52 protein-coding genes and 1 tRNA gene are annotated in these 57,671 nt (G+C 50.2%); 38 read left to right on the top strand and 15 right to left on the bottom strand.

Translation table 11 applies throughout. The annotated features are described in order from the left end of the window. Positions 1 to 231: 231 nt before the first annotated feature. Positions 232 to 630, bottom strand: coding sequence for a hypothetical protein (locus tag BM123_RS19260; protein WP_090171943.1), 399 nt, complete (start codon positions 628 to 630; stop codon positions 232 to 234). 496 nt (positions 631 to 1,126) lie between these two features. On the opposite strand from BM123_RS19260, the gene BM123_RS19255 reads away from it, so the two are divergent. Then, a complete protein-coding gene (locus tag BM123_RS19255; RefSeq protein ID WP_090171941.1) occupies positions 1,127 to 2,143 on the top strand; it encodes an endonuclease in 1,017 nt (338 codons plus the stop codon). Between the two features lie 14 nt (positions 2,144 to 2,157). Here BM123_RS19255 and BM123_RS19250 read toward each other — a convergent pair whose 3' ends face one another. The 3 genes from BM123_RS19250 to BM123_RS19240 are packed head-to-tail and all read right to left on the bottom strand — an operon-like array spanning position 2,158 to position 4,204. Further along, entirely contained in the window at positions 2,158 to 3,375 is a 1,218-nt protein-coding gene (locus BM123_RS19250) for a DNA adenine methylase (RefSeq protein WP_139211969.1), read from the bottom strand. 18 nt (positions 3,376 to 3,393) lie between these two features. Next, a complete protein-coding gene (locus BM123_RS19245) occupies positions 3,394 to 3,984 on the bottom strand; it encodes a BglII/BstYI family type II restriction endonuclease (RefSeq protein WP_090171985.1) in 591 nt (196 codons plus the stop codon). A 4-nt stretch (positions 3,985 to 3,988) separates the two neighbouring features. Beyond that, the gene (locus BM123_RS19240; RefSeq protein ID WP_090171938.1) at positions 3,989 to 4,204 is read right to left on the bottom strand and encodes a helix-turn-helix domain-containing protein; all 216 of its coding nucleotides are present in this window, start codon (positions 4,202 to 4,204) and stop codon (positions 3,989 to 3,991) included. 173 nt (positions 4,205 to 4,377) lie between these two features. On the opposite strand from BM123_RS19240, the gene BM123_RS19235 reads away from it, so the two are divergent. Then, positions 4,378 to 5,763, top strand: coding sequence for an HAD family hydrolase (locus BM123_RS19235; protein ID WP_175489469.1), 1,386 nt, complete (start codon positions 4,378 to 4,380; stop codon positions 5,761 to 5,763). Between the two features lie 395 nt (positions 5,764 to 6,158). Here the strand turns inward: BM123_RS19235 and BM123_RS19230 are convergent, their stop codons facing one another. From BM123_RS19230 to BM123_RS19215, 4 genes are all read right to left on the bottom strand, one after another. After that, positions 6,159 to 6,803 (bottom strand): hypothetical protein, encoded by a 645-nt coding sequence (locus BM123_RS19230; RefSeq protein WP_090171934.1) that lies wholly within the window; start codon positions 6,801 to 6,803, stop codon positions 6,159 to 6,161. Continuing rightward, entirely contained in the window at positions 6,800 to 7,165 is a 366-nt protein-coding gene (locus BM123_RS19225) for a hypothetical protein (RefSeq protein ID WP_090171932.1), read from the bottom strand. Before BM123_RS19225 ends, BM123_RS19230 begins: the two co-directional genes overlap by 4 nt. Positions 7,166 to 7,346: 181 nt before the next feature. Next, on the bottom strand, positions 7,347 to 7,604 hold the full coding sequence (locus BM123_RS19220; RefSeq protein ID WP_090171930.1) for a hypothetical protein: 258 nt from the start codon (positions 7,602 to 7,604) through the stop codon (positions 7,347 to 7,349). Between the two features lie 40 nt (positions 7,605 to 7,644). After that, entirely contained in the window at positions 7,645 to 8,007 is a 363-nt protein-coding gene (locus BM123_RS19215) for a helix-turn-helix domain-containing protein (RefSeq protein WP_090171929.1), read from the bottom strand. 227 nt (positions 8,008 to 8,234) lie between these two features. Here BM123_RS19215 and BM123_RS19210 point away from each other — a divergent pair, with 227 nt between their 5' ends. From BM123_RS19210 to BM123_RS19080, 27 genes are all read left to right on the top strand, one after another. After that, positions 8,235 to 8,582, top strand: a complete 348-nt coding sequence (locus BM123_RS19210; protein ID WP_139211967.1) for a hypothetical protein — start codon at positions 8,235 to 8,237, stop codon at positions 8,580 to 8,582. Further along, a complete protein-coding gene (locus BM123_RS19205) occupies positions 8,582 to 8,914 on the top strand; it encodes a hypothetical protein (protein ID WP_090171925.1) in 333 nt (110 codons plus the stop codon). The genes BM123_RS19210 and BM123_RS19205 overlap by 1 nt, the downstream gene beginning before the upstream one ends. A 61-nt stretch (positions 8,915 to 8,975) precedes the next feature. Further along, positions 8,976 to 9,302 (top strand): hypothetical protein, encoded by a 327-nt coding sequence (locus BM123_RS19200; protein WP_090171923.1) that lies wholly within the window; start codon positions 8,976 to 8,978, stop codon positions 9,300 to 9,302. Positions 9,303 to 9,771: 469 nt separating this feature from the next. Then, the gene (locus BM123_RS19195) at positions 9,772 to 11,064 is read left to right on the top strand and encodes a hypothetical protein (RefSeq protein WP_090171921.1); all 1,293 of its coding nucleotides are present in this window, start codon (positions 9,772 to 9,774) and stop codon (positions 11,062 to 11,064) included. Between the two features lie 12 nt (positions 11,065 to 11,076). Next, positions 11,077 to 11,409: a hypothetical protein gene (locus BM123_RS19190; RefSeq protein WP_090171919.1), complete on the top strand. Its 333-nt coding sequence runs from the start codon at positions 11,077 to 11,079 to the stop codon at positions 11,407 to 11,409. Next, the gene (locus BM123_RS19185) at positions 11,385 to 11,753 is read left to right on the top strand and encodes a hypothetical protein (protein ID WP_175489468.1); all 369 of its coding nucleotides are present in this window, start codon (positions 11,385 to 11,387) and stop codon (positions 11,751 to 11,753) included. Before BM123_RS19190 ends, BM123_RS19185 begins: the two co-directional genes overlap by 25 nt. A 290-nt stretch (positions 11,754 to 12,043) precedes the next feature. Next, entirely contained in the window at positions 12,044 to 12,928 is an 885-nt protein-coding gene (locus BM123_RS19180; RefSeq protein ID WP_090171916.1) for a hypothetical protein, read from the top strand. A gap of 204 nt (positions 12,929 to 13,132) precedes the next feature. Then, the gene (locus BM123_RS19175) at positions 13,133 to 13,990 is read left to right on the top strand and encodes a DNA adenine methylase (protein WP_217642191.1); all 858 of its coding nucleotides are present in this window, start codon (positions 13,133 to 13,135) and stop codon (positions 13,988 to 13,990) included. Between the two features lie 293 nt (positions 13,991 to 14,283). Then, entirely contained in the window at positions 14,284 to 14,580 is a 297-nt protein-coding gene (locus BM123_RS19170; protein WP_139211965.1) for a hypothetical protein, read from the top strand. 110 nt (positions 14,581 to 14,690) lie between these two features. After that, a complete protein-coding gene (locus tag BM123_RS19165) occupies positions 14,691 to 15,173 on the top strand; it encodes a hypothetical protein (RefSeq protein ID WP_090171913.1) in 483 nt (160 codons plus the stop codon). Beyond that, on the top strand, positions 15,170 to 16,666 hold the full coding sequence (locus BM123_RS19160) for a hypothetical protein (protein WP_090171911.1): 1,497 nt from the start codon (positions 15,170 to 15,172) through the stop codon (positions 16,664 to 16,666). Before BM123_RS19165 ends, BM123_RS19160 begins: the two co-directional genes overlap by 4 nt. A 28-nt stretch (positions 16,667 to 16,694) precedes the next feature. Beyond that, positions 16,695 to 16,937 carry a hypothetical protein gene (locus BM123_RS19155; protein ID WP_090171909.1) on the top strand — a complete coding sequence of 81 codons (243 nt, stop codon included), beginning with the start codon at positions 16,695 to 16,697 and terminating at the stop codon, positions 16,935 to 16,937. A gap of 93 nt (positions 16,938 to 17,030) precedes the next feature. Then, complete coding sequence (locus BM123_RS19150) at positions 17,031 to 17,459, top strand: hypothetical protein (RefSeq protein ID WP_139211964.1); 429 nt, start codon at positions 17,031 to 17,033, stop codon at positions 17,457 to 17,459. Between the two features lie 74 nt (positions 17,460 to 17,533). Continuing rightward, a complete protein-coding gene (locus BM123_RS19145) occupies positions 17,534 to 18,211 on the top strand; it encodes a hypothetical protein (RefSeq protein WP_090171905.1) in 678 nt (225 codons plus the stop codon). An 80-nt stretch (positions 18,212 to 18,291) separates the two neighbouring features. Beyond that, positions 18,292 to 18,726, top strand: a complete 435-nt coding sequence (locus tag BM123_RS19140; protein ID WP_090171903.1) for a hypothetical protein — start codon at positions 18,292 to 18,294, stop codon at positions 18,724 to 18,726. Further along, positions 18,726 to 19,526 carry a hypothetical protein gene (locus BM123_RS19135; RefSeq protein ID WP_090171901.1) on the top strand — a complete coding sequence of 267 codons (801 nt, stop codon included), beginning with the start codon at positions 18,726 to 18,728 and terminating at the stop codon, positions 19,524 to 19,526. Before BM123_RS19140 ends, BM123_RS19135 begins: the two co-directional genes overlap by 1 nt. Beyond that, complete coding sequence (locus tag BM123_RS19130) at positions 19,523 to 19,912, top strand: hypothetical protein (RefSeq protein ID WP_090171899.1); 390 nt, start codon at positions 19,523 to 19,525, stop codon at positions 19,910 to 19,912. The genes BM123_RS19135 and BM123_RS19130 overlap by 4 nt, the downstream gene beginning before the upstream one ends. 3 nt (positions 19,913 to 19,915) lie before the next feature. After that, a complete protein-coding gene (locus BM123_RS19125) occupies positions 19,916 to 20,287 on the top strand; it encodes a hypothetical protein (protein WP_139211962.1) in 372 nt (123 codons plus the stop codon). Further along, positions 20,284 to 20,988 (top strand): hypothetical protein, encoded by a 705-nt coding sequence (locus BM123_RS19120; RefSeq protein ID WP_090171895.1) that lies wholly within the window; start codon positions 20,284 to 20,286, stop codon positions 20,986 to 20,988. Before BM123_RS19125 ends, BM123_RS19120 begins: the two co-directional genes overlap by 4 nt. A 17-nt stretch (positions 20,989 to 21,005) precedes the next feature. Continuing rightward, positions 21,006 to 22,376 (top strand): hypothetical protein, encoded by a 1,371-nt coding sequence (locus tag BM123_RS19115; protein ID WP_090171894.1) that lies wholly within the window; start codon positions 21,006 to 21,008, stop codon positions 22,374 to 22,376. Continuing rightward, positions 22,373 to 24,727, top strand: a complete 2,355-nt coding sequence (locus BM123_RS19110) for an SGNH/GDSL hydrolase family protein (protein WP_090171892.1) — start codon at positions 22,373 to 22,375, stop codon at positions 24,725 to 24,727. Before BM123_RS19115 ends, BM123_RS19110 begins: the two co-directional genes overlap by 4 nt. Then, the gene (locus tag BM123_RS19105) at positions 24,727 to 25,335 is read left to right on the top strand and encodes a hypothetical protein (protein ID WP_090171890.1); all 609 of its coding nucleotides are present in this window, start codon (positions 24,727 to 24,729) and stop codon (positions 25,333 to 25,335) included. Before BM123_RS19110 ends, BM123_RS19105 begins: the two co-directional genes overlap by 1 nt. Before the next feature lie 2 nt (positions 25,336 to 25,337). Beyond that, positions 25,338 to 25,721 (top strand): hypothetical protein, encoded by a 384-nt coding sequence (locus BM123_RS19100; protein WP_090171888.1) that lies wholly within the window; start codon positions 25,338 to 25,340, stop codon positions 25,719 to 25,721. A 28-nt stretch (positions 25,722 to 25,749) separates the two neighbouring features. Next, the gene (locus BM123_RS19095; RefSeq protein ID WP_090171886.1) at positions 25,750 to 27,132 is read left to right on the top strand and encodes an LPD1 domain-containing protein; all 1,383 of its coding nucleotides are present in this window, start codon (positions 25,750 to 25,752) and stop codon (positions 27,130 to 27,132) included. Between the two features lie 5 nt (positions 27,133 to 27,137). Continuing rightward, positions 27,138 to 27,929, top strand: coding sequence for a glycoside hydrolase family 108 protein (locus BM123_RS19090; RefSeq protein ID WP_090171885.1), 792 nt, complete (start codon positions 27,138 to 27,140; stop codon positions 27,927 to 27,929). Next, positions 27,926 to 29,179 carry a hypothetical protein gene (locus BM123_RS19085; RefSeq protein ID WP_090171883.1) on the top strand — a complete coding sequence of 418 codons (1,254 nt, stop codon included), beginning with the start codon at positions 27,926 to 27,928 and terminating at the stop codon, positions 29,177 to 29,179. The genes BM123_RS19090 and BM123_RS19085 overlap by 4 nt, the downstream gene beginning before the upstream one ends. A gap of 80 nt (positions 29,180 to 29,259) precedes the next feature. Continuing rightward, the gene (locus tag BM123_RS19080; protein ID WP_090171881.1) at positions 29,260 to 29,874 is read left to right on the top strand and encodes a hypothetical protein; all 615 of its coding nucleotides are present in this window, start codon (positions 29,260 to 29,262) and stop codon (positions 29,872 to 29,874) included. 156 nt (positions 29,875 to 30,030) lie between these two features. Here BM123_RS19080 and BM123_RS19075 read toward each other — a convergent pair whose 3' ends face one another. The 3 genes from BM123_RS19075 to BM123_RS19065 form a co-directional block, all read right to left on the bottom strand. Continuing rightward, positions 30,031 to 30,429, bottom strand: coding sequence for a MerR family transcriptional regulator (locus BM123_RS19075; RefSeq protein WP_090171879.1), 399 nt, complete (start codon positions 30,427 to 30,429; stop codon positions 30,031 to 30,033). Positions 30,430 to 30,747: 318 nt separating this feature from the next. Beyond that, positions 30,748 to 31,890: a phage integrase SAM-like domain-containing protein gene (locus BM123_RS19070; protein WP_090171878.1), complete on the bottom strand. Its 1,143-nt coding sequence runs from the start codon at positions 31,888 to 31,890 to the stop codon at positions 30,748 to 30,750. Positions 31,891 to 32,060: 170 nt separating this feature from the next. Next, positions 32,061 to 32,135, bottom strand: a tRNA-Val gene (locus BM123_RS19065). A gap of 324 nt (positions 32,136 to 32,459) precedes the next feature. Between BM123_RS19065 and BM123_RS19060 the strand changes: the two genes are divergently transcribed. The 4 genes from BM123_RS19060 (at position 32,460) to BM123_RS19045 (ending at position 43,745) form a co-directional block, all read left to right on the top strand. Further along, positions 32,460 to 34,583 carry a TonB-dependent receptor plug domain-containing protein gene (locus tag BM123_RS19060; protein WP_090171876.1) on the top strand — a complete coding sequence of 708 codons (2,124 nt, stop codon included), beginning with the start codon at positions 32,460 to 32,462 and terminating at the stop codon, positions 34,581 to 34,583. A gap of 395 nt (positions 34,584 to 34,978) precedes the next feature. Beyond that, entirely contained in the window at positions 34,979 to 35,494 is a 516-nt protein-coding gene (locus BM123_RS19055) for a hypothetical protein (RefSeq protein WP_090171873.1), read from the top strand. A 39-nt stretch (positions 35,495 to 35,533) separates the two neighbouring features. Further along, complete coding sequence (gene recG / locus BM123_RS19050; protein ID WP_406603252.1) at positions 35,534 to 37,702, top strand: ATP-dependent DNA helicase RecG; 2,169 nt, start codon at positions 35,534 to 35,536, stop codon at positions 37,700 to 37,702. Positions 37,703 to 37,970: 268 nt separating this feature from the next. After that, the gene (locus BM123_RS19045) at positions 37,971 to 43,745 is read left to right on the top strand and encodes a T9SS type B sorting domain-containing protein (protein ID WP_090171869.1); all 5,775 of its coding nucleotides are present in this window, start codon (positions 37,971 to 37,973) and stop codon (positions 43,743 to 43,745) included. Positions 43,746 to 43,841: 96 nt separating this feature from the next. On the opposite strand, the gene BM123_RS19040 is transcribed toward BM123_RS19045, so the two are convergent. The 4 genes from BM123_RS19040 to BM123_RS19025 form a co-directional block, all read right to left on the bottom strand. After that, positions 43,842 to 44,402 carry a DJ-1/PfpI family protein gene (locus tag BM123_RS19040; protein WP_090171867.1) on the bottom strand — a complete coding sequence of 187 codons (561 nt, stop codon included), beginning with the start codon at positions 44,400 to 44,402 and terminating at the stop codon, positions 43,842 to 43,844. 104 nt (positions 44,403 to 44,506) lie between these two features. Continuing rightward, positions 44,507 to 45,643 (bottom strand): DNA replication/repair protein RecF, encoded by a 1,137-nt coding sequence (gene recF / locus BM123_RS19035; protein ID WP_090171865.1) that lies wholly within the window; start codon positions 45,641 to 45,643, stop codon positions 44,507 to 44,509. Between the two features lie 116 nt (positions 45,644 to 45,759). Then, positions 45,760 to 46,581 carry a 2,3,4,5-tetrahydropyridine-2,6-dicarboxylate N-succinyltransferase gene (locus tag BM123_RS19030; RefSeq protein ID WP_090171863.1) on the bottom strand — a complete coding sequence of 274 codons (822 nt, stop codon included), beginning with the start codon at positions 46,579 to 46,581 and terminating at the stop codon, positions 45,760 to 45,762. Between the two features lie 205 nt (positions 46,582 to 46,786). Next, on the bottom strand, positions 46,787 to 48,220 hold the full coding sequence (locus BM123_RS19025) for a hypothetical protein (protein WP_090171861.1): 1,434 nt from the start codon (positions 48,218 to 48,220) through the stop codon (positions 46,787 to 46,789). A 200-nt stretch (positions 48,221 to 48,420) separates the two neighbouring features. On the opposite strand from BM123_RS19025, the gene BM123_RS19020 reads away from it, so the two are divergent. The 5 genes from BM123_RS19020 (at position 48,421) to BM123_RS19000 (ending at position 57,381) form a co-directional block, all read left to right on the top strand. Further along, positions 48,421 to 51,399, top strand: coding sequence for a DUF7619 domain-containing protein (locus BM123_RS19020; RefSeq protein WP_175489467.1), 2,979 nt, complete (start codon positions 48,421 to 48,423; stop codon positions 51,397 to 51,399). Between the two features lie 561 nt (positions 51,400 to 51,960). Next, a complete protein-coding gene (locus BM123_RS19015) occupies positions 51,961 to 52,386 on the top strand; it encodes an OmpA family protein (RefSeq protein ID WP_090171857.1) in 426 nt (141 codons plus the stop codon). Between the two features lie 434 nt (positions 52,387 to 52,820). Further along, complete coding sequence (locus BM123_RS19010) at positions 52,821 to 54,449, top strand: DUF1800 domain-containing protein (protein WP_090171855.1); 1,629 nt, start codon at positions 52,821 to 52,823, stop codon at positions 54,447 to 54,449. Between the two features lie 16 nt (positions 54,450 to 54,465). Next, positions 54,466 to 56,403, top strand: coding sequence for a DUF1501 domain-containing protein (locus BM123_RS19005; RefSeq protein WP_175489466.1), 1,938 nt, complete (start codon positions 54,466 to 54,468; stop codon positions 56,401 to 56,403). A gap of 45 nt (positions 56,404 to 56,448) precedes the next feature. Beyond that, positions 56,449 to 57,381 carry a SlyX family protein gene (locus tag BM123_RS19000; RefSeq protein WP_139211958.1) on the top strand — a complete coding sequence of 311 codons (933 nt, stop codon included), beginning with the start codon at positions 56,449 to 56,451 and terminating at the stop codon, positions 57,379 to 57,381. Positions 57,382 to 57,671 lie beyond the last annotated feature (290 nt).

Here is a 57,671-nt window from a genome sequence, read left to right as displayed (position 1 = left end):
GCTGAAAAGTTGGTCTGACGAGTTCGGCGGACTGCTGGCTTACTCCCACTCGTCGGAACGCTCGTCGTCGGCGTGAAAGCACCTGACGAAGGCGGTCGGACGAATCTGGTAAATAGCAGACTATCTTACCTGCATGTAAAAGTAAACCACCATGAAGCTGCCCCTCAACTGTGAAGTCGAATACCTTCAGCACTTCCTGCCTGTGGAAGAAGCTGCTAAGCTATTGCTAGGTCAATACTCATAGAGTAAAATTCCGTCATCTACACTCGACTTATTGATTAGAGCAATAGAACCTTTCTTTGCGGCTTTATAGATATCCGTTATGCTTTTCTCTTTTAAAGCAAGTATATCTACTGGATCTTTTGAGTATAATAGAAATTGATTCATGTTTCTATCATCGTACTTCTTGGCAAGGGAAGGCAGGATGTCAGATTCAATTTTATCTAAATAAGAACTGTCGACTAAGACAGTGTGGACTATTCGCTGAATATTAGCCTGGTTTTTCGAACCAGCAACGGAGGCGACGATGGTGTAGGGGGGCACAACGTTTTCTTGGGTGTTGCTGTCATGGGGAATTTCGCACGTCATAAATAGCATGGAAAGTAGAATAAGGGTTAAAAGACGTGTCATACATTAGTTTTTGTCAAAAGATAGATTGTTAATGACTTTTCATACACATTAGTAAACGGTAGCAGCACAAAGCAAGAAACTTGTTTTTAGCTTAAATCCTTTCAGAAGTGAAGAGGAGGGATAACGCTGAGTACAGAAATGGCTACCATTGCATTAAGTGATGTTTAGTACGCGGAAAAACTAGTTAAGAGTTTAGTGTCAATCTTAATTCTTAAAAGTATCACATCAGTGCCGTAAAGTCCAAAAAAGAAACAAAAAATCCCTTCAGGCGAATCGCTTGACTTGAAAACAGGGCAAACCGCATAATCCTAAAACCACAAACGCCCATCCCTACCGAAGTAGAGATGGGCGCTGTGATAAGTGGGCAGTGAGGGGCTTGTTTTAAGTTTGTAAGTGACTGATAGTCAAATGAGGTAGCGGAAATTTTTAGAAAAAATTTAGCACTGGTCACTAAAAACTATCGTAAGAGAAACCAATAGATACCTTTGCAGAAAAAATGATGCACGGCCTGAGAATAATTTTCTGTTTATTGCTGACTTACCACCTCAATGCCCAAAATCACACTCCTGTTTTCCCTGAGCTCACAGGCGAAGAGCTAATGCAACAAGTGGTGGCCAGCTACAAGACAACCTCTGTACTTGATTACGGCACCGCCCGCGATATTCTCTACGGCACCATCGACATCAAGAACGACAGCGTGAGTGGCATCTACACCGGCCACAAGCTCTATCTGCCGCCTGGTGTTGATCCATCGATTCATCTATTTATGGATGGTGCCTCTGATGGTATCAACGCCGAACACACCTACCCCAGGAGTAAGGGAGCAAGGAACGGAAACGGCTTTTCCGATATGCACCACCTCTTTCCCTCCAGGACGGCCGTAAACGCCTCAAGGAACAACTTTCCCTTCGAGGACATCAACGACCAGGAAACTACCTCCTGGTTTTATCTGAACGAAAGCCAGAGCAGCCCCCCAAATGTTGATGTTGATCTCTATAGTGAACGGATCAACGGTGCCTTTGAGCCCAGAGAATCAAAGAAGGGAGACATCGCCCGGGCCATGATCTATTTCTACACGATGTATAAGGAGGAAGCACTAGCCGCCGATCCGGATTTTTTTGAAGAGCAGCGGGAAACACTATGCCGCTGGCACCAGGAAGATCCGGTGGATGAAGCAGAATGGGAACGGACGTTTATGATTGCAAAATATCAGGATGATTTGCCTAACCCTTTTATCTTGGATAGTACTTTAGTGGAGAGGACATACTGTGAAGGGGTAACGGGGGTAGAGTATCAGTCAGCAATAGAGGTTAAGCTTTTTCCCAATCCAGTAATAGATGTTCTATTTCTTCGGACTGAAGAAATAGTAAATGTGATAGTGATTAATCATTATGGCAAGATAGTTTACGAAAAAAAAACCATAAAATCAGTAGATATAGACTTCTCTAGACTAGAAAGTGGGTTCTACATTCTAATGGTCAATGGGCTAGGACAAAAGGTGTTGAAACTGTAAGTAACTAGCTTGGACTATTTACTGCAAATAAGCATTACTTCTACGACCTTTCGACTTTTGTCTTTTTGTCTGCCCATGGTGCTATGAATATAATCAAGTTCTCTGACCTCTACTTTGTACCCTTTCATAGTCTCTTTGGCAAGCCTCAAAAGATCATCAAAAGAGATCATTCCTGTTTCACTATAACTTAAAACTAGTGATGAATCTGCACTTGCGACATTTGCAAAAAGGTCAGTAAAGGCACCTCGTACTTTTGACTTAATGCAAAAATCTGATTGATGGCGATCAGTGCGATACCGACCTTTAAATTTGACTTCAGGATAATCGTACTTTACCAAAGTTTCAAGAGCATGGTAAAACCGGCTGTAGTGAACAAACTGATACGGAGGATCAGCGTAAACAATTGAATTAGGCTCGATGTATTTTAGAGCTTCTCTAAAGTCGTAATTCGTTGTTTGGTGATCGTGTTCAGTATTGTTGCAGCCGTTGAAGTATTGGGCCAAAGATTTAAACTTGCTTTCAAAAAGTGGCAAAATTTTCTTTTTTCGATACATCAGAATATCTGAAAGATTATCCTTTGTGACATCTCTGTATTGTGCATAATGTCCAGTACTTTGAGAGCAATATGCCATTGAAAACATGAGGCAGCCGATTATGTAATCCGCTAAGAAAGTGTTCTTGTAAGGTTTAGACCTAGCCACTGAAGATAAAGCATCTATCCAAAGGCACTGGTCAAAAGACCAATAAGTACCACTGAAATATTTTGTAAAAAGATGATCCTTAGTGTCGAACTTAAGGTCAATGAGTTGCTGTTGCTTTTTTTCAAGAATTAGTGTTTCCTTGAGACTAGGAAGTTCAGGATAACTGAGCTCAAAACCTGGATGAGCTTTGTGAAAACGTTTTATATGACTTTCAGCTTTTTTAACTATTCGTGACAATACGTTATCAGGGAAGGCTTCCCAGTTGTAGTTGTTTAAATAAACTCTTCCTATTAGCCCAGAGTAAGATTGAACGTCATTACAAGTGACAGGCATTTTATTTCTAAACGACCCACCAACAACAGAAGACCCTGCGAATAGATCGTAAAGCCTTTGATCTTTACCGGTTCGAACACTGTCAATAGATTCTACTACAAAATCAAGGAGGTTGCGTTTTGACCCCATATACTTGATTATATGCGGCATGTCAGGTGTCAAGCTCTTAACCATACTTAAGTTTGTTTTAGCTGGCACGAAGAAACAACTTTTTATCTACTCTTCTACGTAAAGAGCTGCTTTTATTCCAAAGACTAGCACTGGGCAGCCTCCTGCTGAGCCTCCATCAATCTTAGGGACAAGCTTGTCCATATGTGTTGTAGAGGCTCCATAAGAGGAGCCTTTCCCTAACCGTTTGAAAATTGTTTGCAATTCAGTCGCTCTCGTAACAATGATGCCAAGGCTTATAACCTCTCGATCGTGTAAGAGCCTAAAGTTATTTAGATCTCTATCGTAGAACTCAGTTTTGTTGTTCCATTCAACTTCCAATGCAACTCTGTTTCTGTAACAATCTACTTTATGAGTAGGAGTTTCATTGACGACACCATCAACCACAATTTTAGTATCGAAGTCCTTCTCTATCCATTCACGTTCATAAAGATAGCTGTCAAGTTTTATTGCCATCGGGCTCTTTCTCCCTCCCTTGGTTAGTATGTCTGTCCTAGTCAGCCTAAATGTGTTAAGTAGGCCCAGTACATCCTCAAATTCTGCCGGGAACTCATAGCGAAGAACGGCAGCGGCATGTCGCCATTCGTACACTTCATACATTGCTAGTATTTCAGGGGGAAGATGATCTTCTAAAGCCATAGGGTCATTCAAATAAGGTAGTGATTGAAACCCCTAAGGCATTAGCCAACTTTTCAATACTAATGAGCGTGACGTTTTTTTCTGCTCTCTCAATCATACCGATGTAGGTACGATGCACTCCAGCTTTGAAAGCCAGTTGCTCTTGAGACATTCCGTTTTGCGTCCTTAGTTCTCTAACTCTCAAGCCAAAATGAACTAGAATATCAGTTTTACTCTTCATTTTCTCAGGGTGTGCAATACTACCTCTATTTAGCTGAGCAGGCCACATACTATAGTTAGCATAATCTCTGAAAAATAAGAAGATGCTTACGTTCCTATCAAGGAGTAGGGATAAGTGGTTTAAGGAGCACCTTAGTAACTAATCGCTATCTTGCAACAGCAAAATTTATGAATATGAAGCGAGTTAATGTAGTAGTCACAGATTTGGATAATACTCTATGGGATTGGTTACGGATGTGGCATGCCTCATTTGAGCCATACTTAAATCGTATAAGCTCTGAATTCTCGATTCCACTACCAGAACTCAAAAAAGATTTTAGGAACCTTCACAAACGTTACGGTACCTCCGAATCCTCATACGTGTATAAAGAGTTGACTTCATTAACCGAAGAGCAAAAGTCTAAAGTTGATGTGAGAAATGCTAAAGGCATGAGTATTTTGCACGAGTATTATCACCTTAAGAAAAACAACTTAGAACTTTATTCAGGCGTATACGAAACCCTTTTAAAACTTAAAAAGCATGGAGTCTTAGTCATAGCATTTACAGAGTCTAATGCGTTCTTCACAAAGCAAAGGTTAGAACATCTTAAATTAGACGGCTTAATTGATTTTGTTTATTCTCCTATTGATAACGGTAAACCAACAAGTGTTGATCGATTTTACCCAGAAGACCACTGGGAACCAAAGCATACTCAGTTTAGATACCTTTCTAAGGGTACTTTGAAGCCAGCTCCAGAGATACTTGAAATTATTTTGAAAGATTTCAATGCTTCTAAACAAAACACTTTGTATATAGGAGATAAGCTGGATAAAGACGTATCCATGGCAATTGATGCTGATGTATTCTCTATTCATGCGGCCTATGGTAGTAATACAGACTCTAAAATATACGAGCTGCTAAAGGAAGTTTCTCACTGGACTGATGAAGATATTCTACGCGAAGCCAAGTATAACAAGGATAATGGAGATAATCCAATTCCAAGCCTTAGGTTGGAAAAATCCTTTGAGGAAATACTTGATCATTTTGAATTTTTCCCATTTGATGAGATTAATTACCATGAGAATGTTAGTCATGTTATTACGATCTGGCAAAAGACGATTGATGTCCAACAGCACTTTAATGATATTGAACTCAGAATAAGAAACATAGCATTAACTACTTTTACATTTATAATTGGAGCTATTGGTTTTCTGATTAAAGAAGGATTTTCAGTGAAAATTTCAGAGTTGGAAATTCCATTGTCGACCGGCGTAGCTGTTACAGGCTTATTTATCATGTTTGCTTTTTTTTATATGGATAGGGCTTGGTATCATAAGTTGCTGATTGGGGCAGTGAAACAAGGTATTTACATTGAGGATCGGTGGGCACATAAGCTTCCAGAGATGAGACTTACACATGCAATTGGTAAAGAAAGTCCTCATAGTTTTTACAAGGATAAAAAAATTCATTCTAGGAATAAATACTATGTTTTTTATGGGCTACTCTTCTTAACACTGATAATAATTGCTATAATCTCTTATTTCTTAGATCCCGTTAGTTCTACTTTAAATGACCGGTAAAAAACTCACCTAGGAGACAAACCACCAGGCAGTATGAATTCATCACAAAACAAGTATGTTTCGATATGGACTCAAAAGGCCAAGCAGCAGGAAACAGTGCAGAGATAAACAAAAGCATCAGCTTCGCCCATAAAGGGCGATCAGTTGGATCATTAGCACGAAACGACGTGCTGGGCATGCAGTGGCCAGCTCCGCGCGGATGCGCCGGATTCTAGCCTCTTTAGTAGGATTCAATTGTGTTTGAAGTTTGCAACAAGAGAGAATGTAAAACAAACACTTTGTTTTTAATTGTGCAAGTTTTGAAACACATTAAAGTTTTTAGACATGGAAAAGCCCCGGCCGCTGGTGAGCGATCGGGGCCTTTTGATTGCTATACAAATCATTACGGTATGGCTTTAGTCATGCCTTCGACCAAGATTACCAATGCTTAAAGCCAGCTTTTCTACATTCCATAGACTATCCAGTTCGTTTCTGGCGACTAGGTGGGTGGCTGGTAAATTTCGAGGCACTTGATCAATTAAACTGAGCTTTTGCTTTATGTCCAAGCCATTGACCAGGAACAAAGGCTCTTCAGCAGAACCGTATTGAGGAATCAAAGCAAAAATCAAATCAAATTGTAGTGGGTCTTTATCAAAAATGGCCATTAGTTTTTGAACGTCCATTGGGCCCTCCAAAAACTCAACAAGCTTTAATTTAAAGTTGATATTTCTGGGGTTTAACATATCTATTGCCCGTTTGAAATTAATGATTTCCATCTCGCTCAACTCAGGCACAATGTTTGCTTCGTCATAGACTACTAAAGCGGCTGTAAGGTTTTCCCTAAAGCCTCCTAATTCAGAAGATTCCTCAATTGTGGTATCCTGAATAAGCGACCAAATTAGATTATCCGATAATTCTATTGTTGGACCAGATTCCAACTGATCCAAACGAGCATTAAGAGATATGTAAGCAGCCACGGCGGCCGCTACCAAAGAGCAGCACAAAACTACCAAGAGTAGCTTTAGCCAGTACAGAATTGATTCTAAGAGTTGAAGCGTCATTGTGGACAGTTTTTCAAATCGATGATCTTTTTGAGATCTGACACGTGAAGAGCTAACTCATCACATGTATAGTCGTTCAACAAAGTAACGATTTGATTGTCACGTTTGAGTCTTTTACGGACTTCTTTTTCGACCAACTCGGGCAATTCAGCCCTCACAACAGACTGGAAACGAGACTTATCAGCCTCCATGTTTGCTAATCTGTTCTCCATATTACTGTAGACGGCATATCCGCCAGTAATTAGACCTATGACTACGACTACGGCCGCTCCTATCTTGTATAGCTGCTTAAGTTTGAAATTTACAATGGTATCTTCATCAGGGGCATTGATCTCTTTAGGCTGGTTATTATCCTTAGTCATATTTGCTATTTGTACTGGTCCAAAATCCACCAAATCAACACCCCCCAAACCCCATAAAACCCAGCAATCTCCACAAAGCTATAAAGCTCATTCTCACTAGGATTTTCCGGAACCCAAAACAGGTTCATCGGTAGGCATAGGAGGTAGCGGAGGCGTTGCAGGACGGTCATGTGGCCAGTATTCAACCCTGCTTAATTTCCACCTCCTGATCAAAACAAGAGTAGATAAATTCTTTGGCTTCATCCCAAGACTTTACAGGGGATTGTTTAGACTGAGAAGTATTCCGTCGGGACGATGACATCCCCGCTTTGCTCGTACTTATACTAATAGTTTTCTGTTGATTATTCACGAGAATAAAGGGCATAATGCCATCATCATCAAACTCATATTTTCCTACGAGCTCTCCGCTAGTATCAAGTATTTCACCTTTATGTTTCATAGGGTATAGGTTTTCAAGCCAAAAGGCTAGGTTAAAAAATCTACTCTATCCCCAGCCGCTTAGCCAGTTCAGGGTTTTCTTCTTTCAGCGCCATCTCAACAACCTTTACCCGCTGCTCCAGAAGCTCATTCATCCGCTTCAGCGTAGAATCAGCCTCTTCCTGACCTTCCCCCTCAGCGCCAAACGGACGGCCAGCTTCCTGGCTCAAATCCTTCAGAATGAGGTCGTCGAGATTGACGTCGAAGAACTCGGCTAATTGAATTAAAGTTTCAATTTTTGGAGCTGAAGTACCCGTCATATAGTTACCAACCTGCGATCTAGAAATATTTAACATTTTAGCCAAGGCGGCATTGTTTACTCGCTTTTCATGACTTAAATGGCTAAGGTTCTTTGCTAAATACATAGGTTTAATCCAAATACAAGAGCGAAACGTTTTGTAAAAATCTACAAATGTTCAATTTTATTTGCACTTGTTGATTTAAACTGCACATATTTGTACTGTAAAGTTAGAGATACTAACCCAAAAGTATAACATCAGTACCATAAAGTTTGAGTTTTGCCCGTAAAAGTTGCTAATGGGCGGACGGGGCATCCCATGCCCGGGCAGACGGGTACTACAATCTCATTGCCATGTTTCCTACCGCAAAGACAAAACAATTAGTGACCCCTACCCTGGAGCGGTTCGTTGAGGACCGACTTAGGGAGCAAGGGAAATCCCGGAGCCAGTTTGCCAACGAAATGGGCCACCGTTTAGGGATGGATTACACGACTACCCGCCTTACTCGACGGATTAACACTCCCCGGGATTTTCCGGCTGATGAGTTAGCAGCTTTTGCCGACCTGCTAAAGATCAAAGATTGGTTTGGGGAGTTGGTGATCAACTTCGGCGCTGGCCTGGACGGATGCACCGTTTCTGAATTCGATAAGATGCTGCACCCCCAGGGTTGCCAGCTGGGCCGTGTAAATGTTGCCGCCTAATGGGACTTGTTCTAAACGCTCCCCTACCGCCCACGCTGGCAGAAGCCTTCTCGCAGCTGATGGAAGTAAACGCTCAGCTGCTGGAAGAGCAACGCCGTACCAACGAGCTACTGGCGAACCGGAAAGAGAAATCCGATTGGATGACCGGCGATGAAGTAGCGATTGCTCTCGGTAAGCGCCCGAATAAGTCGGGCCATCACAAGTTTTTGCAGTGGTGCCGGGACCATGGCCACCTGACCATTTTCGGACAGTGCAAGCCTTTTACTTACTCCCGCCAGGAAGTCGAAACCCTGGCCGTGCGCGTCAAAGCTGGCGACGTGTACCTACTCTGACCCTCCCCTCTGCTTTTTCAACTTCTCATTGCACCGGCGTTCAGCGCCCACCCCTTTTTTCATGCGAATCATTGACCTTGTTTCCCCAACGCTTTCCCTCATCACGCCCGTTCAGATTGAAACGGGTAAGCGGATGAATTTTTATTCCTCCACCGAAATTGAAGACGGCGATATCCTTTATGCCAACGGCGAAAAGGGCTATACGATTTACCGGGCGCACAGCACGACTTGCAGTAAGCAACGACGGGCCATCCGAATTGGCGGCACCGACCGGAAGCCGATCCTGGCCCCCTACATGGTGCGGACCTACCTGCAGGAAATCAAGAACAAAAAAGAACTGGATCGAGTACACGGCCTGATGATTGAGGTCGGAGAACTCCCCTGGTAAAGACTTACCTCATTTCATTTTCAACATAGGGATGTTCGGCCCCTGGCTATGATTGACCAGGGGCATTTGCCAGGGACGGCAACCGGGGTTTAAACTGATCTCAGCTAGTACCAAGATTAATCACCCCAACGGAGGGTTCGATTCCCTCTCCTGGCGCGAAATAGGTGTAATAGTGTGTTTTCCCCGGCCTGTGTGGGTCGGGGCTTTTAGCCGGGGTCTTCCACGCATGGGCGTGGCCACGTCATGACGTCAAGCGTGTTCTCAGGAGGTTCGATTCCTTCCCCCGGCACGAGTAGAATTTGTTTTCATGAGAGATTACTGAGGGGGCTGGTTGTCGTCTTCTGGCCCCATTCTCTCTCTTCGGATTCTTCAAGATACCTCAGCAGCGCGGCCTACGGGCCGGGTTGAACCAGGTGGCCGGCTCGCGGGCCGGTCACCTTTTTTCCATACTCATTGCAACAAGCGTAAAATGTTAGTAATTCACCCAGCGAAGTCTTATATCCTCATGGAGGAACTATTTGACCAGCACAACAAGTCTCTCAGCTGCGGACAACGCCTGAAAGGGGCGCACCTGGAAACCATGAAAGTGCTGGTACGCCTCCTGAAAATGGAAACGGGCCATTATCAATCTTGTAAGCGTCCTGGTCCGCAGGGTGATCTTATTCGCTCGATCAGGACCAACAACGTGCAACTGGCCAAAATGCTACGCCGGTGTGAACGGACGGTGCGCAACCTCATTAAGCGTTTAAGCGCCGCTGGCTTCCTCAAAAAGATCTTCCACGGTAGTAACGCCAGTTTTGAAATTCAGCTCAACACGGACCTTCTGTACTTGCAGGAAACGACGGCCAGGGACGCGGGAAACGTTGTTTCGATCTTCCGTAACCCCCTCCCCGCCCTGCGGCCCCAAGCGGCCGCTATGCGGCAAAATTTGCCGGATACCCTATCACCTTCGGTAACCAGACAGGGTACCAATCAATTGAATGAATTAAGCGGCACGGCTTCCAGCGATACGAACGCTAATGCGTTCGCACCAGCTGACGCCGACCAGCAGCAGCCGGGTACCGAACAAGCTACCGAACCGGATACCGGAACGGGTTACCACCCCAGCAGCGACAACCCTGCCACTAACCCGCCGGACACTTTACCCTCAAAAAAAGTTCCGCGAAAAAAAGTTCCCGCGGCTACCCGTCCGGACACGATGGAGGAACTCACCAGTGAGCTCACCGCGCCGCAGCGCAAGCAGCTGGACCGTCTGCTCGATACCGTGTGGGATCACGCCATGAGCGAGCTCGATCAGTTTCAACCCGGCTACCTCACCCCTGACGAAGAAGAGCGCGGGCGCATTGCCCTGGCGGAGTTCTTCGTCTACGGCAATCCCAACACCTGGAAAGCGGCGGCGCTGGAGTTCGTCAACCGCATCGATCTGGTGGGCGGCTGGCTCGAACGGCGGTTCCTGGCGGGCAAAAAGGCCTTCGTGCCGATTCCTTCCGTCTGGTTTGATGTTCGCAACCCCAACGGATTCCGCCGCTCCAAGTCTTGGCACAAGACCCAACAACACCAGCTGAAGAAAGCTGCGATCAACCAGGAGATTGGGCGTTGCCTGAAAATCTACTGGCGGGCCAACGACAGCAAGACCGGCGACGTAGATGAAACGCTCCGCGTTATCCGTCAGCGCCTCCAGAAAAAAGGAGGTCCGGCGCTCTTCCAACTTTTCAAAGACAAATTATCCACCCAGGCGACCATCAACGCGGTCGCCTCCTAAATCATTTTTCTCATGGTTCAACCCACCCCCACCCCACCACCGGACGCCGCTGCAAAGCGAAAAGCGAAGCGCGGCAGCAAGGACCGGCGTAGCTGCGACGGAAAGCTGAAGCTGGCCGTCCGCTTTCACAATCACCAGCTCGACGGCCCCTGGACGATCTTTTCAGACACTCGATTCAACCGCAACTTCGACGCCGCCCTTGCTCAGCTGCTGGGCGTCATCGAGAAGCCCAAATTCAAGGGCAAAGTAGCCTGGGCAGAAATCTATGATTGTTCCGCCAGCCGCTTCGGGCCAACCCTGGCCACCTACAAGCAGGGCCAATGGCATTATCACAACAATCATTGATGAAGCCGGTCCCCGCTACCCCGCACAATATCCGGCTGGAGCTCAGTTACAAAGTTTCCTTCACGGCGCACGAAATGTGGTTTTTCAATCACTTCATTCCGGGCGTCATGGTTTCCGAAGCTCATAAAGCCAACCGGCTCCTGGAGTTATGCAACGTGCAGGAGCTTTTCCGAAGAAAGCAGGACAAATTCAGAGACGGTCAAGCCTGTAAGCTGAAAATGACTACTGCCGAATTACTTGCCCTGAAACGATTACTCCTGAATACAGAAGTACCGACTGCCTGGAAGCACGAATCAGAAACGATCCTGGCAAAACTCGATCAACTAACCGTAGGCATCCGATGAAATACGAACCCAACCCTCGGGTAGTCGAATCACTGATCATTACGGTCCTGCTCACTTGCCTGATGATGATCTGTTTGATGATCGTCCGGGCTTAAAATTAAAAAGATGAATAATTATAAGACCCTCAACAAGGTGCTAATTGGCCTTATCGTACTCATGGTCATACTCAACGTCATAGTACGCTTCTAAATCAAAACAGCCCCGCCCCCAATGAAGGGAGTGGAGCCATTTCTCAAACCAGGGGCCGCTTAACTTGACGGAGCGGCGGTCCCCTAATCATTATCAAAGTTATGGGATTATTTTCTAATAAGTTTTCAATCAGCACGGCGGCCATTAGTGCCAATGGTCAGTGGCGAAGTTTCAGCACGCTGATGCGGCTGCTGAACGGCGGGCTCACCTTCGCCTTTGGCTTCACCTACGGTGCGTACATGATCCCCACGGGACACCCTACGGCATCCGCCATCTTGGGTGGTATTGCCTTCGCACTCATCTACGACGTGGCCGCCTTCGGCTGGGATGCTGCTGCCCGGCGTGACGGTATCAGTCCGGAGCAACGCCTGATGTCGGAGAATATGTCTGGCTTCAGTATGTGGTCCAGCACGGCGATCAGTGCGGTGCAGCTGGCGCTTACTACTCCCCTCGTTGATTTGTCGTCCATGTACGACGGCATCGGGATGACTGCGCTGGCGCTGAGTACGATTTTACTGGCGTCTCACTTCGTCACGGCTTTCAACTACAAAAATGCTTCCCCGGAGACAATGGAGGCCCGCATTGATTCAGAACTGCAGTCTACCCTGGCGGCCATGTACCGGCAGCAGCGCACGGAGCTGGCCATGAAGGTGACGGAGCGCGTCGCGGAGCGTATGATCGATAACATCGATCAATTCGCCGAAGCGGAAGCCGCCCGCGAATGGAAGCGGATCACTACCAACATGGGGCAGGCAGAAATGACGATGGAGGCGCGAACGCAGGTGCAAGCAAAGGTGAAAGGCAATGAAGGCCCGCCCCCCGCCCCTCCTGCTGACGACCAAGACAGCAACCGACCCCTCACTGACGAGGAAAAGCTCGCCGAAGTCTCCAAGCCCTTCACCGATGACGCTTACATCGAATTTGAGGAGCTGAGGGGAAACGCGCAGGCCGCCCAGGAGAACAATCTGAATATGGCGGCGGGGTAAGACGGTGCGCTGATCCTGCGTGTGGCATCGATATAAGCCACCGCAGGGCCAACGCGAAACACTGTTCGCCCCGCTGCCGAAAGAACTTCAACCGAAAGGTTAACGTGCGACGGATAAGGGTGCTGACAGTCAGTTAACTAAAATTTTAATGTGTGGTTGCCGGAGGGTGGGATTGCTGTCCTCCGGTGGCTTTAAAAACGTAAGATGATGAATAGAGTGCCAACAAGACCAGTAATCCGCTACTACGGTGGCAAGTGGCGTTTAGCTGATTGGGTAATCGAGCACTTTCCAAAGCATCGATGCTACGTTGAAGGCTTTGGAGGAGCCGGATCAGTATTGATGAAGAAAAAACCAGCACGTGTCGAGATCTATAATGACTTGAATCAGGAGATCGTAAATCTATTTAAGGTTCTTCGAGACAAAGAATCATCTTCAGAGCTTCGACGATTGTTAGACCTTACGCCATATTCAAGGGATGAATTTTTAGCTTGCTACGAGCTTAGCGAGCTACCGATTGAGCAGGCACGTAGGACCGTTGTATTAGCCATGCAGGCACATAATCCGGCGAAGTCGTTGGATAGGAAAGCTAATGGCTGGCGATCTTCTACAGCAGGTCATCATATTATAACACGTGATTTCAAGGAGCATACAAAGGCTTTGGAACTGATAACCGATCGCTTGAAAGGAGTGATTATTGAAAACCATCCTGCCCAGAAAATTTGTGAGCAGCACGACCGGCCGGATACACTTCATTACCTGGACCCTCCTTATCCTGGAGCTACACGTTCCAGTAAAGGGAAGTACTACAAGCATGAACTCCGGGGAATGGATGCTCACAAAGAGTTATTTGATTGGGCAAATAAGCTAACCGGTATGGTCATTCTATCCGGCTACCAGTGCCAGGAGTATGAAGACTGGTATGGCAGGGCAGGGTGGGAGAAGAGAACGAAAACGGCACAGACTGGAGCATTCTGCGGTGGGGCTAAAACGGCGAAGGCTACGGAGATGCTTTGGTTGAATCCTTTAGTGTCAGCGATGCAGAGGCAGCAGCGGCTTTTTTAGTAATTGATAATGATTAACCTAGAAGCGCAACCCTAAATAAAAAATGCCCCGCACTACGGCCGTAGTGCGGGGCTTCTGTATCGCTTGTGTACATAGCTCTCATTGCATCACGAAGATAGTGCAAAAAATGATATGTGTTTGGAGCTATTTGTATGCAGGTTCTTACACATGTATATTTGTAATAATATCCCAGGCAAAATTAAGGCCAGAGTTAGGCTAAATTGAAGCTAAAGTTGAGCGTGAACGGAGGTTGTTTTAGGCGAATTTGCCAAGTCATCCTCATTGTATTCAGTATGTCAGCTTTCACTAATGCGCCGCGTAAGCCGCGTCGCCCTCGTTGCCTCACCAAATTTGATCTTGTTTCGTACTTCAAAGTCTCCTACCGGGTGCTTTGGTCCCGCATATTACCGGACGAGCTCTTGGAAGGGTGGGGGTACAGCTACGAGAAAGACCTGAAGCGTTCCCGGACCTTCGATCCTATCCTTTCTGCCCACATATATCGCCATTATAACATCACCAACCTCGACGCGGAGGAGTTGCCCCAGGCTGAAGAAATGGCCATCGGAGAGCGGGCACCGGAGGATATTTGATGCGTTAAAAAGTTTGTGCTGCGCTGGTTATTCCTAATTCGCGGTGGCTGCGGTTGTTTGCAGCGTGACCGCTGGACTGCCCTCATATTCGGATTCGCAATCAGAAGGATATGAGCCAACTCCTCAAGGTTGCTGGCGGCCTGGCCCTGCTCTACCAGTTGGTAGGCAGCCGGGTCTCCGGAGCAATCTTAGACCGTTTTACGTATGATCTTGCCGGTATTCGTCGGCAGGATATTGCTATGCGTATTGAAGCTGGTCGGGTATTGGCAACTATTGATATTCGGCTTTTTCTGAAGCAAACCCTGGGACCGGATATCCGACTTACGGCGGTTAGTCTCAATTTCTCGCAGCAAGGCGGTTACCTGGGAAATATCAGGGCCAACCAAAATGTGTTGTTGCCCAATGCCCGAACGGTTGAGGTGCCTCTTCGTTTGCGGGTTCCGGCGGGTTCTTTTCTGATTCACTTACAGAGATTACTGGAAGGTGGCAGAGGGGCAGCGCTGGCACCGATTGATATTTCCGGATCGCTCTTTCTGTCCAATGGGCGGGAGTTGCCCGTCCGGCTCACCATGAACTTCTTCAGCTTTTCATGAGTAGAGCCACCACATTGATCCCACCTCCGGCCAAGGGGCCTACGCTTCGCAAAGAAGACTACCGCACGAAAGACATTGTGCAGGTGGTGCAAGACGTGGTGGAGGGCTACGCCCACGAAACGAAAACCTTTTCGCGGCAGTTTGAGCCCACTCGTCGCGGTCTGCAACGGCTGTTCAATTGGGTGGAGCGGCATTTCACCTACAAAGAAGATCCAGCAGGCAGCCAGTGGGTGCAAACACCGGCCTACCTCAACAATAAGAGGGTAGGGGACTGCAAAAGCTACACGGCTTTCATCAGCTCAGTGCTGCAAAACATTGGCGTGGATCACTTGATTCGATATGCCGCCTACGGGACGAGAGAGTTTCGTCACGTTTACCCTGTCGCTATCCTGAATGGTCAGGAGATACCGGTAGACGTCGTCTATAAAGTTCAACACGGTGGCCGCTTCGGAACGGAGAAGCGCTACACCAAGAAAAAAGACATCAAAGTGAAAGCAGGTCTTTACCAGCTGGGCTCTACTATGACCCTGGGCAACATCAATATGAATGCTTCAGAAGAGGCCATCATCGGACAACTCAAAACTACGCTTGCGGATATTGAAAAAATAGGCCGTGAGCTTCCCTCTATCAACCCGAATACCGACGTCACGAAAATGACGGCTGGAGAGCTGGACCAATGGCTCTGGGCGGATCGCTTTGATATCCTGGAAAGGGTAACGCCAGAAAAGGGAAATAAGGCTGAATTCCGGGCCGCTGCCGTCGCGATGCGTCGCGGTGATATCTCCGGTATCGGTTCGGTGAAAAACCTAACGCTCCGGAAAACAGTGTTAAGCATCCTGAAGGACAGCACGAAGAAGCGCCGGCCAGCTTTCCCCGACTTTAGCGTTGCCATCCCAACACCAGCAGGTGTAAGCGGACTTTTTGGTAAGGTGAAAGACTGGTTTAAGAAGGTGGGAGAGGCGATTTCCAGCGTCTTCAAAAAGTTTGTGAATTGGGTCTTTAATGGCATTGGCAAGAAAATGGGGCCATTCTTCATTTTTAGTCTGCTGAAGGGCCGGAATAAGGTCAAAAGTCCGGCTATCAAAAACCGAATCAAGGCGCAAGACAAGACTTTCAACTTTATCCAGAAGCTCGGTAAATTCGATCCCGAGCAGCTTAAAGGACTTGCCCTGAACGGCATCCTGGAGCAAACCGGTAAAACACCCCAGCAGATCGCTATTGAAGGTGGAGCGCCCCAAGTTGGAGCCGTCATCACGGCTATTGTTTCCGCCATTACGGTGGTAGTTCAGATCGTGGAGAAGATAGCGGGCATTTTCAAAAAATCTCCCGCTGATGCTGGTACCGTCGATCAATCTACAATGTCAGATCCAACACTCTTCGAGGAAGAGGCCCGTCTACAACGACAGGCCAACGCCACCGGGCAGGGTGGGGGGAGCCTTTCGCCATTGCTTTTGGGTGGTGGTGGACTCCTGCTGCTTAAAGCCTTGGCTTAATCACTAATCAAAATCAATCTCCCCCATCATGGCAAAGACCACAAAATACCAGCGCTTGCAAAAAGCCAAAGCCAGTCACTGCGCTGGGCGCACTACTAAGGCGAGTCTTAACAAGGCAAAGAAAGCCTACATAGATGACGCCGTAAAAAAGGGCAACAAGACACGAACAGAGGCAACCGCTTCAGCCAACAAGGTTATCAATCGGGGCTGTAGTGCTGGTATCGGCACAACGAAGAAAAAGCGCAAGCTTACCAAACGTCGTAAAAAGTAATCCAACCCACCGGCCGCGCTTTGCGTCCTGGTGATTCTTAAACCTCAACAACCCCCCTTAATTATGTGTGGTTGCAAATCCAAAGTATCAGGTATGGCACGTCGTAAATCGTCCTCCCGCTCTACTAAGGTCACCATGGAAGACGGCCTGGCCGTCGCCGCTGGCGCTCTCGCTAGTGTAGTGGCCAACAAATTAATTAACTCTTACATCCCGGAAGGGCAAGCTGATATGCTTGGTAAGGTAATTCCCGTCCTGAAAGCGGCCGGAGGTGCCTACCTGGCAACAACGGTAAAAGACCGCCGCCTGAAGATGGCAGGTCTTGGTATGGCTGCCACGGGAGCCATTGAGCTTGGCCAGAAGTTCGCACCGGAATTCGTGGCGATTGGCTCCGCTGGTGATATCTACCAACGTCTTGGTGGCCTCGGCACCAGCCTGACGGAAATCCCCCTGAGCATCAGTGGTAGTAATTATGACAGCCCCGCCATGCTTGGCGTAGAGAACTTGGAAATGGCAACGCTTTAGGCGATGCAGTTTCCCACGGAATGACCTTGTGAAGTTGGCTCTTCCTCCCTCTCCTTACTCCATAATCAAGAATAATGTACCCCAATAATAATCGTGGTATTGCCACTAAGATGGCACAGGAAATGGCCGTCTCCATGGGAATGAGCAAGGACGTAGCCCGTCCTCACCAGCTTCACCTCATCGTTGAGCTGGACCCCAATAAAAACGAATACCTGGTTTCGATCAACGAACGAGACCAGAAGTATTTCCCTTCTATCGGTCTGAGCGATCGGGACGGCTTCCTGGCTGTCGGAATGAGCGTTGGCGTTCTGGGAGCTCCGATGGTCAATGGCGTTCCTGTTTTGTCCGCTGCTCTTCCGGTAAGTCATGCTGACGCTGCCATTTTTGACGGCCCCGCAGCTAATGCCGGAGAGCTGACTGAAGCGCAGCAGGTGAATCTCGTCTTCATGTCCAAGTTCACGCTCACCAGCGGTACGAATAAGCGCATTGAGGACCACGCCACGCTGCCTTTCTGCCGCGTTCCGGAGACACAGTCTTCCGGCACCACCAAGAACGTTCGTAACGGTTGTGAGATCGTTCCCCTGGGGGCTTCCATCGGCTTTGCCGGTGCGGATAAGAGCAACCTCACTTTCCGCGTAGATGGTCAGGACCGCAGCCTCATTGCCGGTACTGCTGACCGTAAGAACTTCCTGTATGTGATCCTTGACGGGGCCATCCTGGAAGGTGCCAACAACTTCCTCTTTGCGAAGTAGGCAAGGCCGCAAACCAATTTAATCGCTGAAAAGGTCCGGGCTGGCTCCGGTTGGTCCGGACCTTTTTCTAATCCGAAGCAATGGCTTACGAAAACATCCCCCGTGGTGCCTTCAGGGAAGGTGCTAACGGCCCGGCCGTCTGGCGGGAAAACATCATCGTTCCCCTGAAGGCGAACGTGAAAGATTACCGGCTGGAGGAGCGCTCTACGGTGGAAGGTCATCATGCCGTTGGCCTCTACGTGACGCCGCCCGCTATTCAATTGCGTGACGGTAGCACTACTGCAGCCAAAGCAATTTTTGACACGGCTTACATCACGCTCCGAAACGGTTCTGATGAGGTGGTTACCCACCTCTACCTGAGCCAGATCCTCGCGGCTAATGAAGCTGGCTGTCCTTTTGAGCTCAGCCTCCCTGGAAAGATCACGATGTCAGATAGTGCGATGGTCGTACAGAATGGCGCGAGTATCCAAAACAACACCGTTCTCGAAATTCAAATTGAATACGTCCGTCAGTAATGGCAGCATTCTCCACCCTTACCGTTGAGCAATTCATGCACCGCTTCTTCATTGAGGAATCGCCTTACTGGACGATTCACAATGCCCGGCGGTCGCGTGAGCTCATGACCAAGTTTCGCCCCGATGCGGACGGCGTTATCTCCGAAGAGGAGCTGCTCGAATACAGCTGGATGCAATTTCAGATGTTCGTCGAGCAGTCTCCCGGTGGGGTAGGGAAGGTGACGTTGAAACGCAACGTTTCGGACAACACCAGTAATAGCCCGACCTACTACGTGCAATGGGGCGCAACCGCAGGTGCAGTGGCGGGTATTGGTAGCTCAGGAACTTCCACCGCTGGCATTGACGCACAAACTCAGGCGATGCTGAACCTTCAGCGGGAAATGTTCGAGGGCCGGATTCGTGATATGAAAGATATCATGGAACTAACGCAACAGGTTAACCAGAAAGAAGCGGAGATTGAAGGGCTCATGGAGCCCGGCATTCAACAGCAGCTTTTAGCTGGTGGCATTGACATTCTGAAAGGATTAGTCAATAAGCCTACTCCTCAGCTCGGGACGATGGGCGCGGGGGAAACCCCGGCACCGCCGATTAACGAAGTACCAGCATCTCCGCCAGCAGGCAGCGCGGCCGCTTCTCGTTCCCTGAGCATGGATCAGGCTTACAACGACCTGTTTGCTCTCGGCCAGCTCATCCCTGACATTCACCCGAATGACGCGCTTCGGGCAGTTGTGCTCTTCGCGCAGTCCGACCCCGGCCAGGCGAAGACCTATCTCTCCATGCTCATAAATCAGGTGAAATGAACGTGATCAAACCGACCCATGATGTTCTTGGAAATCTTCGCGGTATGGTTTTACTGCTGAAGCGACTCACCGGCGCAAAGCTGGAGATCGTCCGGGAAGTGAAATACCAGGATGACCGAAGCTTTCGGCATGACGGTATGGTGCACGTTCGCTTTATCAACCGTGGACAAGCTCCGGTATTGATTGACGATCAGCAAATACTTCTTCCGGGTGAGGCCTTCATTGAAGGCGACACGGCGGGCCCAGGGATCGATCACGCATATCAAATTCGCTTTCTCACCGAAACGCCTACAAAGACTCCATTACCAGCTGAAGCGGATGCTGATCCACCCTTTACCCTGCCCGGTAATTATCTCGATATCCGCGTTATGCGGCGCAAACACTAAGCCATGCCTGAAATGAGAAAAGAAGGTGCGGCCGCTATGATAAACGTCGCCCTGGATAATATCGCTGTGAATGTCGCTCCGGTTACGGCCGGAGTGCAAAAGCAGTTTCGCGGCGACCGCAACGGAAGCCTAACACTACCCGCTGGTGCGTACAGCGTATACCTGAGACACGCCGATCCTACGGGCGGCCAGATCACCGTCAACGGTGAGGCAATCGCTTACGGTGGCTCCTTCGCAAAGGAGGCACAAACAGACCGTGTAAACCTGAAACAAGACTTCGTCCCTGAAGTCATCATCAATAACCCGGACGGAAAGACTTTCTGGCTTGACGTCGCTTATCCATCCTCTTCCACCTTCAATCCAAACACGATATGAAGTTTTTTGCAAAACTCCTTTTTGCGGTCTGTCTACTGGCCGCACTCTCTTTCAACCTTTCTGCACAGGTAGGGGAGGTCGGTGGTCCCATCGTAGACATCGAACTTGTTCCTGTTTGTGATGATGGGACTACTGCCTTTCAGGTTCTGCAGTATGTCGTCGGTGTAGCAACCCCGACTTCCCTGGGCTACGTAGACGCTGCTGGTGCCGCTTATACGCTGACCGGCACCCCAACGGCTGGCGCTTGTGATGGTGGCAGTGGTGGCGGTGGCCCTGATTATACGGTTTCGGTTCTCTCACTCTGTGATTCAGGAACGCCTTTTTACCGGGTAGCTGTCTTTACGGACAATACCTCTACGGCGACCGCTACGGCCGATTTCGGGCTTGACCTATCCACCGCCTACACAGTCGCCGGAACGGTTTACACGGGGCCTTGTACGACTTCAATAACGAGTACCATTAGCAGAACCAATTCTACGGGCACGGGGACTTTTGCCGCAGGAGCTTTCAGCTATGAAATATGTAATGATGGCACCTCTAATGCAGTCGTGACCATCAATGCCGCTGCGTCAATATTAATCCCTGGGAGCTGCACTTCGTTCAAGGCGAATTACAATCATTCTACTCAACAATACCGAACGGCTCCGGCGGTGTCCTGGGATGCAACCGGAACCATCCTGACGGTGATCGTCGAAAACTAAACTTTTGAGTTTACACCATGCGCATACTCCTCACATTGCTCTTTATCGGCATACTCTGCACCTGCGTCCGCGCCCAAGTGGGTAACCGGATCGATGCTGAGTACGTAAGCTGGTGCATGGTGGACAGTGTTGCACCTGGCCAGCTGGTGCGGTTCAAGCGAATGATGAATATGGCTACGCTTGATGTAATTGATATTGACCCGGTTCTGGGTAATGTTTATGCGTCTACAGGCACTCTCTTCACTTGTGAGGATTTTGATTTGCGCACCTCATTACGTAACCCTCTCGATGATCTATATGAAGATTGTCAGTGTGAGTATACCATTACCCAGGAGAATCACCGAGTGACAGCAATAAGGGGAGGGGTAGATCAGGAATTCGATGTAGAATTCCAAGAGGTTGTCCGGCGACGTTGTGAGGGCCAGGTTAATGGCGTTACCGTACACCGTGACACCTTAACCCATACGCAAGCGATCAGCGCAAATACCCGACTGCAGTATTTATGGACTTTCACGGCTCCTGGTCAATACGTTGATCAGGTAGACCTACGGCTTTACAATTCTGGTTCCTCTTCTTCAGTGATCAGTATAGATCTGAATCCTCAAACCGTTCAGGCGTCCTATCCTGCACTTACGCTCGACCCAGATGATTTTGAATTTGACGGAGGTAACGCTACGGAAATGGCAGCGGCTTTCCTTCTTGTCTTGAATGAGGCAGTACCATCAACGGTTAACGCGGTTACGACTTCTGCCAGTTTTGGGAATAACGTTTCGATTTTCACGCAGTTGCTACATGAACCTGCTTTCCCTTACGTCACCCAGCCACGACCAGGAGACGCGGACTATTTGATCACGGCCACAACGCCCAATGGTTTGGTTGGACTGAATACTCCCGCCATCGGAGCGACTACCAACACCAACAATTACAACGAAGAATGTGAAGGCATATTCACCAGCGAATTTGCCATCTACGTGGGCTATGACAGACTGTTTCCCCTGGAGCTTCAGCCTGAGCTCGATATCAATACTTCTCTGCGAGCTCAGAACTCGAATGAAACGGCTTTCTGTGATGTGTCTCCAGCTATTTGCGCCGAGCTCACGCCGGATCCTGTCATATTGAGCGACTGCGTGGATATATGCAGCGATGTACTAAACCTGCCTGGTCACTTCCCAGCTGCAGACGTAGACACGACGCTCACAGCTGCCACCTATAACAGTATTTCTATCTACGTGACCAGCGGCCCGGTTGGCGTCGTCCTGGATGGTGAGCGGATCAATTATCCAACCGGCTGGTCTACTGCCTGGAGTGCAGCCGAGGGCAAACTATTACAGAACTCAATCCGCATCGATGCTACTGGTGCGGAGGCTATAATATCCTACGTCCGATGAAGAAAATTTTAATCCTTTTGCTGGTATTGGTTTCGGTGGCTGGTTTTGGGCAGTCTGCGGGCCAGGGTTTTACGCCTGGGACCGTTGGGATGGTGGATAGTACGCGATTAGTTCAGGACTCTATTTTGCAGTATTGGCGGGATGGGGTTGTCGTGGGGCGTGATACGTTGCTGGCTGGAGGAGTTTCTGAGGCGCAACTTACAGCCAATAGCCTGACTGACCAGGCCTACGCACAATCAGTGGCAAGAGATACAGTGCAGGCATACATACGCACACGCACGTACTATCAACCTCTGCATGGGTTCGTTTCGGGAGATGCCGTAGGAGCTGTCAATAACTATTTCACCTACAGTGATGCGCATTATACAGGTAGACATTCAGGAATTGTACAACTGATTGATCAAGATCGCTTCCAAGTAATTAGTACAGGTATTGTAGAGGCACCTGGACACAATTTCGCAGTAGGTAAGATGTATTATGTAAATCGATACCTAACTGACACCGTTCCCGACAGAATTGTAATTCCTGCTTTCCGTGTTATTGATGAAAACACATTGTTCGCTATTTATGAGCCGCCAACAGGTAAAACCTACCCCTTCGACTTGAAAGGTGGCGTTTTCCGGTATTATGGAAACAGCATAACCTTTGGACAGGTAGCAACACCCCGCGAGGAAAATAGATGGTCTAGGAAATTAGCAGATGCGTTTAATGCGTCTGAATCAAATGGCGCTGTTGGTGGGTCTACTGTGCAAAACACAATTAACACTGTTACTGGCCTACCTCACCCAGATAACTTTATTGACCGTATTGCAGCGGGTGTAGTGCCTGACTTTGACTCTCAATTCAATCCTCTTTTTCTTGCATACGTGACAAATGATTTCCGTTGGGATATTGGAGGTAATTACAGCGTTAGTACATTCATAAATGACTACCGCGAATCTCTTGATTCAATTATTCTTGATAGGGGCTATCCTCCTGAAAATATAGTTGTGGCACTTGATTACTGGTATGATATTCCTGCCGCTTATGAGGTAACAATCTCAACAGGTTTTACCGATACAGCTGCTACCCTCGAAATACAACAGGAGTTTCGTGATTCAATGGTAGCGATGGTTTCAGAGTATGGCGTCAGGATGTTTGACCCGAAGTCTGCAATGTCTACGAATGGAGGTAACGCCTTGTTGGGCGATCCAGTACACCCGAACACACTAGGACACGATGTAGTCTTCCATGCTGCCTATGATCAGCTTACTACAGCTGCGAAAACATTACCGAAACAGGGGACAACTATCTCAGGTGTAGTTGATACTATTGAAAATTTTTCTGTCCCGATTGAAGAGACATCGTTGGGAGATACCCTTGTAAGCTGGGAGGTGTATGATGCTGCACCAGTAATTACAGAGCGTAACGGAAACAAGTATCTCCAAGTCTTGCCAGGTACGAAGAGAGACTTTGTGTATCTCGAAAACAGTAATCCGGTTTATATCTCCGAATGGACTGACGCTGGCTATTTTCACCCAGACAGTTCCGTGACCATTAATTATACTTACGACAGGATCAATACCAGCAGCCGTGGAGGAGTTGTTATGGGTCTAGATAATCATCCGTCATCAGTAGGAGTGATGCTTTTGGCTTGGGGTAATGATCTAAGATTGTTCCGAAACATCAATAATGGAAACTTACTTTATACGACTGCAAGCAACGTTTTGTCAACAGACACAGAGCATGAAATCGAATGGAGAAAAATAGGACTGGACTCTATGTCTGTCTATGTGGATGGGGCTTTAGCTCTTACGCACAAAAACAATAATCCTTACTTCTTTCGGCCAGGACGCTTTGCTTTTGTGACTAATTTTGGAAGTCAGGGGACAGAGTCTTATTGGAGAGAAGTCAGGACGCGAAAAGAACTTAATTCAACTGAAGGTAATCTATATTTTCTAAGAGAAGGGAACGTCGTCCCGCAAGCAGAAGGTAGCCATGTTTCATTTGATTTTAATGGAAATTTTGGTAGTCGTGAAGCTACGAACGCTCTACCTGCTTTGTCCTCTAATTCTCTGACAACCTTGTCACAGACCGAAGCTCTAATTGCATCTCGAAATCTAACCGCCACCGCCACCCTAGACTACCCAGGCATTGCCTCCATGTCAGACGAAGATCTCACTATCACTGTAGCGGGTGCAGCCCTCGGTGATGCCGTCGCACTTGGCGTTCCGAACTCTGCCGTGTCTCCTGATTTAAGCTACTTCGCCTGGGTATCATCTGCGAATACTGTCACTGTACGAGTAACCAACTCTTCGGCGTCTATTGCTGACCCCGCCGGTGGAATATTCACCGTAAAAATCCTGAAGTAATGACCCCGCAAATAATCCTCTCCGATTACTGGAAAAAGATATTGGCCAATGTCGCTAAAGGCGGTATTGGTGCAGTACTGGTGGTACTGGTTTGGGGCTATACGGAGCTGCGCGACCAGAACCGGCTGGACTACAATTATCAGATTGAACGAGCAGAAGTCAGAGAGGCAGCGTATCAGGCAACCATCAGTACACAATCGAAAGAGCTAAAAGCACTTCAGAAAGGCTTTGCGTTTTTGAGTTCTGCACGAAGATCCAGCCCCTTACCGGAGTGGGCAAAGTTTAGCACGGGCCACTACAACTATAAAAATCGGGCCTTTGATTTGAGCCTGGCCATCCCGAACGGCATTAATCCGGATTCCATCTTATTCCGGACAGACCTGGAGATCTGGCCGGATAAGGATTTAGCTCGGACTTACCGGGAAAATGACCTTAAAGTTCTAACAGAAGACCGGGTCATCTATAACATCGAGTATTCCCGAATGGGCGACAAAATAATCGCCTGGCACAGCTGGAAATATCCCCTCAAAGATCAATTCAACAATACTACTGGTGTCGGTGGCATAGCTGTCCGTGATGACCAGATTTCTGAACCTCAACTTAAGTAACCATGAATACCAAAACGAACCAAAAGAAAGCCCCAAAGCAAGGCAGCGTCGCCGCCGCCCACCAACGCATTAGCGAGCTGGAGGCGAAGCTGAAGGAGCCTTGCCAGTGTGCAGGCGCGAAAGTCGCTCAGCTCAATGCTACGCCTCAAAAATACCAGTTCACCGGCCGCTTAGGTATGCCAACGATCGGCGTGGCCATGCCCGCCAGCCACGGCTTTCACCAGTACGTGAATATTCGCATCGAGGATGATGTAGTGGAAGGGATGGTTGTGCCACCTACTGAAGCTAAAGTGCTGGACCTGCTTCATGAAGAAGCTAAAGACAAGTACCCAACCTATACCTCTCTTGAGGTCGCGGATGTTTCGCTGCTGCCTGAAGGCTGGTAGTTCCTTTACCTTTTGAAAATCAATAGCCATGAAATTTCTCCTCCTTGGGTTCAATGATGGCAATGTTGCTTTCAGCGCAATGTTGCAAAGTTTTGTCTACGACCGTCATCCGGCAGTTGATAGCATTTTTGAGGAGGTAAAAGGGAGCCCTTTTTCTTCAGTGCCACCGGAGTCGGTAGGAGTTACTATTTACCCTTCTTTGGTCTTTATGGCGTTGACGGGAAGAAAACCTGACGGGGAAAAGTGCTACAAGATGGTGAGAACGCTCTCTGGGGCAGGTGTCACCAGGGCGCAAATCATTGGGCACCTAAACCAGCTTCAATATCTTCCGCCAATTGTAGATTTTACTTGTGGAGGTGGAAGTCTGCCAGGAGCTTCAGGAGAAGGCGAGAATAGTCTTCTGGGACTGTTTCGCCTTCCGCCCTGGCTTTTGCTATTAGGGACTGCCTACGCGGCGAAAAAGACTTTTGATGCTAACTCCTTAGTTGGGCAACTAGGCTACGGAGCGATCGCAACAATGGGCGTGACAAAGTACTACAGTCTTCCCGCTGAAGATCGCCAACTCTTGCCTTCACTCGGAGAGGTGAGGGCGTTGCCAATTGGCTCTGCTCGAAAGGCGACCGATACTACGCCAATTAAACCAGGTAGTCGGGTAGACTCCTACTGGCTGGAGAAAAAGAGGCTTACTGAGAAAGACTATTCTGGACGCAAAAAACGCTACACGGTGTACACGGCCAATGCACCGGCGATAGTAGAGAGGTTCGGACTTCACAGTATTGAGTTTGGTAATTGGGTGCCACAGGACGAACGACAGCAAGCCCTGGTGGCCATCGATGAAAGTCTGACGGATCTGGCTCAAATTCTACGTACACCGCAAAAGAGAATTGGTCTTAATGGAACCCTGGCCATCGCCTACGGCGCAAGAGGGAAAGGTGGTGGAGCCGCTGCTACCTATAATTCCCGCTACATCCTGATTAACCTAACTCGGACTAAGGGAGCTGGTACCCTGGCCCATGAATATGGTCACGCAATAGACTTCCACCTTTGGCCTCGACAACGTGATCTACGTGCGTGGCGATCCACCAGCACTGACCTACCGGAGCGTGGCCGGAAAACGCCACGCGGACTAATGGAAACCGCTCTGGCAAAGATTATGCTTAATCCAGATGGGAGCATGAATGCTTACAGAGAGAGGATCAAGGATGCACCTGAATACTGGATTCGCAATAATGAAATTTGGGCGCGTGCTTTCGAGGCAATGATTAACCAAGAGCTAAAAAAGCAAGGAAAGAGAAATCGGTTCCTTGCCAGTTCACAGTATGGTCACCCTGTATACCCAAACAAGGCACTACTGAAAAAAGCACGAGCATCAATGATGGCCTTCTGCCGCGCTTCTCTTTCCCACAAATAGCCCCTATGAATACCTTCTTAATTGTTGTCGCACTGGCCATCGTCGTAGGGCTCGCCTATTACTTTCTGATAAGGGAGAAAGTCGCTCCTGCTGTCCCTGTACCGGTTCCTGAAATTATTCGTGACACCATTCCTGCCACCCCTCCTCCTGTTCCCCATTCCATGCCAGGAGAGGAAGAGACAACCCCGATTCCAATGGCTAATTTTGAAATTGCCTATAACATCGTAGCCGATCATGAAGCGGGCTATCAGAAACTACCACAGGATCGAGGAAACTATAATTCCCTGAGGCAACTGGTAGGAACCAATTGGGGCATCAATGCACAAGTCTACGAAATACACCTCGGGCGGCCACCATCTGAAAGTGATATGCGCACCATGCCCAGAAGTACAGCGATATCCATTTTTAAGCGGCTGTATTGGGATCGCATCTCCGGCGATCAGCTTCCAGACCAGCAAGTGGCGAATATCTTCTTGGACGGGATAATTAATCATGGCCAGGGCGTTCGCCTGATGCAGGAAGTTCTTGGCGTTACTCCGGATAACCGATATGGCCCCAATACCCATGCAGCACTGATTTCAGCGCCACCCCGGGCAGTACACGATGCGTATAAAAATCGGCGCCGCCAATACTATCATCATATTGTAGCCAACGACTCTTCCCAGAACGTTTTCCTACGTGGTTGGCTGCGCCGAATTGATAGCTTCGTTTACGTTGAAGGAATGCCCACTACGTCAGGAGGAAACGTCCTGGCCACCGTCACGATTGCCGCACTGACTTACATACTCTTGTCATGATCTTACGTAAAAAGCCCCGTGTTATCTATCCCTGTAAAGATGGGACTTACTCGACGCACAAGCGTCGCGGAGCCTGTAATTGGCATCAGGGCTTGAAAAGCAAAGATGGTGTAAAACTTGGTCCGGCCGGAAAGGGCAGGAGCTCGGGGATCGACCTGATACCATTGAAGGACATTCGCGTCGCTCATGAATGGTTTCAGAACCGCGCTGCGCCGTACAGTCTGCGCAGTGTTCAGAACATTATGGAGGCTGTGAAGTCAGGTTCTTTTAGGTGGGCGAATATGGACGCAATTACCGTCTGGAAAAACCCAGCTGGTGGGCTCTTCGTGCTTTCCGGTCATAGCCGCTTTGAAGCATTTACCCAGCTTTGCGCTGAGGGTGAAAAAATAGGCAGTCGTGGCTTTTGTTCTATTCCGGCCAAACTGTTTTCTGGTTCTCTGGCTGCAGCGAAAAAGATAGCGCTGGAGAGTAATACCCTGAGTACAAAAGAAACTGACCTAGAACGCGCGACCTTCTACAGAAGACAACGAGAATCAGGCGCGGACGCAGGTGCAATGCAAGCGAACGCAAAACGACTGGAAGGCCGGAATGCAAACACCATCCTGGCCTTCAGTTTTCTTTCTCCGACCGGAAAGACCTGGAGAGCATTGGAAGCAATGTCAAACGGTCAGGCAGACAGTAAAACGATCATCAATAACGTAGGTCGATGGATTGGCAACGCTCGGCGCAAAGTGCCGGCGCTCACTAATTCACACGAAGATGAGTTATATGAATGGCTCGTTACCCGAAGTGGTTACGGTAGCGGATCTGGCCAGGTTAACAGCGAAACGAAATTTGCGCAGCGCCTGGCATCGATCATTAACAGACGGACCACCTTCGGCCAGCTGGAGGAGCGTTTAAACATACAATCTGCAGTTCAGCTTTCCCCCGTTGAACGCCAGTACAACGCTCAGCTCGAAGAGGCGAAAAAAACCGTTTTCGACATCGATAAGGAGCTGAAGGCTAAAGTAAGTCGACTAGCGGCTCAGGGAGCAACTCCCAAGCAGGTAGCAGACATTACAGCACCCTTGGAACGTGCATTGAGAAATGCCCGTTTAGCTTATCAGGGACTTCGTGCAAAGTCTAGCGAAGTACAAGCACACGCCCGCAATGAGCAGACGCTTTTCGGGGTTGGCACAACAAACAACAACTCAATACTGATTCCCGGAGTGATGCTATTCGCCGGGCTCTATTGGATCAAAAACAGATAGTTCTCATAGCATTAACCCAAAGGAGTTGGCTCTCCATCTTTCCGATTGCGGATCATTTTTTAACCCAAAATGCTTTTCGCATGAAGACTCGTATTATCCCAGGCTTCGCCGGTGGCCTTATTGCCCGCGCTCTTGATATCTACGCTCCCCGGCTGATATCTTTTATTCCTTCACCTGCGCTGCAGACGCTGGTCATGGCCCTGTTGATGGGTTGTAAGAACCTGGTACGCGCTATCTCAGACAGCAACCCAGACAACGGTGGCCAGGTCAACGCCATTGTAAAATCCTTCTTCTCCGTAGAAGCCATTCCGCTGGCTGCAGGTGTGATCAAAGAAAAGATTGCCAGCATCGTTAACCCACGCCTTTCGCGTGGTCTGACTTTACTCTCTGTCCCTGTGCTTGGTGCTGCAGAGTTATTGGCTGACGAAGATCCTGACAACGCCGGGCAAGCCGAGGAAGTCCTCGATGCTTTCATCTTGAATCCTGAAGTCCAGGAGTACGTTGTTACTGACCTGACGGTACCCGTTCTTGAAAACGTGATCAAAGACCCCATCATTCTTTCCTTCGTTCTTGAAGCCCTGGAAACAGGTATAGCCGAAGGAGCTGAGGAGTTGGCGGATATCGAAGTCTTTAACCGTACCCGTACGGTTCAATCGATCGCTCAGGCGAAAGATCGCGCTATTGCCGCAGCATAGACATTACAGGTCGCATAGCAACTATTTCATGTTATGCGTTTTGGTGGGCCGTCTTTCCTTTATTGGGGAGGCGGCTTCTTTTGTGAGCTATGTGAAACGAGAGAAAATGCAGAGGCCTTTTAAATTATACTTGTCTGGTAATCTTGATTGGGTCTGCTATCCCATTACTGCGACTATACGCTGTGATAACGAAGGCGGAAATATATCAACGTTACGATATGCGTTGATATCAATACCGAGCTTTGCCGCGTTCAGCTGAACCATGTCAGTTATAGTTTGATACTCAGTTTCGCACTGCTCTTTGATCTGCCCTTTAGTGAGACAGTTTGTGCTGTTAGGCCAGCCAAGTTCACAAATGAGTGATAAAACTTCTTTGCCTGAAAATTTTCTTCGTCGCTTCCACGTCTCATAATCAGTTCGCGAACTGAAGTATCGAATCCATTTCCTTAATGTAGGCCGTGTCACACCGTACTCTTGAGCGATCTCTGCTTTAGTAAAGGTCCAGGTTAAGATTGTAACGTAAACGACTAAATAGAGTAAGATAAATAAGAACATGAAATTTCGTGTTTAGGAGTAGGTACGACACTTCAAAGTAGCGCCGTACCTACAGTAAATATACTAACGAGACTGCTTTGGGTTGTTGTCTCGATTACCGCCAGACTTTTGTCCGGGGTTCTTACTTGGCCAATTGCGTGGTTTGCTAACCTTTGGCTTCTGTGATTTACCCATTATACTATGTTTTAGGGGTGAACAATGATTGCAAGGTATTGGCTACTGCGAAACGCTTCAGAATACGTTTCCAATAAATGGAGACGGATCAAGCATTGGGTTATATACATAGCCTAAGTATATTGAATTCTATTAAGGAGTTTTTTACAGGAAAAACTCCCGATCCGCACTAATATGCGCCAGATCCAAACCACCCGCCAATAAATACTGCTTCAGTGTTGCCTCAAATCTCCATCCCCCCAGCTGCATGATTTCGCTCAATGGCATGCCAGCCAGGTGCATATTTGTTGCTGCACTCCTACGCGCCGTGTGCGTCGTCACTAACGAACACTTAGGTTGATGCGGAGCGCCAGGTTCCGCCATATTGGTTAAGAAGCCTGCCATTGCCGCAATCCTCTTCAATTTCTTGTTGGCTTCCTGGTTAGTATCTCCGGTAAAATCATAGTTGTGCTTCCGGATCAGTTTTAAGGCCGCTGGCTTGATCGGGACAAAGCTCACTGTCTCCGTTTTTTCAGCAATGTTTTTGTAGTAGTAGCGGCCGTTGTGCTGGCTGATGCTACCCTCATTGATTCGAAGGCTATCACCAAAGCGCATAACCAGATAATAAGACACGAGGAATCGATCACGCTCTTTCTCCAGGCTTGGAAACCCTGATAGGTCAAGGTTGGCCATGGTCGAGATCTCTTCCGGTGTCAGATAAATTTTGTCGTTGGGCCGTATGCGCTCTGCTTTGAAGGACTTGGCTTTGAAGGCTACATTATTATGTAGTCCTCGATCAAGGCCTAGTTGCATGAACTTCTTCAGATGTTTGATGTGGTTCGCTACTCCGGAGCGGCCGGTACCTGAGTCGCGTAAGAAATTCTTGAAGTCAGCATAAAAGGCAAGATCGATCTGCGAGAAGGTAATATCCTCCAGTTGCCTGGAGTCTTTATAAGTCTGAAGCTTATTCCGGAAGCTGATGAATTTCTTCCAGGTACCTTTTCTAAGTCCTTCGCGGCCGTCCCGACAATCTTCGACGTACTCAGCTACGAAACGTATAAGTGAAGAGCGGACGCCCATCATCTCTCCTTTGGCTTCCATCTCCAGGCGTCCAAGAATGGCGTTAATTTTAGCTGCAAACGGCGCACGAGGCTTTAACCTCCCCCGGCGTTCGTCCCAATCTTTTGGGAGAGCATAGAATTTTGTCTTGACGTATTTCTTCTTTCCTTCCTGGTAGGAGTAAATTTTGATGTTAGAAGTTCCATCCTTCCGGACGGAGTGCTTCCACAATAGCGCTCGAACAGTCATTCTCAGAAAAGCTTAGGATGTTTAGAAATAGGGTAGAAAAGCATCCCAATTATAAGCAAATAAGCCTATATAAACACAAAAAGTTTGACGAAGTGAGCGCAAAAAGAAAGCCGCAACCCCTGAAAACGCAGGATTGCGGCTTAAATGTCCAACTTTTGTTGGAAAACGTGTGGGCAGTGAGGGGCTCGAACCCCCGACCCCCTCGGTGTAAACGAGGTGCTCTAAACCAACTGAGCTAACCGCCCTTTTCGGAGACATTTCCCCTAACGGACCGCAAAGATAGGATAAGTTTGTGGACTTGTGCAAGCGTTGATGAAAAAATATCTGACAACTTCTAAAGCTTCGTAAAACGGCACCGGCCTCAGGCAGAGAATCATGCCGGGGCAGTGAGGGCTCGAACCCCGGACCCCGCGCGCAGAAAATGTCAAACCTTCGTCTCAAAGTTGTGGATGACGATGCATTGCTCCCCAAAGAACTTACCTTGCACCAGCACATTTGGCAAGCTCTGTAGCACGGCCTCGTCTGAGCTTGCTAAAAGGCACCATCTCCCCTCAATTCTGCGCCCGATCATGAAACACTTTACTTCTTCCTTATCCTTTCCCCTTTCCCCCTTTCCTCCCTTCCTCCTTTTTCCTTTACTCCTCCTCCCCTTACTCCTTTCTTCTCAGGACACCCTCTCCTTCGGCGGCATCTACGACTTGCCCGGCGCGGAGGTCCGCGCACAGTATACCCCGGTAAGCCCACTGGCTCAACGCTTCACGATTGAGGAGGTCTACCGACTGCCCGGTACTTTTTATGATCCCGCCCGACTGGTAGCCCTGCTACCCGGTGTCGTGCAGACCAACGACCAGGCCAACCACCTCAGCGTACGCGGTAACACGCCTAATGCCAACCTCTGGCGCATCAACGGACTGGCCATCGTGAATCCCAACCACACCGCCAACGCCGGTACCTTTTACGATTTCCCGACCCTCAACGGCGGCGGCGTCAACGCCATCTCCGCCCAAATGCTGGACAACTCCGGATTTCTGGCGGGCGGTCTGCCCGTCGAATACGGCCACGCCACCGGTGGCACCTTTGACCTCCGCCTGCGACCCGGCAGCAAAACCAAACGTAAATACCAGGCCCAGACCGGTTTCATTGGCTTTGATCTGATGGCCGAAGGGCCGATCGGTAAGTCGGGCAAAACCAGCTACCTCGTCAACGGCCGCTACAGCTTCACCGGCCTGCTGGCTGATATGGGCGTGGATTTTGGCGGAGAGGAAATTCGCTTTGCGGATTTAAACGGGCATTTGCATCATGAATGGGAGGGGGGAGAGCTGAGCCTCTTTGGTATTTATGGTAGCAGTAGTAATGAATTTACGCGGCCGGATGAAGAGGGGCTTACGGAGCAAAAAGGACTGTTTGACATTGACTTTCAGAGTGACCTGACCATCGGAGGGCTTAGCTTTCAGCAGCAAATTGGTAGTGGGACGATGAGCGCTGGCCTTTCTTATTCAGAAACAAAGCCGGAAAGAATTCAGTCTTCCAGAAGTTCCGGACTGGACCGCGCTGAACTTTTTTCCACCTACAAATTCATCAATGGAAACGTTCAGTATCGCAGGGAAATCAGCAATGACAGCGAAGTGTGGATAGGAGCCGAATGGATTGAGCAAACGGCCGGGAATAATTTTTCTTTTACGAGCTTTGGCCTGCACGGGAGCACGGAGTTTTTAAATTTCTTCAGTACATCCACTGCAATCAGCCCCTTCGTAGGGTTAAAGAAAATCATTGGTAAAACGACGATTAACGGTGCGCTGCGGGCCGACCGTTACACCGGGACCATCGAAGGGACCGTTTTTGCTCCCCGCTTGAGTTTTGATTACCGGCTTGAAAAGGGGATACTCAATCTTACGAGTGAAGTTTTGAGCCGCGCACCATTGTTGGCAGCCAGTAATTGCGATAATTGTCAGGGTAGCCGAAAGCCAGTGAGAGCTACCCAGTTCAGTGCGGCTTACGGCACTAAATTGGGGAGGATTAATACCCGGACAACGCTTTTCTACCAGTTTTCAGATAATGATCTTGCCGCCACAGCAGATGGTTATTTGGTGAGTAGTTCTTCCTTTCTGGAACCTGATCCGAGCCTCAGCTTTAACACTACAGCCAGAAGTCGCCGGTATGGGATGGAGCTGGAAGCCAGTGGCGGAAAAAAATCAGAAGGCTGGTACTATCGGGGTAGTCTTACGCTACTTAGCGCAGAAACTGAGCAAGTCAGCGGCTACGAGAAAGACAGGTATTCTGTTGATTTTGTCACGAAACTGACGCTGGGTCGTGAGTGGCCGGGAATAGACCGTAAAAAACGGAACCGTAGCTATGGGCTTAACCTCGCTCTGATTGCTCATGGTGGAGAGCGGTACGGAGAAGTCGTTGCACCGCCCGATTCTCGTGAGAACAATATTCGCGACTACTTCACACCACAGGATCTGTCTGGTGGATTCATTAATGACCTAGGCACCTACTTCCGCCCCGACCTCCGCCTCTACAAAACCAAAACGCGAACGAAAACCACCACGACTTTGGCCCTCGACATCCAGAACGTGGCGGGTGTGCAGAACGTCGGTAACGTCTACTACGATGCTTTCCTCGACCGGCCGGAGGAGCGGCTGCAACTCGGCCTGATCCCCGTATTGAGTTATCGCATTTTATGGAGGTAGATAAGGTGGTTAGCTCAAAACGAGCGTAGTGCTACGGACTCTTCTGTGTGCACTATGTGCCTGTGTGTCTTTTGTGTCAGAAAGCGCGAAGCACCACAGGGGAGTAATGCTTTTATCAATTAACTTGTCTACACGGAGAGGAGCTGGCCGATAGTCCGGTGTGTCAATGCCGGGGCGGCGCTGTTGAACCATGCTGCTCCTTGCGCTTTTATACATCCAATAAACTTTTACGACTGCGTCAGCAAAAGATGTATCGGATGAAAAAGCGCGTCTCCACCTGCAATCCGTATTTTTGCCAATCATTGGGGCGCGGCCGCAGGTGCAAGGAAAGGTTGAAAAGCAATGCTCCCGGCCCGTTACCCGCTCCCTGAAATCAATCATACAAATCAACGATTATGAAGCTTTCCTTTTTCCCTTTTCTCCTTTTATCTCTTCTCTTCACCGCCTGCGGCGGAGGCGACAGCGTCGCCGTTGAAGAAGCTGCCATGGAAGCTGCCATGGCCGGCCAGGACAAAGCCTACGAAGGCATGATGGACGCCCACGACCGGGTAATGCCGATGATGGGTAAAATCACTGCCGCCCAGCGCGCCATCGCCGAAGAGCTGAAGGCCGAAGACCTCGCCGCTGACCGCAAAGACCTCCTCGAAGCCGCCAACGAACAGCTCGAAGATGCTAATGACGGCATGATGAACTGGATGAAGGGCCTCAAGTCCCTCGATGATCTGCGGGCCAATATGGACAACGATGCCATCATCACTTACATTAAGGAAGAGGCTGCCGACGTCGCTAAGGTTGAAACGGCCATGACGACGGCCATCGCCGCAGCCAATGAACTCGTTGGTGGTGGACACGACCATGGCGACGGTCACGATCATGACCACGGTGAGGGTGGACACGACCACAATCACTAATTTTGTTTGTACCGCCGACTGAAGTCGGCGGAGTTAATCATCCGCCGACTTCAGTCGGCGGTACAAACAACCCCAATGCCCACCCCCGCCACCAACAAGGCCGCCACCCTCGACCGAACCGTCGCCTACCTCAAGGGCATCGGACCGGCCAAGGCGAAGCTTTTGGGCGAGGAGCTTCAGATTCACACGCTGGGGGATCTGCTGCACGCCTATCCCTTTCGGTACGTAGACCGGACGAAGTTTCACCGCATCATCGACATTATCCCCAACGAAGGGGCCGTGCAGGTGAAGGGGAAGCTTACCTCACTAAACGTCAAAGGCAATGGCCGGGCCATGCGCCTGGTCGGTCGCCTGCGGGACGACAGCGGTGCTGCCCTCGAGCTCGTCTGGTTCAGAGGCATCAACGTGCTGAGCAATATGTTCATCGTTGGGGAGGAATACATCTGCTACGGGCCGGTGACGGAGTTCAACGGAAAGCTGAGCATCACCCACCCGGAGATGGAGGCGGCTAAACGCGCGCCTTCGGCGGAGAATGCCACCTTTGAGCCCGTGTATTCCAGCACAGAAAAGCTCAACCGGCGGGGGCTTGATGCCCGGGGGCGGCGCAAGCTGATCCGCGCCCTCTTCGACGAGCTGAAGGCGACGGACGTTCCGGAGATCATCCCCGATCACCTGATGACGGAGCTACGCCTCATGCCCCGCATCCCCGCCCTGAAGGCCATTCATCTGCCCGCTAACCAGGCCGAGCTGGAAGCTGCCCGCCGCCGGATGAAGTTCGAGGAACTCTTCCTGCTACAGATGCGATTGCTGCAACTGAAAGTTGTGCGGGAGAACCAGGTGGCGGGCTACACCTTTGGTAGTATCGGCGAGACGTTTAACCGCTTTTATACGGAGAAACTGCCCTTTGAACTTACCGGAGCCCAGAAACGGGTCGTCAAGGAAATCCGCCACGACCTCGGTCGTGGGGTACAGATGAACCGCCTGCTGCAGGGAGACGTAGGCTCGGGCAAAACAATGGTTGGCCTGCTGAGTATGCTCATGGCCCTGGACAATGGTTTCCAGGCCTGCATGATGGCCCCGACGGAGATATTGGCTTACCAGCACTTTGAGGGTATCACCGAATACCTGGAGGGGATGGACCTGCGGGTGGAGTTTCTCTCCGGCAGCGTGAAGGGGAAGGCCCGCAAGGCCATTCTTGAAGATCTCGCTGAGGGCAAGATAGATATCCTGCTCGGCACCCACGCGCTGATCGAGCCTACGGTTGTGTTTAAGAATCTCGGTCTGGCGATCATTGATGAGCAGCACCGTTTTGGCGTGAAGCAGCGGGCAAAACTCTGGGTTAAGAACAAGCCCTACCCGCCGCACGTGTTGGTGATGACGGCTACGCCCATCCCCCGGACGCTGGCCATGACGGCCTACGGTGACCTGGACGTCAGTGTGATCGATGAACTGCCCCCGGGGCGGACGCCGATTCAGACAGTCCACTTCACGGAGCACCGCCGGCAGCGGGTGTTTGGCCGTATCCGGGAAGAGATTGCTAAGGGGCGGCAGGCCTACATCGTGTATCCGCTCATTGAAGAAAACGAAAAACTCGACCTGCTGGCGCTTGAAGAAGCCTACGACGAGATGCGGCACAAATTCCCGCCGCCCGAATACCAGATCAGCGTCGTTCACGGTAAAATGAAGCCGGAGAATAAAGATGCTGAGATGGCCCGTTTTAAAAACGGAGAGACGCAGCTGATGATGGCTACTACCGTCATCGAAGTAGGAGTGAACGTACCCAATGCAACGATCATGGTCATCGTGCATACCGAACGCTTCGGGCTGAGCCAGTTGCATCAGCTGCGGGGCCGGGTGGGGCGGGGTGCCGAAGAATCTTACTGTATTCTGCTCTCCAGCGTGAAGCTGAGTAAAGAGAGCCGCGAACGCATTAAAACCATGGTGGAGACTACCGACGGTTTCAAGATCGCTGAGGCAGACCTCCGCCTGCGCGGGCCGGGGATGATTGACGGGACACAGCAGTCTGGCGTGCTGCAAATGCGCATTGCTGACCTGGCGAAGGATGGACGAATTCTCTCCGTCGCCCGGGACCGGGCGAAGGACATCCTGGAAGCAGACCCCAAACTAGACAACCCGCAATACGCTCCACTCAAGGCCCATCTGGCGAAGTATATGGCAGCAGTGAAGGGGTGGGGACGGATATCTTAGGGAGTAAATAGGTGAATGTGTGAATGACAAAGTCTGCGCTTTACCGCGAAGCAGCCACGTAGTGAATCTGTATTTATTTGTGGTGAAAAATAGTCGTGTAGCGACCCAGGCCCGAGCGTAACAAGGCCTGCTTCAGCGTCATAAAACATTGCCTTCTTTAACAAACCATGCACCTGCGGTCGCGCCGGATAAGCTTCGTTGTGACAATAAAGGCTTATCTTCGAAGAGCCTTTCCGTGTATTCTTTGGCGAATAACACACACCATCCCATGTTTTACCGATTAACCTACCTATGCAGTCTGATACTGCTGTGCCTTTTCAACACAAATTCGCTTTCTGCCGCAGATTACTTCTGGGTCGGAGGTAGTGGCGACTGGTCCGACATTAGCCACTGGGCAACGACGGACGGTGGAGTAACCACTCATTCCCAGGCGCCTACGGCAAATGACGACGTCTTTTTTACGGCCAATTCCTTCACGGCTGGCGGGCAATCGGTCAACCTGAATACAGACATTGCTTTCTGTCGTAACCTGAGCTTTGCCGGGGTGACGAATAACCCTACGCTCATCGGTCCGTCCAGCACCACCTTTACGGTTTTTGGTAGCTGGCAGTTGGACCCGGGGATGACTTTCGAGTTTGACGGGCAGATGGTTTTTACCGGAAACGAAACAGGAAACACCATTGATTTTTCTAATCAATCGGCTGGGCAAACCATCACTTTTTCGGGAGGTGGGGACTGGACGCTGAATGGTACACTTTCCGTTGACAGCACATTTAATCTTTTGGAAGGCGAGCTGAACCTGAATAATCAGGACCTCATCTGTGGATATTTTCACAGTACCGGTACGGCAGTCCGTAATCTGAGTCTGACGAATAGCGAAATCATTATCACCGAAAGTACCTACGAGCCTTTCGCTAATGCGTTCTACAACCGTTGGTTTTTCCCCATGTATCTGGACGCGACCAACCTGACCATTGATCCGGGGAACTCGACAATTGACTTCAGGGGCAATTCCATCGACGCTATTGTGGAAGGAACCGGCACCATTGATTTTAACCGTGTGGTACTGAGTGCCCCAATGGGCAGTTCTGATTTTCCTTACCTCCGGCCGGGCTTCTCGTCCTTCAATTACCCTACGCTTAATATCGGAGAGCTGGAGCTTTTTCACCGAACGCTTGTTACCGGTGACCAAAGCATAGATAACCTCATCCTGCACATCGGACAGTCGTATACTTTCGAGGGGTTCCGTACTTACACCTTAGGTAATCTGGAAGCTACGGGGGACTGCACTGCGAGTATTGATATAGCGGGGACGGATGCCGTCAATCCCGCGATTTTTAATGCCAGTAACCCGATTACTGTTGACTATGTGTCACTACGTTCAATTAACGGAACCGGAGGTGGTGCTTTTACCGCAAACAATGCAGTTGACCTGGGAAATAACCCAGGATGGACGATTAACGAAAAACCCACGGAGACTTTTTTCTGGATTGGAGGAACGGGTAACTGGAACGACCCGATGCATTGGTCAGCCACCAGCGGTGGCGGCCCGAGTGGTTGTGTTCCGTCTGTGACCGATGATGTGTTTTTTGACGTAAACTCTTTCAACGGGGCGGGGCAAACCGTTACGGTCAATGTTGAAAACGCAAGCTGTCGGAATATGAGCTGGATGGGGGTAACCGGAACACCAGACCTAGCCGGGCCGCTTGCCAACCGACTCCGTATCTCCGGCTCCCTGCAGTTTGCGGAGGCCATGACCCACTCCTTTGCCGGAGACTATTTCTTTGCCTCCAGCCAAACCGGTAATACCATTGCCCTGAACCGACAACACCTTAATTTGAACACTACCTTTGAAGGTGGTGGCGAATGGATTTTACAGGATTCCTTCTATACAGAAGAAGCCATCAACTTGCTTTCAGGTACACTAAGGACTAACGATCAACCCATAAACGCCCAGTTTTTCGAATCTACAGTGGAGCAAACGCGAGGACTCTTCCTGGGGAGTTCTCACATTACGCTTGAGTCGCGGAACACCACGTTCTTTTTCACTAACATGAACCTGTTTACCACTAATCTTACCTTTGACGCAGGCACCTCCGTCATTGATTTTACGGGTGGGTTTAACGGAACCATGGCCATGAGTGGGAATAGCCCCATAGCCTTTAACGTCGTTCGCTTTAATGTTTCCCGTGGGGGTTGGACGCATAACCTTTGGGATCAGACTAACGGGCAGCCTCTTCAGGCGGCAGCCGACTCTGTCATCTTTTACTTTAACGGTTCCATTGATTCTGATAATAATTTCAACTATCTCTACTTACAGGCGGGGCACACCTATGACCTTACCAGTGGTAGAACACAGACCGTTACCGAACTGGATGCCAACGGAGATTGTGAGGGTGGTCTTGTCAGCCTGCGTACTTACCTTCGGGGAGATTCTGCCCGTATTGAATTGCCGCCGGGGCAGGTGTTTGATCGGCTTAACCTGATTGACGTCGAAATTGTCGGTGGTGTACCTGCTGTAGCCAATAATTCCATTGACGGTGGTGGTAACTATGGCTGGCAAATCAACGGAGACGCAGGTCGGGATCTATACTGGGTAGGAGGTACTGGAGAATGGTATGACACCGGTCATTGGTCGTTAAGCTCTGGTGGGCCAGGAGGTGAATGTGTGCCGACGGCACTTGATAATGTATTTTTTGATAATAACTCCACCGCCGACCCTTTCTTCGAGATACAAAATTTTGCGACCAAAATTGCCTACTGTAAAGACATTAGCTGGGCCGCTGACATTCCCACTAATGTCAATTTTTATGTCGGTGAATTAAATTGTTACGGCAACTTTACTAATGCCGCCGACCTGGCTTTTGGCGCTCAGTTAAAGCTTATTGGTATTGGAGATTACTCGGTCCGTACCGGAGGCAGTAAGCTCGGGTTTATCGAAATGCGGGGAACGGGCGAATATACTTTTGAGGATAACCTTTCAGGAGATCAGTTTTGGCATATTACCGGTACGGTAACCTTTGCCAACGAGGAAGTGAGACTTCTGGAGATTCGGTCGCGTTTTGGTAATGATCCAAAGGTGCTCAATTTGGGAGACGCGCATTTCATCCTGTCACAAGAGTCGGTCTTTTTTGACTATGCATTATTTGTTGAAAACGTATCCAACCTAACCATCAATCCAGGCAATTCACTGGTAGAGCTAAAGGCACAAAATGCCATCGTACGGGTAGACGAACAAGTGCGCCTGCACGATGTGCTCTTCAGCAACCCCGCCGGAGATGGGCAGCTACTCTTTGAAGATCTCGCGGAGGACCAATTCCTGACTACCAACTCTGTCGTCTTTAACGGCAACGGTGAACTGGCCTTAGAGCTTACCACCGACACCCTCATCTGCGCCCCCGGCAAAAGCTACGTCTTCGCCGCTGACCAAACCCAGACCATTGAAAAATACTGGCAGATCATCGGGAATAACTGTACGCCCATTTCTCTGTCCTCCAGCCAGCTGGGTACCCAGGCAAGGGTGAGTATGCCCGCTGAGGCGGAGATACTGGCCGACTTCATCCAGATGCAAAACAGCACCGGCGTTGGTGGGGCCAACTTCCTGGCGGGCTCCCGAAGTACGGATATTGCGAACTCAAACGTCAACTGGACCTTTGAGACGGCTCCCCAGTTTCAGACCGTTGGCTTCCTGGGCGAAGACCGGGCGCTCTGCGCCGGCGAAGACATCACGCTCGATGCCTTCAACTTCAGCCCAGGAGAAAGCTATTTGTGGCAAGACGGTTCTACGGACACCACCTTCGTTACGGATCAATCCGGTATTTATGCTGTGGAGGTAACCTTCCAGTCCAATTGTATAATCCGGGATACCGTAGAAGTACTCGATGCCCTGGCCTTTACCGTTAACCTGCCCGACGACCCCGTCATCTGCGCCGGAGACAGCCTGATCCTGGACGCGGATGCCGGTATTAACTCCGCCGACTACACCTGGCAGGACGGTAGCGGCGAAGAAATCTTTGTTGCCAGGACGGAAGGCGAGTATTCTGTATTGGTTGACCTGGGCGGCTGTACGGAAACGGATACCACCTTCCTTACCGTCACCCAACTACCGACGGTAAATCTGGGGATGGATCAGATCGCTTGTGCGGGCGAGGACTTCAGCATTACGGCAGACGTGACGGCGGAGTCCTTTCAGTGGCAAGACGGATCAATGGATGCTATGTTCTCCGGAGATCAACCTGGAACCTACTGGGTGGAGGCGACCAATGGCAGCTGTCCCGTAAGAGACAGTGTCGTGATCTCTTATGTAGATGCCGGGGCCGTTAACCTCGGTAACGACACCATCGTGTGCGATAGCGACCAGCTTCTCCTCGATGCCGGAATCGCCGGAGTAAACTATAATTGGCAGGACAACAGCGGAGACCAAACCTTCGAGGCGACTACCTCGGGGCAATACTTCGTTGAGATTGAAGTCAGCGGTTGCACAGCCAGCGACACCATCAACGTCACCTTCCCGGATTTACCGATGCTGGACGTCGTCTCCGGCTACGAAGAATGTCTCGGCACCACCTTCCGGCTTACTACGATGACCGTGGCCGATAGCTACAGCTGGAGTAACGGACAAACCGGCCCGGATTTCAGTACCGATGTTGCGGGCCCCTACACGCTGGACGCAAGGATCGGTACTTGTACCATCAGCCAGAACTTCGAGGTGACCTTTCTGGCGCCACCAGTAGTTGAGCTGGGCAATGACACCGTGCTGTGCACGGCGCCCAGCCTGGAGCTCGATGCCGGGCAAACCGGTATCTGGCAAGACGGGAGCAGCAGCTCAACCTTCACGGTTACGACCTCCGGGCAATACTTCGTTGACGTGACCAACGGTGCCTGCACGGTGAGCGACACGATCAACGTCAACTTCGCCGATCAGAACGCCGTTGACCTCGACGCGGAATACGTCCGCTGCCAGGGTGAAACCTTCAACTTTACCAGTATGTCTGCCGCCGATAGCTTCAGCTGGAGTAACGGCCAGAGTGGGCCGGACTTCAGTACCGATGTCGCTGGTCCCTACCAACTCGAAGCGGTATTCGGTACCTGTACGGTAGTCGCTGACTTTACGGTCGATTTCCTTGCCCCGCCGGTGGTAGAGCTTGGCCCTGATACCGCTGCCTGTACCGGAACACCCGTCGTGCTGAATGCCGGGCAAACCGGCATCTGGCAAGACGGAACGGAAGCCGCCACCTTTACCGTCAATACGGCGGGCCGCTACCGCGTAGCCGTTAGCAATGCGGGCTGTACAACCGAAGACAGCCTGGAGGTTTCCTTCCTCGCACTGCCTGACTTTTCCCTGGGAGACGACCAGACCGCCTGCGAAGGCGAACTGCTTACCGTCGTCGTCCCATCTGGCCTCGGCCAGGTGCGCTGGAACGACGACAGCACGGACCTTCGCCGGGATTTCGCCGACTCCGGCATTCGCTGGGTAGACATCACGGATAGCAATGGCTGCGTTGCCCGCGACTCCGTGTCGCTTAGTATCGCTCCGTTGCCCGTGCTGGATCTCGGTCCGGACACCACTGCCTGTGACGACGTTCGCTTTACGCTTACACCTACGGCTGGCGATGGACTAATATTTTGGCCTGACGGCCTCACCGGTCCTGAATTCGAAGTCACGGAGCCGGGTCGGATCATCGCCGTAATCGATAACGATGGCTGTATCAACCGGGATACGGTAAACGTGCAGTTCCGGGAGTGTGTCTACTTCCAGGCATACTTGCCGAATGCCTTCTCACCGAACTTTGACGGTATCAACGATGACTTTGCTCCGGGCTTCGATGAGGAGCTGGAAATTCTGAGCTACAAACTACAGGTCTTTAGCCGTTGGGGAGATCAACTCTTCATCACCGAGGACCTCAACACACCCTGGGACGGTAATGCCCGGGGGCAGTTGCTGGACGTGGGCGTTTACCTCTACGTCATCGAAGTCACTTACCGGGATGACCGGGGAATGGGCTCCGAGGTTTTGTCGGGGGATGTGATGTTGTTACGGTAGGAGTGGATAGATGGACGCTCAAAGGATCATTTTATCCTGCGCTACGCTTCGGAAAATGGACGCTTCGAGGACCATCACTCCGGGCAGACTTGACCATTAGCGTCCAAGATAATTCATGCTTTTACGGATGGCTTCGGCGGCTTGCACGCCCGCTAGTTGCTGGCAGAGATACAGCCCCAGGTCAAGCGAAGAGGCGACGGCACCAGCGGTAATCACCGCGCCGTCGTCCACAATTCTTTCCCGGACGACTTCGCGGCAGAAAGGCGCCAGGGTTTCGTATTCATTGAAGTGGGTAGTGGCCCGGTGCCCCTTCAGGAAACCAGCCGCGCCCAGAAGTAGTGCACCGGAGCAGATAGAAGCTTTTTTGGGCACTTCTTCCGCCGTCGCCAGCCACTGCAGGAAGGCTGAGTCAGTTTGCAGGCTGCGGGTGCCGAAGCCGCCGGGAACGATGATCATATCGTAAGCGGATAGATCAGGGGCAACGAGATCAACCGTTATTTCCAGCCCGAAGGAGTCTTGGATGCTGGGCATCATGGCGCAAAGGTCCCAACTAAAGTCGGGCAGGTGATGCTGAGCGCGCAGGCGGCAGAGCGGATCGTAAATGCCGATGAAATCCAGCAGGGTGATACCGTCGAAAAGGATGTAGGCGACTTTCATAATGATGTTTTTTGGGCACTTTGGCAAGCTCAGCAGGGGGCGCGGACGCAGGTGCAATGAGCCCCTGCCCTCGGCTATCGCCTCGGTCCCCAAAGGGGAAGGGATTAAACAGCAGTGGAATCTTCTTCCTGTTCGATCTTCCCTTCGGCGACGAGGAAGCGCTTCCAGTCAGTAGCGTCCTTACCGTCAATGAGCGCCGTTACCCGTTCCGGGTCGGTGTCCGTAATGAAGACCTGCCCGAAGGCAGAGCTCAGTACCAGCTCGAGGAGCTGGCGGACGCGGTCGCGATCGAGCTTGTCAAAGATATCGTCCAGCAACAGAATGGGCGGCCGACGGGTGCCCCGCTCCAGTAGTCGGTACTGCGCCAGCTTGAGGGAGAGGACGAACGACTTGAGCTGTCCCTGGCTGGCGACCCGGCGCAGGGGATGACCGTCCTGCGTAAACACCAGATCGTCCCGGTGGATGCCGGCGGTGGTACGTTGCAGAACGCGGTCCTTCTCGCGTCGCTCGGCCATCAGCTCTAGCCAGGGAGTATCGTGCAGCTGGCTCTTGTAGGTGATGGCCACGCTTTCCCGCTCACCGCTGATGGCGGCGTAGGCTTCGGTGAGCAATTCTGTGAAGGGGCCGATGAAAGCCTGGCGTTTTTCCAGGATATAGGCTACGGGCGCTTGCATCTGCTGATCGTAGATGTCCAGCAGGCCGGTCGTGTCTTTTCGGCCATCGAGCTCTTTGAGCAGGGCGTTGCGGTTAGCGAGGAGTTTGTTATAAGCCACGAGGTGGCTGAGGTAAACGGGGTCGGTCTGACTGAGGCTATTGTCCAGCAGCCGCCGTCGAATCTCGCTGCCTTCCAGCACCAGGCGGCTATCGTCCGGTACGATGATGACAACGGGGTAGCGGCCAACGTGCTCCGTGAGTCGCTCATAGGCCGTCCCGTTGCGCTCGATGATTTTCCGTTTCCGCTTCTGTATTTTGATGACGATGCGGTCCTTTTCCGACTTAGCATCCTCTGCGTCAAAACCAAAGAGCCCCTCCAGCCGGCTCCCGTCATCGCCGTGTCTCACGGCATATTGGTCCGGAGAGCTGTTGTAGCTCTTGCCCATACAGAGGTAGTATACCGCTTCCAGGAGGTTCGTTTTTCCCGCCCCGTTAGCCCCCACGAAACAGTTCAGCCGTGGGCTGAGCGTCAGCCGCTGGAACTCGTAGTTCTTGAACTGGGTGAGGATGAGGGAGGTGAGATGCATGGACGCGCAAGGTACGGACTGGCGGGTATCTGCACCCTCCGGCTGCGGAAAAATGCTGCATCCGGAGGGTGCAGATACCCCCAAACCTTGCACCTGCGTGCTGCGCCCTGAAAACCTTACACGGCTACATCATGCTCCCGCAGCGCTGCGTTCAGGCTCGTCTTCTTATCCGTACTTTCTTTGCGCTGTCCGATGATGAGTGCACAGCTTACCTGATAATCGCCCGCCGGGAATTTCTTGGTATAGGTGCCGGGAATGACGACTGAGCGCGGCGGCACGTAGCCCCGGTGGGTAACTGGCTCGCTGCCCGTCACGTCAATGATGTGGGTGCTCTGCGTGAGGACCACGTTAGCGCCCAAAACAGCTTCTTTGCCAACGCGGACACCCTCCACTACGATGCAACGGGAGCCGATGAAACAGTCATCTTCAATAATGGTAGGTGTTGCCTGCAGTGGCTCCAGTACGCCACCGATACCAACGCCTCCGCTCAGGTGAACGTTGCGGCCAATCTGCCCGCAGCTACCGACCGTTGCCCAGGTGTCTACCATGGTGCCGCTGCCAACCCAGGCGCCGATGTTGACGTAGCTGGGCATCATGATGACACCTTTTTCCAGATACGCACCATAGCGCGCGATGGCGTGAGGCACGACCCGTACGCCCTGGCTGGCGTAATCCTTTTTGAGCGCCATCTTGTCGTGAAACTCAAAGGGCCCTACTTCGATGGTTTCCATCTTACGAATGGGGAAGTAGAGCACCACGGCTTTCTTGATCCATTCGTTGGCTTGCCATCCGCTGCCGTCAGCCTTGGGTTCTGCCACCCGCAGGCGACCTTTATCCAATTCTTCGATAACGGCGTTAATGGCTTCCTGGGTGTGGGCTTCTTTGAGCAGCTCGCGTTGGTCCCAGGCGGCTTCGATGATGGCTTGTACGTCTTTCATGCTGTAATTTTTTTGGGGAAGCGAAGGTAGTTTGTAGCGCCGACTTTAGTCGGCGTATCGTTGAAATTGGTACGACATTTTACGGGCTAATGATTGGTTGATTTACTATGCGTCAAGCCGGGTAAGGGAGCGAAGCGACCCTTACCGGGTAAAAGGATTACTGAAAAGAGTAGGTACACGATCCGGGAGTCCTTGGCCGTCGGCACTACAAACCAAATTCATCAATCTGCTCCAGCAGCCATTTTTTATCACTAAGCGGGCTGGTAGCCTCTACTTTTTTCCGGAGAGCGGCCAATTTACCCTTCCGTCCCGGACCGATGCGGCTAAGCTGACGGGTCAGCCGGGCTATGTTATTGAAGTTGTCCCGGTGAAGATCGGAAAGTTCCTTACGGCGGATATAGGTCGTCATACTGTCGATCTGGCTGTCCAGTGCATCGTACTCATCCAGTTCGTAATAGATTTTCAGCAGGAGCGTCTTGGCCAGCAGGTTGTAGACCGGGTGCTTAAAGTCTACCTGAACAAGAAGCGGCATGATGGTGTCGTAGTCCTTTTGCTCGTAACCCAGGCGGGCCCGGGCGAAGCGTTCTGTGTTTTCCCGCACGTCTTCTTCCAGCTGATGGGTGTAGGTCTCGATAAAGCCAGCCGTCCAATCGTATTCTTTCAGTTTAATGGCGTTGGATACTATATTAAGGTAGGTCGTGCGGGTCATCTGCCCGTGCTTGGCGATAACGTCCTGTTCCAGACCGAGACGATACCACTCGAAAGACTCCCGGACATATGCTTCCTGCCCGAGGTTCATGTTGGAAATACAGATGTTGATGGCCATCAGGAATACGTAGCGACGGTCGATGGCGGTCAGGGAGTCACCATGCGTAGATACGGTGTCCCGCAGTAAGCTAATATTTTCTCCTTGCTCATCCGCTTCCGTGAAACCCCGATAGATGTAGAAGTAAATGGCCAGCGCCGGATATTTATCCAGGTCGAAGCGGCGGACGTATTCGAGCACCTCATCCAGAAAGTGAACATCAAACTCTTCGCGGTATACCCGCGCATGGAAGAGCATGTTACAGCTCACCTTGAGCTTTTCGATGAGGTAGGAAAGATCCAGCGAATCGGCAATCTCCTGAAACCGTGGCTTTTCCAATAGCTGATGATACACCCGGTATTCGTCGTACTCCAGTTCCAGCTGATACTGGCTCCGATGGAAAGTCTCGTTGCGGATGGTTGCCCGTTCCTGTAGCTGCCTGGCTTTACGGATGCTTCGCTGCGTAGCGGAAAGCAAGCCCCGCTGCCGCAGGCCGGAAATGAGCGAAAGCTGCGGGTTGATGGCCCGGCCATTCCAGTGTTCGTAGGCGATAAAAGCTTCCGTTGCTTTCAGCGCCCAGTGGAAGGTTTGTCGCAATCGGGCATCGTCAAAGTCTTCTCCGGGGAAAATCCGCTTCCAGATGCGCGTTTTAGTGAGTGCAGACGTTTTATAAAGGCGGTCATCATTCCCCGTGAGGTAGGCGTGTAGCGCGCGAACGTCCTCTCTTTGGTTGTGCGTTGGTCCGTCCAGCCATTTACCTAACCGTCGGCCATCTGACTTGTCAAATGACTGATAAAGGGAAATAAGGGGATTTTTTTCAACGGTGCTAGACATGTTTGTTCAACAAATTTTTCAGGATCGTTACTTTATTTTGACCAGTATTTATAAGGCTTTGAGGCAAAAAAAGGTGTTCTGACATGAAACAAAAATACGCTATTTTTTTCAACAAACCGCTGATAGTGTTCTTGGTGAGGGCGCTTTGCCGCCCCACCTTTGTAAGGCAATCAACGGATAGCGACCTGAAAATACTTCTAATGAAACAGCGACCCACAGTTATGGCCTTTGGTCGTCGGTGCCGCCGCGCGGTACTGGCTCTGGCCTTGCTTTGTCTCTGTTTTACCGTAAGTGGTCAGGGTTTTGAAAAATCGTTTGGCGGTCCCAAGCAAGACTTCGGTCGGGCAGTACTGCAAACTAACGACCACGGTTATGCCGAGGTGGGCAGTTCGCAGGGTGAATTGGGGGACGACAATGACTTTGACATTTTTGTAGTCCGCACCGATGTTGACGGTACACTTGTTTGGTCTCGTCGCTACGACGAAGGCTTCATTGAGCAGGGAGAAGATGTGATCGAGACGCCAGATGGTGGCTTCTTCATTATCGGGCACCGGCAGGAAACCGTTGACTCTCCGGATGAGACTTATCTCCTAAAGCTTAGTCGCAAAGGAGACCTGGTCTTCAGCCGTTCCTACGGCGAAGGAGGTATTGATGAGCGCGGCCGCCAAATTATCCGCATACCGGACGGAGGTTATCTCCTTACCGGTTACCGGAAAAAAGAAGACGGTACTGGCAATGACATCCTGGTCATCAGAATTGATGACGAAGGGCAGTTAGTCTGGCGCACACTCCTTGGCGGAGAAGGTAACAACGAAGGCGTTGGTACGATTGTAACCCCTGCGGGTGACTTCATCGTCGGCGCTAACGTGGAAGATCCAAGACGGGTTGATTTCGACATCGCTCTTTACGGACTTTCCGCTGACGGAACGCCGACCTGGTCGCGCACCTTCGGCACGGACACCGAGAATGAACAAATAGAAGATATCATTCGCACTTCTGACGACAACCTGGTTTTCGTCGGTTCTACGAATAATTTCAATAAAGCCTTAATCGGCAAAACTGATCTCAACGGAGAGCAGCTATGGTACCGGGAATTTGACGCTTCTACGTTCGACGATGAACTGAACGGCGTGATCGAAGAAGACGGTGGTGAAAGCCTCGTCGCCGTTGGTCAAACAACTCCCGGAGCCGCCAACTTTGACGTATTGATGCTGAAGGTAAACGCTACCGACGGCCAACCGATCTGGCAGCGCCGCCTTGGCGACGAAGAATCTACGGATATCGGCGAATCCCTCGCACCAACCACTGACGGTGGTTATGCGCTGGCCGCTTATACCTCAAGAATCTCCGGCGTACTGGGCAACGAAATGACGCTGTTCAAAACGGATGACCTCGGTGACCTGCAGACCAACTACCTCCGGGGAAAGGTCTACTACCCGGCGGACAATGACTGTGGCCCCTTCCAGGAAGGTGACCTCGGGCTTGCCGGCTGGCTGATACAGGCAGAAAGCGAAACGGCCACCTTCTTTGGCAGTACCGACTCACTCGGCAACTATGACCTGCGGGTAGACCGCGGAGAATACGAACTGAGTCTGCTGCGCAAGAATGACCGTTGGAACCTCTGTGAACCTGACCCGCTAACGGTTGATCTCACGGCTCCTTACGACAGTAACTTCCATGATTTTGCGCTTCAACCCGCCATTGACTGTCCGTTGCTGGAAGTAGCCCTCAGCGCCACCCCCGCCATCCAGTGTGATACCCAATTGATAACGATCAATTACGGTAACTCCGGGTCGGACATCGCCACCGGGGCCAGCGTCGAACTTACCCTCGACGAACATCTGACTTTCCTCAACGCCAGCCCCGCGCCGGCCAACCAGGACGGACAGGAACTGGTCTTCGACGTCGGTGACCTCGCCCCGGGTACGGAAGGCACCATCACCCTGACCGCCCGCGTCGCTTGCAGCGACATCACGGAAGGGCAGGCCCTGAGCAGCCAGGCAACGATCTTCCCGATCCTCAACTGCGCTCCGGTAAGTGATGATTGGGACCGCTCCAGCATCGTCGTAACCAGCCGTTGTGACCGGCTCGAAGGAATTTCCTTCACCATCACTAACGCCGGTTCCGGCCCCATGACGACCACCAACAGCTACGTTGTGGTGGAAGACATCATCCTCAACACGCGTGGAGATTTCATGCTCGATGTGGATGAATCAATCGAAGTAAACGTCAACCTCCCCGAGGGAGACGTCAGTACCTACCGCCTCATCGCCGAACAATCGGAGGGGCACCCCGGCAGCCTTTTTCCTACAGCAGTAGTGGAAGGATGCCAAACCGAAGGCAGCAGTGCTTTCACAACGGGCTTCGTTGCCCAGTTCTCCGATAACGACGGAGATCTTTTCCTTGACATTTTAACCCAAGAAGTTGTTGCTCTGGATGATAGCGCCCCTATTCAACTGACGGCCTACCCCCGTGGCTATCAGGACTCAATTATAATCCCCAAAACTGACATTGAATACACCGTATTCTTCGCTATACCAGACAACAACACTTTTGAACGCGTGGTCATCCGAGACACCTTACCCGAGCAGTTGGAATTCAACAGCCTGGAGATGGGGGCCTCGAGTCATCCCTATGATTTCGTCCTTTACCAGGGCGGCATCCTGAAGATCACGTTTGATTCAATCCGAATTTTTTCAGGCGGCGGCACGGGGGAAGCTGACGCGGTTACCCGATCGGGCTATGTCTCATACCGACTGTCCCAAAAACCGAATAATATAACGGGTACCGTAATCAGAAATCGTGCTGCCGTTTATTTTGACTACCAGTCGCCGGCCTTCGCTCAAGAAGTGCGCCACGTGGTTGGGTGTGACGATCTCCTCAGCGAGAACTGTCTGCTCAGCTCTGACCGCAACTTGCCAGAAGCAACCGGTGTTGCCATAACGGTGAGTCCTAATCCACTAAGTGATCGTACAACGGTACGCATCACGGGCTGGGAAGCACCAAATACGAAGTTCAATTTTTCTCTCTTTGACGCTGCTGGCCGCAAGGTCTTTCAGCAACACTTCAACGGGAATCAATTTGAGCTCATTCGGCCCTCCATTCCCGCGGGCACTTACTTCTATGAAGTAACCGGCGGTGGATATAAGACAGGAGCTGGCCGGATCGTCATAAACTAAAATATCCCAACCGAATTGAGCGTTAGGATGTTATAAAAATATAGTCGTGGTTTTTACACCCGGCAAAGAACTTTTTTAGGTCGTCTTTTTTTTCATGAGATTATGATTGTTTGTGCCTGAGCGCTTCGCGCTCGGGCTTTTTTTTGCCCTGTAGGCTCGTGTTTATACGGGGTTGCGAGGTTTTGGGGCGCTACACGCAGGTGCAGAAGAAGGGACGAGGAGCAAGGGGTGGTAGACCTAACATCCCTTTCTTTAAACGGAGTAAGCAGCGTGGGTGAAAAAACCAGCTGAAGAGCTGTTTAGCGCCTTTTTTGGGTTGTTAACAAAACTTTAGCAGTGGTTGAATGCAGGTCGCTTCGCGACGCTATAAGGTCCTTACAATTCGGCTCAAGGGACCTGAGAGGGCCCCGGCCAAACGATTCTATTTTTTTACTTCTGCCATTTTCTTCAAAAAAGCCTTCGTTGTGTAGCTGCATTTGACTTTAACGGGCTGATTGTCAGAAGCATCCAACTTTTAGGGGGTTGTTTTAGTTGATTGACTTAGCTAACCAATTGAAACCTATGCTTCGCACCTTGCTCTTCTTGACGTTCCTTTGCACCTGCGTTTGCGCCCAGGCCCAAAACACCATTTCCCCAACGGATCAGGACTATCAGATCAGCATCTTCTTCGGAGGCGGAAGCTACTATATCGATCAGGAGCAGGCGACCCGCCTGCGGGATTTTCTGGATGGTATCCCTGATATTAAAGGCTACGAAGTAGAGGTGCAGGGGCATACTGATGATATCGGGAATCGAGACTATAATCTTCGCTTATCGGACTACCGGACCCGCTCCGTGAAAGAACGGCTTATTGCCTATCCCGTACCGGAAGGAGCGATACATTTGTTACCACTCGGCGAGGATTCGCCGAGTTTTGATAACGCCACCTGGAAAGGGAAACTGAGTAACCGCCGGGTGGACATTATTTTTCGCCGGGTGGTAATTTGAGGGCTATCTGTTTCAGGTTTTATTCTTCGCGTCAGGCAATTGTCCCTGGGCTTTTTTTAAAAATGTGCTTGTCACCCTCTTTTATTTTCTTAAAAAATGAAAAGGCGTACTATATTACGCCACCGTTCAGATCAGCATTAGTTGATTTTGAGTGTCTGTTTAATAGTTCTCTCATTTCTACACATAAAAGTAAACCTGCATTATTCGTGTAAACTAAGTGTTCATAAGCTAGCTATCTGACCTCAGGTAGTCTTGTTTTTATTTTTTTCTTCAGACCCCGAAATGACCGGACGAACTCGTATGGAATTTACTCAGGCTTAAACGGCCTTACGGTAAATTGTAATTACAGGTATGTCCAGTGTCAAGGTTTTTCCTTCAATTCTATTGAGTTTTAGTTTGCACCACTTCAATCATCCGTTAAAAAAAACTACTCTATGGCTTCTATCAGTCCCTATAATGGGACACTAAATGCTCGCTTAGCAGCTCACCTGCTTCGTAGGTCATGTTTACGGTATACCCGTTGGCAAATAGACCTACTTACGGGGATGCCCACGTCGGATGCCCTCGACGTTTTATTACAAGCTCCGTTGCCATTGACGGTTCCCGCGCCGATTGATCCTAATACCGGACAAGAGTGGATTGGCGTGGTGGATAATACAGCTGCCAGCCCCCGGGGATCCGGGCGGCATTACATCTGTGGTTGGTGGTTTAATGAAGCTATTCAGGATGAGACCGTCAATCACCGGATGATGCTGTTTCTTCATAACACCTTTACTACGAGTCATACCAAAGGTGCCGCCCGGCATGGTGAAAACTTCTTTGACTATCTGTCTCTGTTGCGTCACTTCGCTATGGGTAATTTCCGGGATTTTGCCGTCAAGATGACCCTCAACAATCATATGTTGATTTATCTCGACAACAACCTCAGCACCCGGGCATCTCAAAATGAAAACTACGGACGTGAGTTCCTGGAACTCTTTACCATAGGCAAAGAAAATCTATCTGGAGCAGCGAATTATACGGAGGATGACGTCATCCAGGCCGCCCGGGTTTTCTCCGGCTTTAAAGTCGCGCCAAGAACGAGTGCCTACATCGATCCTGATACAGGTATCCACAGCGGTCGGGCTCTTTTCAATTATCATAGCCTGGGAGATAAGACATTCAGCGCAGCTTTTGACGGGCAGACAATCACTGGTGCAACTAACCAGGCAGGAATGCTCGGTGAGTTAAACGACTTCGTGGATATGGTATTCGCCAAGCGGGAAACAGCAAGGTTCTTCTGCCGGCGGATGTATCGCTTCTTCGTACGGCCCACCATTACGGCAGAAGTTGAACAGGACATTATCGAGCCACTGGCCGATACTTTTATCGCCAACAACTTTGAAATGATGCCAGTGCTGCGACAGCTGTTGCATAGCGAGCACTTTTTTGATTTAGATGATGCTGACGGGGCAGATGAAACCATCGGGAGTATCATTAAATCTCCTCTGGATCTGCTTTGCCACTCGGTTAGTTTTTTCAAAGTAGATCTACCCGATCAGGTTACGGACCCGACCAGTTTTTACAGGAACTTCTGGCTGGGGGGGATAAGAAACGTTTACTTACAGGCCTCCGGACTGGAAATATTTGCCCCCGACTCCGTAGCTGGCTATCAGGCCTATTATCAGGACCCAACCTACGATAAGAGTTGGTTTGTCTCCAGCACTATCGTCTCCCGTTACAAGCTAGGAGAGATGCTGGTAACGGGCCGCAGGGTACTTTCACCTGGTTCGCTTGGTGGCGTTAAGCTCGACAGTGTTGCTTATCTGGAGAGTGAAATATCGTCGCCGAAACAAGCAGGCGTCATCATGGATGAATTATTGCCCTACCTTTTTCCAGAGGCGCCATCTGGCAACCGACGAGGTTATTTCCTGCATGATATTTTTCTGGAAGGGCTCAGTGCCATCAACTGGAGAATAGAATGGGAAACATATGAAGCGGGCGGATCAGACGCGGACGTACGCATCCCGATCGATCAACTCATCCAGGTACTACTGCGTGCACCTGAATTCCAATTGCTCTAGCCCAAAAGAAAAAAACATGAAAAGGAGAAATTTTCTCAAACTTGCTGCACCCGTCCCTTTGTTGCTGAACGCGGTGCCGGTAAAAGCCTTTGAATCTTTGGGTCTGTTGCAGGCGCTGGATTGTGGAGACGTTCAAAACCGTTGCCTGGTCGTTATTCAAATGCGGGGCGGTAATGACGGGCTTAATACCATTATTCCTATTGCGAGCTACGATACATATGCTGGCTTACGGCCGACGATCAAGGTGCCGCAAACAGGCCCCGGGGCTTACATTACGCTGGATTCTACTTTGCCTGCCGCTGATCAGATTGGCTTAAACCCCGGTATGACGGCAATCAAAAGCCTCTACGACCAGGGCAAAGCGACCATCATTCAAGGCGTTGGCTACCCAACGCACAACAGGTCTCACTTCAAGTCTACAGACCTGATGCTGACGGGTGGAGACGGCCAACCGGCTAACTTCAGTATCCCTGACGGCTGGATGGGCCGCTACCTGAAATACAATTATCCGGAAGCAATTGGTACGCCTTCACCGATCATGCCTGATCCCGTGGGTATCCAGCTGGGTAATAAGAAACCCTCGCTTGGCTTCCACTCGCTGGAAGAGCATGCACTGGCGATTAACCTTAGTGGTCAGGATCCTGCAGGCTTCTTTACCCTGGTTTCTCAGGTTGGCCTTGATCCGATTGCTAACATTCCGGATTCTCATTACGGCAAAAAGCTGGAATACATTGCAGCGGTTGAAAAGGACAGTGAGGTATATGCCGAGCGCATATCCCGCGTCTTCAATAATGGCAGAAACAGTATCGCTGCCAACTACCCGGATACTTACCTGGCCAACCAGTTGAAAACCGTCGCCCGCTTGCTTAATGGCGGTAGCAAGACCAAAATATTCCTGGTGGATATGACGGGCTTCGATACGCACGTAAACCAGATTGGAACAGACCCCGGAGAAGGCAATCATTTCAATCTTCTCGAAATGCTATCCGAAGGGGTAAAAGCTTTTCAGGACGATCTGTCGGCCATGGCGATTGATGATCGGGTAATGACGGTCACCTTCTCCGAATTCGGTCGGAAAGCCACCGAAAACGCTAACCGTGGAACGGATCATGGAACGCTTAGCTCCATGATGGTATTCGGTAAACATCTGGATGGCGGAGTCCGGGGTACGAACCTGGACCTGACCACACTCGATAATGGAGCACCGCTTAACCGGCAACACGATTACCGGGAAGTGTTTACGGAACTACTGCACAAGTGGCTGGGAGCTGATGATGGCGCCTTAACCGCTGCTGGTTTCCTACCCTTTAAAAATAGCGGTATCGATTTGGTGGCACCCACTCAGGTGGCTGATCCCACCTGTGCGCCGCTACCGGAAACGGGTAATGGACTGGGTGACCCCTCCCAGCCCCACGTATTCAATATGGCCGTTCCGATTGCCGGAGCAGTTTTACCATTGGATGAGCCCCTGGTGGAAATCACGGACTGTAATTACGTCACTCTGGCACCTGGTTTTGTAGCTCCTGAAGGCAGTAATGTGCTCATCTTCCCTGGGGATTGCGACATCGTCTCCCCGCTTAGTAAGCAGGCCATTGCAGCGTCTGTTGCAGACGAAGTAGCTATTCCACAGGACGAATTCGATCAGCTGAAGATCGATCGAAAAGGACAAAACCTGCAGCTGGAGGCACTCGAAGCTTACCCCAACCCCTTTATCGACCATCTGAACGTCAGCTTCCGTCTGGAAGAGGAGCAGAAAAAGGTGCAAATGGCACTGGTTGATTCGCAGGGAAGGGTAGTAGACTTCTCCATCGCTCACAGTTTCTACCGAGACAATTACTACACTTTCCGCCTTAATACTAACCGCCTGAAGGGTGGGACCTACTTCGCTCTGGTGCGTACAGAGAAGGGTTCCAGTGCTTTTCAGGTCATCAAAAACACAAATAACTCCTTCTAGCACTTGCTGATGGAGCTTACTAAAGCAAAAGAAAAATTTTCAGTTATGAAAAAGTATACCTTTTTACTATTGTCCTGCTTACTGGTAGTAAGTATGACCACCCTCTCCGCCCAACAATGGGATGGGCCCGATAATACCGTTAATAGTATTTACCGGACGGGAAGAGTTGGCATCGGAGTCACTAGCCCATTACAGTCCCTCCACCTCAGTGGTAACCTTCGCTTAGAAGGTACTACCATTTTGTTCGGGAACAATCTTCGGCTAACCAAGAATGGTACTACCGGTCTTGGTCTCCGTTCGGATCATCCGTCTAACTCTCAACTCGTTCTCCGGGACAGTCTCAATCAGGCACTAGGCAGACTCATAGGGTATCGTACAACTATTGGAGACATTATGGCATTACGGGATAGCGAGAATAAGAACTTTGTAATGAACTATAATACTGCGAACTATAAGTTTACCTCCCTCCTGGTTAATAACAAGAGTATTCTGTCGGCTCGCCTGTATGACGAAGGTACTCCAGAAGAAACCCGTCGGGTAGGGGTAGGAACCTCCAGCCCCCGTCGTAACCTGGACGTTCGCGGCAGTGCCATCGTTGACCACCTCTACGTCGGGACCAACTCCGCAGGAGGCTTTGACACTGATGAGTATAAAATGTTTGTTGACGGCAAAGCAGCCTTCGAGGAAGTACGGGTTCAGTTGAGCCAGAACTGGGGCGATTATGTTTTTGCTCCTGAATACGAACTGCGCTCACTGGCAGACTTACGGGCCTACATCGAGGCATACGGTCACCTTCCGAACATTCCCTCTGCGGCAGAAATGGAGGACGGGATGGAAGTATCTGATATCGTTCACCGGCAGATGGTTACCATCGAAGAATTGACGCTCTATACGCTGCAACAGCAAAAGGAAATTGATGAGCTTAAAGCTCAGGTTCAGGAACTGATGAAGGTCGTGAAGGCCACCGCCGAGAAGTAAGAATAACTACCTCTTGTTTTACAATAACTGGATACCCTCGATCAGTGCACTGGTCGAGGGTTTTATTGTGGAGGAGTTTGTCCTGAAAACCACAGCTCCCTTCAACCTTCCTTGCACCTGCGGCCGCGCCCTGTGTTAGTCTGTAGTTTGTAGTCTGTTGAATGGTAGACGGTAGAATGGTAAAATCTACCTTTTTGGACCTCCTCATAAAAGTGGACAGTAGCTTCTGATTAGGCTGCCGGATTAGATTTCATTTTTGCTTCATAAGCTTGACGGACGGTGAGTCCTTT

Origin of the sequence: Neolewinella agarilytica, assembly GCF_900110645.1 — a bacterium.
In the GTDB taxonomy this organism is placed as follows: Bacteria; Bacteroidota; Bacteroidia; order Chitinophagales; family Saprospiraceae; genus Neolewinella; species Neolewinella agarilytica.
Note: the sequence above shows the minus strand (reverse complement) of the source record. Positions and strands in the feature narration are given on the sequence as shown.

Excerpts from the sequence above, each read along its gene's own strand:
- BM123_RS19260 (WP_090171943.1), bottom strand. The coding sequence starts at position 630 with ATGACACGTCTTTTAACCCTTATTCTACTTTCCATGCTATTTATGACG.
- BM123_RS19255 (WP_090171941.1), top strand. The coding sequence starts at position 1,127 with ATGATGCACGGCCTGAGAATAATTTTCTGTTTATTGCTGACTTACCAC.
- BM123_RS19245 (WP_090171985.1), bottom strand. The coding sequence starts at position 3,984 with ATGGCTTTAGAAGATCATCTTCCCCCTGAAATACTAGCAATGTATGAA.
- BM123_RS19240 (WP_090171938.1), bottom strand. The coding sequence starts at position 4,204 with ATGAAGAGTAAAACTGATATTCTAGTTCATTTTGGCTTGAGAGTTAGA.
- BM123_RS19235 (WP_175489469.1), top strand. The coding sequence starts at position 4,378 with ATGAAGCGAGTTAATGTAGTAGTCACAGATTTGGATAATACTCTATGG.
- BM123_RS19230 (WP_090171934.1), bottom strand. The coding sequence starts at position 6,803 with ATGACGCTTCAACTCTTAGAATCAATTCTGTACTGGCTAAAGCTACTC.
- BM123_RS19225 (WP_090171932.1), bottom strand. The coding sequence starts at position 7,165 with ATGACTAAGGATAATAACCAGCCTAAAGAGATCAATGCCCCTGATGAA.
- BM123_RS19220 (WP_090171930.1), bottom strand. The coding sequence starts at position 7,604 with ATGAAACATAAAGGTGAAATACTTGATACTAGCGGAGAGCTCGTAGGA.
- BM123_RS19215 (WP_090171929.1), bottom strand. The coding sequence starts at position 8,007 with ATGTATTTAGCAAAGAACCTTAGCCATTTAAGTCATGAAAAGCGAGTA.
- BM123_RS19210 (WP_139211967.1), top strand. The coding sequence starts at position 8,235 with ATGTTTCCTACCGCAAAGACAAAACAATTAGTGACCCCTACCCTGGAG.
- BM123_RS19205 (WP_090171925.1), top strand. The coding sequence starts at position 8,582 with ATGGGACTTGTTCTAAACGCTCCCCTACCGCCCACGCTGGCAGAAGCC.
- BM123_RS19200 (WP_090171923.1), top strand. The coding sequence starts at position 8,976 with ATGCGAATCATTGACCTTGTTTCCCCAACGCTTTCCCTCATCACGCCC.
- BM123_RS19195 (WP_090171921.1), top strand. The coding sequence starts at position 9,772 with ATGTTAGTAATTCACCCAGCGAAGTCTTATATCCTCATGGAGGAACTA.
- BM123_RS19190 (WP_090171919.1), top strand. The coding sequence starts at position 11,077 with ATGGTTCAACCCACCCCCACCCCACCACCGGACGCCGCTGCAAAGCGA.
- BM123_RS19185 (WP_175489468.1), top strand. The coding sequence starts at position 11,385 with ATGGCATTATCACAACAATCATTGATGAAGCCGGTCCCCGCTACCCCG.
- BM123_RS19180 (WP_090171916.1), top strand. The coding sequence starts at position 12,044 with ATGGGATTATTTTCTAATAAGTTTTCAATCAGCACGGCGGCCATTAGT.
- BM123_RS19175 (WP_217642191.1), top strand. The coding sequence starts at position 13,133 with ATGATGAATAGAGTGCCAACAAGACCAGTAATCCGCTACTACGGTGGC.
- BM123_RS19170 (WP_139211965.1), top strand. The coding sequence starts at position 14,284 with ATGTCAGCTTTCACTAATGCGCCGCGTAAGCCGCGTCGCCCTCGTTGC.
- BM123_RS19165 (WP_090171913.1), top strand. The coding sequence starts at position 14,691 with ATGAGCCAACTCCTCAAGGTTGCTGGCGGCCTGGCCCTGCTCTACCAG.
- BM123_RS19160 (WP_090171911.1), top strand. The coding sequence starts at position 15,170 with ATGAGTAGAGCCACCACATTGATCCCACCTCCGGCCAAGGGGCCTACG.
- BM123_RS19155 (WP_090171909.1), top strand. The coding sequence starts at position 16,695 with ATGGCAAAGACCACAAAATACCAGCGCTTGCAAAAAGCCAAAGCCAGT.
- BM123_RS19150 (WP_139211964.1), top strand. The coding sequence starts at position 17,031 with ATGGCACGTCGTAAATCGTCCTCCCGCTCTACTAAGGTCACCATGGAA.
- BM123_RS19145 (WP_090171905.1), top strand. The coding sequence starts at position 17,534 with ATGTACCCCAATAATAATCGTGGTATTGCCACTAAGATGGCACAGGAA.
- BM123_RS19140 (WP_090171903.1), top strand. The coding sequence starts at position 18,292 with ATGGCTTACGAAAACATCCCCCGTGGTGCCTTCAGGGAAGGTGCTAAC.
- BM123_RS19135 (WP_090171901.1), top strand. The coding sequence starts at position 18,726 with ATGGCAGCATTCTCCACCCTTACCGTTGAGCAATTCATGCACCGCTTC.
- BM123_RS19130 (WP_090171899.1), top strand. The coding sequence starts at position 19,523 with ATGAACGTGATCAAACCGACCCATGATGTTCTTGGAAATCTTCGCGGT.
- BM123_RS19125 (WP_139211962.1), top strand. The coding sequence starts at position 19,916 with ATGCCTGAAATGAGAAAAGAAGGTGCGGCCGCTATGATAAACGTCGCC.
- BM123_RS19120 (WP_090171895.1), top strand. The coding sequence starts at position 20,284 with ATGAAGTTTTTTGCAAAACTCCTTTTTGCGGTCTGTCTACTGGCCGCA.
- BM123_RS19115 (WP_090171894.1), top strand. The coding sequence starts at position 21,006 with ATGCGCATACTCCTCACATTGCTCTTTATCGGCATACTCTGCACCTGC.
- BM123_RS19110 (WP_090171892.1), top strand. The coding sequence starts at position 22,373 with ATGAAGAAAATTTTAATCCTTTTGCTGGTATTGGTTTCGGTGGCTGGT.
- BM123_RS19105 (WP_090171890.1), top strand. The coding sequence starts at position 24,727 with ATGACCCCGCAAATAATCCTCTCCGATTACTGGAAAAAGATATTGGCC.
- BM123_RS19100 (WP_090171888.1), top strand. The coding sequence starts at position 25,338 with ATGAATACCAAAACGAACCAAAAGAAAGCCCCAAAGCAAGGCAGCGTC.
- BM123_RS19095 (WP_090171886.1), top strand. The coding sequence starts at position 25,750 with ATGAAATTTCTCCTCCTTGGGTTCAATGATGGCAATGTTGCTTTCAGC.
- BM123_RS19090 (WP_090171885.1), top strand. The coding sequence starts at position 27,138 with ATGAATACCTTCTTAATTGTTGTCGCACTGGCCATCGTCGTAGGGCTC.
- BM123_RS19085 (WP_090171883.1), top strand. The coding sequence starts at position 27,926 with ATGATCTTACGTAAAAAGCCCCGTGTTATCTATCCCTGTAAAGATGGG.
- BM123_RS19080 (WP_090171881.1), top strand. The coding sequence starts at position 29,260 with ATGAAGACTCGTATTATCCCAGGCTTCGCCGGTGGCCTTATTGCCCGC.
- BM123_RS19075 (WP_090171879.1), bottom strand. The coding sequence starts at position 30,429 with ATGTTCTTATTTATCTTACTCTATTTAGTCGTTTACGTTACAATCTTA.
- BM123_RS19070 (WP_090171878.1), bottom strand. The coding sequence starts at position 31,890 with ATGACTGTTCGAGCGCTATTGTGGAAGCACTCCGTCCGGAAGGATGGA.
- BM123_RS19060 (WP_090171876.1), top strand. The coding sequence starts at position 32,460 with ATGAAACACTTTACTTCTTCCTTATCCTTTCCCCTTTCCCCCTTTCCT.
- BM123_RS19055 (WP_090171873.1), top strand. The coding sequence starts at position 34,979 with ATGAAGCTTTCCTTTTTCCCTTTTCTCCTTTTATCTCTTCTCTTCACC.
- BM123_RS19045 (WP_090171869.1), top strand. The coding sequence starts at position 37,971 with ATGTTTTACCGATTAACCTACCTATGCAGTCTGATACTGCTGTGCCTT.
- BM123_RS19040 (WP_090171867.1), bottom strand. The coding sequence starts at position 44,402 with ATGAAAGTCGCCTACATCCTTTTCGACGGTATCACCCTGCTGGATTTC.
- recF (WP_090171865.1), bottom strand. The coding sequence starts at position 45,643 with ATGCATCTCACCTCCCTCATCCTCACCCAGTTCAAGAACTACGAGTTC.
- BM123_RS19030 (WP_090171863.1), bottom strand. The coding sequence starts at position 46,581 with ATGAAAGACGTACAAGCCATCATCGAAGCCGCCTGGGACCAACGCGAG.
- BM123_RS19025 (WP_090171861.1), bottom strand. The coding sequence starts at position 48,220 with ATGTCTAGCACCGTTGAAAAAAATCCCCTTATTTCCCTTTATCAGTCA.
- BM123_RS19020 (WP_175489467.1), top strand. The coding sequence starts at position 48,421 with ATGAAACAGCGACCCACAGTTATGGCCTTTGGTCGTCGGTGCCGCCGC.
- BM123_RS19015 (WP_090171857.1), top strand. The coding sequence starts at position 51,961 with ATGCTTCGCACCTTGCTCTTCTTGACGTTCCTTTGCACCTGCGTTTGC.
- BM123_RS19010 (WP_090171855.1), top strand. The coding sequence starts at position 52,821 with ATGGCTTCTATCAGTCCCTATAATGGGACACTAAATGCTCGCTTAGCA.
- BM123_RS19005 (WP_175489466.1), top strand. The coding sequence starts at position 54,466 with ATGAAAAGGAGAAATTTTCTCAAACTTGCTGCACCCGTCCCTTTGTTG.
- BM123_RS19000 (WP_139211958.1), top strand. The coding sequence starts at position 56,449 with ATGAAAAAGTATACCTTTTTACTATTGTCCTGCTTACTGGTAGTAAGT.